Annotated in this window: 45 protein-coding genes and 1 tRNA gene (2 of these 46 cut by a window edge); 32 read left to right on the top strand and 14 right to left on the bottom strand. The window is 46.2% G+C overall.

Translation table 11 applies throughout. From position 1 onward, the window contains the following. Positions 1–1151: the 3' portion of a tryptophan halogenase family protein gene (locus Q4Q52_RS02015; protein WP_311989714.1), read on the top strand. Its footprint begins 379 nt before the window's first position; 1151 of the gene's 1530 nt are visible here — the last part of the coding sequence; its start codon lies off the left edge, out of view; its stop codon occupies positions 1149–1151. Positions 1152–1177: 26 nt separating this feature from the next. Next, positions 1178–1831: a putative 2OG-Fe(II) oxygenase gene (locus tag Q4Q52_RS02010; RefSeq protein WP_311989713.1), complete on the top strand. Its 654-nt coding sequence runs from the start codon at positions 1178–1180 to the stop codon at positions 1829–1831. 135 nt (positions 1832–1966) lie between these two features. Here Q4Q52_RS02010 and Q4Q52_RS02005 read toward each other — a convergent pair whose 3' ends face one another. Then, a complete protein-coding gene (locus Q4Q52_RS02005; RefSeq protein ID WP_311989712.1) occupies positions 1967–2878 on the bottom strand; it encodes a sulfite exporter TauE/SafE family protein in 912 nt (303 codons plus the stop codon). A 496-nt stretch (positions 2879–3374) separates the two neighbouring features. Between Q4Q52_RS02005 and Q4Q52_RS02000 the strand changes: the two genes are divergently transcribed. The 8 genes from Q4Q52_RS02000 to nagP all read left to right on the top strand — a co-directional run bounded on the left by Q4Q52_RS02000 (position 3375) and on the right by nagP (position 15072). Beyond that, the gene (locus Q4Q52_RS02000) at positions 3375–4442 is read left to right on the top strand and encodes a transporter substrate-binding domain-containing protein (protein ID WP_311989711.1); all 1068 of its coding nucleotides are present in this window, start codon (positions 3375–3377) and stop codon (positions 4440–4442) included. Next, positions 4442–5929, top strand: a complete 1488-nt coding sequence (locus tag Q4Q52_RS01995; protein WP_259579679.1) for a methyl-accepting chemotaxis protein — start codon at positions 4442–4444, stop codon at positions 5927–5929. Before Q4Q52_RS02000 ends, Q4Q52_RS01995 begins: the two co-directional genes overlap by 1 nt. Positions 5930–5957: 28 nt before the next feature. Further along, positions 5958–8756: a family 20 glycosylhydrolase gene (locus tag Q4Q52_RS01990; RefSeq protein WP_311989710.1), complete on the top strand. Its 2799-nt coding sequence runs from the start codon at positions 5958–5960 to the stop codon at positions 8754–8756. 223 nt (positions 8757–8979) lie between these two features. Next, positions 8980–9873, top strand: a complete 894-nt coding sequence (nagK, locus tag Q4Q52_RS01985) for an N-acetylglucosamine kinase (protein ID WP_311989709.1) — start codon at positions 8980–8982, stop codon at positions 9871–9873. Positions 9874–9931: 58 nt separating this feature from the next. Further along, positions 9932–10930 (top strand): glucosamine-6-phosphate deaminase NagB-II, encoded by a 999-nt coding sequence (nagB-II, locus tag Q4Q52_RS01980; protein ID WP_311989708.1) that lies wholly within the window; start codon positions 9932–9934, stop codon positions 10928–10930. Between the two features lie 70 nt (positions 10931–11000). After that, the gene (gene nagA / locus Q4Q52_RS01975) at positions 11001–12137 is read left to right on the top strand and encodes an N-acetylglucosamine-6-phosphate deacetylase (RefSeq protein WP_311989707.1); all 1137 of its coding nucleotides are present in this window, start codon (positions 11001–11003) and stop codon (positions 12135–12137) included. A 153-nt stretch (positions 12138–12290) separates the two neighbouring features. Further along, positions 12291–13445: a transmembrane glucosamine N-acetyltransferase NagX gene (gene nagX, locus Q4Q52_RS01970; RefSeq protein WP_311989706.1), complete on the top strand. Its 1155-nt coding sequence runs from the start codon at positions 12291–12293 to the stop codon at positions 13443–13445. A 328-nt stretch (positions 13446–13773) separates the two neighbouring features. Then, entirely contained in the window at positions 13774–15072 is a 1299-nt protein-coding gene (gene nagP, locus Q4Q52_RS01965) for an N-acetylglucosamine MFS transporter NagP (protein WP_311988017.1), read from the top strand. 102 nt (positions 15073–15174) lie between these two features. On the opposite strand, the gene Q4Q52_RS01960 is transcribed toward nagP, so the two are convergent. The 4 genes from Q4Q52_RS01960 to Q4Q52_RS01945 all read right to left on the bottom strand — a co-directional run bounded on the left by Q4Q52_RS01960 (position 15175) and on the right by Q4Q52_RS01945 (position 19401). After that, positions 15175–15897, bottom strand: a complete 723-nt coding sequence (locus Q4Q52_RS01960; protein ID WP_311989705.1) for a TorF family putative porin — start codon at positions 15895–15897, stop codon at positions 15175–15177. Positions 15898–16080: 183 nt separating this feature from the next. Next, positions 16081–16446: a cupin domain-containing protein gene (locus tag Q4Q52_RS01955; RefSeq protein WP_311989704.1), complete on the bottom strand. Its 366-nt coding sequence runs from the start codon at positions 16444–16446 to the stop codon at positions 16081–16083. Positions 16447–16476: 30 nt separating this feature from the next. Then, positions 16477–17967, bottom strand: coding sequence for a CoA-acylating methylmalonate-semialdehyde dehydrogenase (locus Q4Q52_RS01950; protein WP_259527130.1), 1491 nt, complete (start codon positions 17965–17967; stop codon positions 16477–16479). Between the two features lie 69 nt (positions 17968–18036). After that, positions 18037–19401, bottom strand: a complete 1365-nt coding sequence (locus Q4Q52_RS01945; protein ID WP_311989703.1) for an aspartate aminotransferase family protein — start codon at positions 19399–19401, stop codon at positions 18037–18039. A gap of 279 nt (positions 19402–19680) precedes the next feature. On the opposite strand from Q4Q52_RS01945, the gene Q4Q52_RS01940 reads away from it, so the two are divergent. The 5 genes from Q4Q52_RS01940 (at position 19681) to Q4Q52_RS01920 (ending at position 26385) form a co-directional block, all read left to right on the top strand. Further along, positions 19681–21177 carry an aldehyde dehydrogenase gene (locus Q4Q52_RS01940; protein WP_063883406.1) on the top strand — a complete coding sequence of 499 codons (1497 nt, stop codon included), beginning with the start codon at positions 19681–19683 and terminating at the stop codon, positions 21175–21177. A 605-nt stretch (positions 21178–21782) separates the two neighbouring features. Then, on the top strand, positions 21783–23402 hold the full coding sequence (locus tag Q4Q52_RS01935; protein ID WP_311989702.1) for a hypothetical protein: 1620 nt from the start codon (positions 21783–21785) through the stop codon (positions 23400–23402). A gap of 887 nt (positions 23403–24289) precedes the next feature. Continuing rightward, positions 24290–24703 (top strand): septal ring lytic transglycosylase RlpA family protein, encoded by a 414-nt coding sequence (locus Q4Q52_RS01930; RefSeq protein ID WP_311989701.1) that lies wholly within the window; start codon positions 24290–24292, stop codon positions 24701–24703. Between the two features lie 213 nt (positions 24704–24916). Beyond that, a complete protein-coding gene (locus Q4Q52_RS01925; RefSeq protein ID WP_311989700.1) occupies positions 24917–25774 on the top strand; it encodes a sulfurtransferase in 858 nt (285 codons plus the stop codon). 98 nt (positions 25775–25872) lie between these two features. Further along, a complete protein-coding gene (locus Q4Q52_RS01920) occupies positions 25873–26385 on the top strand; it encodes a DUF2937 family protein (protein WP_311989699.1) in 513 nt (170 codons plus the stop codon). 232 nt (positions 26386–26617) lie between these two features. On the opposite strand, the gene Q4Q52_RS01915 is transcribed toward Q4Q52_RS01920, so the two are convergent. Continuing rightward, on the bottom strand, positions 26618–27925 hold the full coding sequence (locus tag Q4Q52_RS01915) for an FAD-binding oxidoreductase (RefSeq protein WP_311989698.1): 1308 nt from the start codon (positions 27923–27925) through the stop codon (positions 26618–26620). Between the two features lie 236 nt (positions 27926–28161). Between Q4Q52_RS01915 and Q4Q52_RS01910 the strand changes: the two genes are divergently transcribed. The 10 genes from Q4Q52_RS01910 to gabT all read left to right on the top strand — a co-directional run bounded on the left by Q4Q52_RS01910 (position 28162) and on the right by gabT (position 40618). After that, entirely contained in the window at positions 28162–28710 is a 549-nt protein-coding gene (locus tag Q4Q52_RS01910) for a cupin domain-containing protein (RefSeq protein ID WP_006080693.1), read from the top strand. 699 nt (positions 28711–29409) lie between these two features. Then, on the top strand, positions 29410–30171 hold the full coding sequence (locus Q4Q52_RS01905) for a gamma-glutamyl-gamma-aminobutyrate hydrolase family protein (protein WP_006085017.1): 762 nt from the start codon (positions 29410–29412) through the stop codon (positions 30169–30171). Positions 30172–30173: 2 nt separating this feature from the next. Continuing rightward, positions 30174–31529 (top strand): glutamine synthetase family protein, encoded by a 1356-nt coding sequence (locus tag Q4Q52_RS01900; RefSeq protein ID WP_006080696.1) that lies wholly within the window; start codon positions 30174–30176, stop codon positions 31527–31529. Between the two features lie 601 nt (positions 31530–32130). Then, entirely contained in the window at positions 32131–33231 is a 1101-nt protein-coding gene (locus Q4Q52_RS01895) for a polyamine ABC transporter substrate-binding protein (protein WP_259513052.1), read from the top strand. A 178-nt stretch (positions 33232–33409) separates the two neighbouring features. Next, positions 33410–34546 (top strand): polyamine ABC transporter ATP-binding protein, encoded by a 1137-nt coding sequence (gene potA / locus Q4Q52_RS01890; RefSeq protein ID WP_006080699.1) that lies wholly within the window; start codon positions 33410–33412, stop codon positions 34544–34546. Further along, positions 34543–35448 carry an ABC transporter permease subunit gene (locus Q4Q52_RS01885; RefSeq protein ID WP_006080701.1) on the top strand — a complete coding sequence of 302 codons (906 nt, stop codon included), beginning with the start codon at positions 34543–34545 and terminating at the stop codon, positions 35446–35448. Before potA ends, Q4Q52_RS01885 begins: the two co-directional genes overlap by 4 nt. Beyond that, entirely contained in the window at positions 35445–36260 is an 816-nt protein-coding gene (locus tag Q4Q52_RS01880; RefSeq protein ID WP_006080702.1) for an ABC transporter permease subunit, read from the top strand. The genes Q4Q52_RS01885 and Q4Q52_RS01880 overlap by 4 nt, the downstream gene beginning before the upstream one ends. Positions 36261–36522: 262 nt before the next feature. Continuing rightward, positions 36523–37809, top strand: a complete 1287-nt coding sequence (locus Q4Q52_RS01875) for an FAD-binding oxidoreductase (protein WP_311989697.1) — start codon at positions 36523–36525, stop codon at positions 37807–37809. Positions 37810–37859: 50 nt separating this feature from the next. Beyond that, complete coding sequence (gabD, locus tag Q4Q52_RS01870) at positions 37860–39308, top strand: NADP-dependent succinate-semialdehyde dehydrogenase (RefSeq protein ID WP_311989696.1); 1449 nt, start codon at positions 37860–37862, stop codon at positions 39306–39308. Between the two features lie 32 nt (positions 39309–39340). Continuing rightward, positions 39341–40618: a 4-aminobutyrate--2-oxoglutarate transaminase gene (gabT, locus tag Q4Q52_RS01865; protein ID WP_311989695.1), complete on the top strand. Its 1278-nt coding sequence runs from the start codon at positions 39341–39343 to the stop codon at positions 40616–40618. Positions 40619–40774: 156 nt separating this feature from the next. Here gabT and Q4Q52_RS01860 read toward each other — a convergent pair whose 3' ends face one another. After that, positions 40775–41782: an LLM class flavin-dependent oxidoreductase gene (locus tag Q4Q52_RS01860; RefSeq protein WP_311989694.1), complete on the bottom strand. Its 1008-nt coding sequence runs from the start codon at positions 41780–41782 to the stop codon at positions 40775–40777. A 531-nt stretch (positions 41783–42313) separates the two neighbouring features. Continuing rightward, a complete protein-coding gene (locus Q4Q52_RS01855; RefSeq protein ID WP_006085023.1) occupies positions 42314–43867 on the bottom strand; it encodes a peptide MFS transporter in 1554 nt (517 codons plus the stop codon). A gap of 749 nt (positions 43868–44616) precedes the next feature. Between Q4Q52_RS01855 and mak the strand changes: the two genes are divergently transcribed. Both mak and Q4Q52_RS01845 read left to right on the top strand, forming a co-directional pair. Then, positions 44617–45513 (top strand): fructokinase, encoded by an 897-nt coding sequence (gene mak / locus Q4Q52_RS01850; RefSeq protein ID WP_311899239.1) that lies wholly within the window; start codon positions 44617–44619, stop codon positions 45511–45513. A 229-nt stretch (positions 45514–45742) separates the two neighbouring features. After that, positions 45743–47863, top strand: coding sequence for a methyl-accepting chemotaxis protein (locus Q4Q52_RS01845; RefSeq protein WP_106649789.1), 2121 nt, complete (start codon positions 45743–45745; stop codon positions 47861–47863). 241 nt (positions 47864–48104) lie between these two features. On the opposite strand, the gene Q4Q52_RS01840 is transcribed toward Q4Q52_RS01845, so the two are convergent. The 5 genes from Q4Q52_RS01840 to rpsU all read right to left on the bottom strand — a co-directional run bounded on the left by Q4Q52_RS01840 (position 48105) and on the right by rpsU (position 52881). Then, a tRNA-Ile gene (locus Q4Q52_RS01840) sits at positions 48105–48181 on the bottom strand. A 255-nt stretch (positions 48182–48436) separates the two neighbouring features. Beyond that, positions 48437–50275, bottom strand: coding sequence for an RNA polymerase sigma factor RpoD (rpoD, locus tag Q4Q52_RS01835; RefSeq protein ID WP_106649811.1), 1839 nt, complete (start codon positions 50273–50275; stop codon positions 48437–48439). Positions 50276–50410: 135 nt separating this feature from the next. Continuing rightward, on the bottom strand, positions 50411–52132 hold the full coding sequence (gene dnaG, locus Q4Q52_RS01830) for a DNA primase (protein WP_311989693.1): 1722 nt from the start codon (positions 52130–52132) through the stop codon (positions 50411–50413). 83 nt (positions 52133–52215) lie between these two features. Next, positions 52216–52659, bottom strand: a complete 444-nt coding sequence (locus tag Q4Q52_RS01825; protein ID WP_028760869.1) for a GatB/YqeY domain-containing protein — start codon at positions 52657–52659, stop codon at positions 52216–52218. 6 nt (positions 52660–52665) lie between these two features. Further along, complete coding sequence (gene rpsU / locus Q4Q52_RS01820) at positions 52666–52881, bottom strand: 30S ribosomal protein S21 (protein ID WP_006080725.1); 216 nt, start codon at positions 52879–52881, stop codon at positions 52666–52668. A 215-nt stretch (positions 52882–53096) separates the two neighbouring features. On the opposite strand from rpsU, the gene tsaD reads away from it, so the two are divergent. Beyond that, on the top strand, positions 53097–54113 hold the full coding sequence (gene tsaD, locus Q4Q52_RS01815) for a tRNA (adenosine(37)-N6)-threonylcarbamoyltransferase complex transferase subunit TsaD (RefSeq protein ID WP_311989692.1): 1017 nt from the start codon (positions 53097–53099) through the stop codon (positions 54111–54113). Positions 54114–54209: 96 nt separating this feature from the next. On the opposite strand, the gene plsY is transcribed toward tsaD, so the two are convergent. Continuing rightward, positions 54210–54821, bottom strand: a complete 612-nt coding sequence (gene plsY, locus Q4Q52_RS01810; RefSeq protein ID WP_106649814.1) for a glycerol-3-phosphate 1-O-acyltransferase PlsY — start codon at positions 54819–54821, stop codon at positions 54210–54212. 268 nt (positions 54822–55089) lie between these two features. Here plsY and folB point away from each other — a divergent pair, with 268 nt between their 5' ends. The 4 genes from folB to Q4Q52_RS01790 form a co-directional block, all read left to right on the top strand. Next, positions 55090–55440 (top strand): dihydroneopterin aldolase, encoded by a 351-nt coding sequence (gene folB, locus Q4Q52_RS01805; protein WP_311989691.1) that lies wholly within the window; start codon positions 55090–55092, stop codon positions 55438–55440. A gap of 69 nt (positions 55441–55509) precedes the next feature. Beyond that, complete coding sequence (gene folK, locus Q4Q52_RS01800; RefSeq protein WP_006080729.1) at positions 55510–56013, top strand: 2-amino-4-hydroxy-6-hydroxymethyldihydropteridine diphosphokinase; 504 nt, start codon at positions 55510–55512, stop codon at positions 56011–56013. A gap of 18 nt (positions 56014–56031) precedes the next feature. Next, complete coding sequence (locus tag Q4Q52_RS01795) at positions 56032–56832, top strand: undecaprenyl-diphosphate phosphatase (protein ID WP_311989690.1); 801 nt, start codon at positions 56032–56034, stop codon at positions 56830–56832. A 116-nt stretch (positions 56833–56948) separates the two neighbouring features. After that, positions 56949–57671 carry the 5' portion of a putative RNA methyltransferase gene (locus Q4Q52_RS01790; protein WP_311989689.1) on the top strand. Its footprint extends 120 nt past the window's final position, so the window shows 723 of its 843 coding nt (coding positions 1–723); its start codon is at positions 56949–56951; its stop codon lies beyond the right edge, outside the window.

Raw genomic sequence — 57671 nt, 5'->3', positions numbered from 1 at the left:
TTGGCATTCAGGCAAGGATTTGTGACTTAGGTTTATCCCCTAAGCTAAAAGGCTCGGGAGACTATGATGGGGCCTTATCTTATGCTTATCATTTTAATGCATTAAAGTTTGCAGGCTTATTAGCAAAGAACGCACAAAAAAAGTTTAATGTTAAGCATCAATTTGCCACTATTGTAGGAGTTGAACAGGATCAATTTGGACTGATTTCACATTTAATTACTGCTGATAATTCATCATTAGCTTTTGATTTTTATGTGGATTGTAGTGGTTTCTCTTCAATCCTAATTGATAAAGCACTGAAAGTTCCTTTTGAAAGTAAATCAAGTGAGTTACTGACTGATACTGTTTTGGTGCAGCAAGTGCCTCTGAATGCTAAAGAAAATATCAATCCCTATACAACTGCAACTGCCCATAAAGCAGGTTGGATATGGGATATTCCACTCACTACACGTCGCGGAACTGGCTTTGTTTACTCAAGTCGGCATATGAGTGATGAGGAGGCTTTAACGTTATATGCTGATTACTTACAAGTCGATAAAGCTCAATTCAAGCCGCGGAAAATTCCTATGGAGATTGGTTATAGGAAGGAGTTCTGGCATAAAAACTGTGTTGCTTTAGGATTGGCCCAAGGCTTTGTTGAGCCACTTGAGGCGACATCTATATTAGTTTCCGATTTTTCTGCTGAACTGTTAGCTCGTCATTTTCCTCGAACTATAGAGGATATTAGCGTCTCTACTTCATATTATAATAGTGTTATTACGTATGTTTGGGAGCGTGTTGTTGACTTCATTAAGTTGCACTATTGTATTTCTGACCGGAAAGATTCATCATTTTGGTTAGATAATAAAAAAGAGGATACTATTTCATTTGAGTTAAAACAGCGTTTAGCTAGATTCAAATTACGTCCTCCGCATCAGTCTGACTTTTTTAGTCGTTTTGATTTATTTGATCATAAGAATTTTTTGTATGTTTTATATGGAATGAAATTTAAAACGAATCATTCGGCTTTATCTCAGCAAGAAATTACACATTATGAGAAACTTTTCTCTGATAATGATCTCTTAGTTGGGCGAGCTGGAACCTTACTCTTAAATCATAGAGACTGGCTGGAAGGATTAATGCGAGCATTTGAAGCTAAGAATCTTAAATAATAAGACTTTGGTAATGAGGATGTAAAATGTTAGTGCCTGTATTTGAACAAGCTATTTGTGTGTTTGATTTCGACGAATATGATAGTTTTGAGGGGAAACGCGAAACATACAGTACACTTGAGTCGCTGTTTTCACTTCCTGCAGTGCTCAATGAAGGCAACGTTCCTGATGCGAAAGGTGGGCGGGCATTATCAACTGCACATCTTTATAAAAGCCATCCAATTCCACAATTATTAAACTTCAAAACCAATCCTTTAGGTGATTGGATTTTAAGGCGTATATTTGAATCTGCTATTTTGTTAGGGTTTCAGAATACTCGAGATATTAAAAAGCTTAAGTATCACCGAACTTGGGCAAATAGGATGGAGTATAATTGTGATGCAATTGCCCATAGGCATGCCAATAACGATTGGACTATTCCTCATTTAGTTGCAATATATTATACCGATGTGCCAGATGAAAGTGCAGACTTGGTTTTTATTAATGATAAAGATAACAGCATTATGCGGGGTGATCATTGTCACGAATACCCGGCTGAGAAGCAATATATTGTCAAATCAAAAACAGGTCGACTTGTTTGTCATGACGCAAGATTTTTACATGGAACAACTGTACACAAGAGCCACTTACCACGTACATGCTTAGTTATTGAAGTTGGCTTTCCACCATTAAATAAATAACGGTGTAATCAAACTTTATTTAATTTTATTCTTGTAGAAAGTAGTATTTAAAATAATGTAATTAAATTCTATCAGTAGGCATAGTGCTTTTTATTTAGTTTCATCGTCTATTTTAACTTTGTAGCATAAAAAATGTTACAGCATAACAACCCCCGTCAAAATGATCCAAATGGAGAAAAAGAGTTTTAATACTTTTACTGGGAGATATAGCGCTAATTTGCGAGCAAGTAATCCCCCGATAACGGCGCCCGGGCCTGCGAATAACACTAACTCAAAGAGGGCTTGGCTATTTGTTGAAAAGATATGAATAGGGCTTGCCGACCAAACTGTAATCGCAGAGACAACAACGCCGGTGGCGACTGCCATTTTGGCGCATAGTCCCCGTAACATCAGATAAATGACGACTAATTCACCGACGCCTACCGATAACCAAGCTGTGATAATGCCGCCGAAATAGCCAATGAGAGCGAGCCAAAGAAAATCGACTGGCCTTATAGTGCGAGTTATTGGCGTGCTACTTTTGCTACTAATAACGATGGCGATACCGAGTACAATCGAGAAGATGCTGAAACTTGTGTGTAGCGAAGAGGGGGAGTTGAGCTGTAGTAGTTGGCTGCTCCAGAAACCTAATACTGAAAAGAAGGCGGCAAGTAATGCTGCTTTCACAAAACCAGACCAGGCGGCATCTTCTAGGTGGCGCTTTTTATAATGCAGTGACCATGAAATTGCGCCTGCTGTCATACCAAAGCACTGGATCATAAATGAAGTCGCAACACTTTGAGACTCACTAAAGTTGAGGTTCGAAAAAACGGGAATAAAGATGACGCCACCGCCAGCTCCTGTCGAATTGGCAAATATCGCTCCTGTAATACCCAGAAAAACAAAGCGGCCATATTCTTGGATAAGATCAACTAGCGAATGAAAATGGCTCGCCCAAAATAACCAAGCTCCACAAAGTAGCAATATCAAACTGAGGTTTCGGTAGTGCCGAGTTAAGCGCGTAGCAGATTGGGTATTACTGGGCACTAATGTGTTAAGGGGACTCATCGATAGCTACCGTGATCTTTGTCATGTTATCGCCATGTTACCAATGAAAGACAACGTTGTCACATAAGCTTGAATAAATAAATTAAACATTTTAAGTGATTGAATAATAATGGTTAAGTATATTTTTTCATAAAAAACAATAATAATTGTCAAAAAAATGTAGAAATCCTGTTCTTTCTTGTGTACTTTAATAATGACAACGCTGTCATCTGCTTGTGTGATACGTTGTTTGTAAGGTCTGCATGAGAGGATGAGGTCTCCTTATCATGTGTTTGGCAGGAGTATTGCTGTCGGGCGGCGATACGTTTGTCTTTGATATTTTGATAGTCTCTCCCCAGAAACTAGCGTGGGCTGGGTACTGTAAGCAGTGCCCAGCCATTTTTTTAGGGTATTTTTACAATATGACTTCAATGCCTACCTCAGCATTTGAACGTTAGCGGCATAGATAAATAAAACTCACTGGTAAAAACCAGATAATAAAAAGAGGCTGCAATTTATGGCGATTCATTTAACGGCTGCGATGCGCGTCATTGCGACGGGCATGATGAGTGTCATTCGTTATGTTTTTACACTAACGACCACACTTATCATCACTAAACGAGCAGCTTGCTGGTCACTGTTTATCATGGCTCTGACGGGGCTTTCAGCCTCATCCTTCGCTGTGTTTGCAGCCGATATTGCCTCAAGTCATTTTGCCGCTAACTCAAACTCAAACTCTAATTCCGGTTCCTCAGACGTCATTACGTCTGACGTTTCTCACATTCAGGCGCCGATTTCAAAAACAATCGTCACCACCATACCGCAGACTTGGCAGCTAAATTTGCTTAAGGAAGCACTGCGCCGCTCGGATAGCGGCTATCAAGTGCAGCAAATGTCGACTCAGATGAATCAAAAACGCAAGGTCGAAGAAGCACTGGCTGGAACGGTCGATGTGTTTTGGAGCATGACCTCAAAAGAATTAGAAGAAACTGTGCTACCCGTGCGCATTCCATTGTTTAAAGGATTACTCGGTAATCGACTGCTAATTATCCGCAAAGCGGATGAAACGCGATTTGCCAAGGTGAAAACCATGGCGGATTTTAGGCAGTTAAAGGCGGGGCAAAATCGTTATTGGCCCGATGCCACGATTTTAGAAGCTAATGGATTACCCGTCGTGACGAGTTATCAGTACACCAATTTATACCCCATGTTAGAAGGCGGGCGTTTCGATTATCTTGCCCTCGGCGCCCAGGAAATTGGTGAAGAACTTGCAAGTCACCCCGATCCCGCACTAAAGGTTGATAGCCATATTCTGTTGCAATATCGCTCGCCGGCTTATTTCTTTGTGTCCCCTAAGCGCCCCGAACTTGCGGCGGCCATTTTAGCAGGGCTTGAAAGTATGGTCAGTGACGGCTCCTTTGATGAGATGTTCAATCGCGAGCTAAAAATTGAGCAACTATACCGTGAGGCTAAGTTTGAACAAAGGGTCATTATCCGCCTCGATACGCCTGATTTAAGCCCGTTAACGCCAATAGAACGCAAAGAATTATGGTTAGATCTCTTTAGTATGCAAGGTGCAAAATAATGAAAACATTAGCCTTAAAAGTACAGATTGGGTTAGCGGCAGCGATTTTTATGATAGTCAGCGTTTTGTTCGGTGCATCTTACTGGTTGGCGAGCGATAAATTGGCCGCCAGTGAAACTGAGTTTGAAGACAATACCGTCGCCAATTTGCAAGTCACTATGGCGCAACCCATCTTCACCTACGATTATGAACAAATCCAAGCCGTGTTGTCTGTGATGCTTAAATCTGCGCAGATTTATCATATCGTCGTGAGCGACCATCGCGGTAAAGTGTTAGCCGAGAGTCAACAGGCTCAAACGGTGGCCGATGAGTATCTGGTAAAGCGTGAAATTCACTTTGCTGACCAAGGCAATCCGACGGGCCAATTGGCCATTCAGTTTTCTATGTTGCCCATTCGCGCTCAGTTGTCAGATTTACTCTTAGGTTATTTCTTGCAGGCGCTGTTAATTCTCGGTGGCAGTTTAATTGTTATCTTTATCATTCTTAAACGTTTAGTGATTAATCCACTGGAGAATGTTGTCCGCGCCATGGAAGAAATTGCCAGCGGTGACGGTGATTTATGCCACAGATTACCCGTTGAGAGTCAGGATGAGATTGGTCAGCTTGCCAAGGCATTTAATGGTTTTGTTGAGCAAATTCACGCCACGATTTCCAGAGTGCACGAAACTTCAGGGCAATTACTGGGCGATGCCAAAGCGCTTGGCTCATTGTCGCAAACCAACAATGATCGCGTGCAAACCCAATTAAAAGAAACCGAGGCCGCTGTGACGGCTGTCACTCAGCTGAGCGCCAGTGCTAACGAAGTTGCGATTAATGCCAAGCGCACCGCGGATGCGGCGAGTCAGGCCGATAAAGCGGTCGATGACAGTCAGCGTCAGTTTGATTCGGGATTAGATATTACCCGTAAGTTGGCGTCTGAATTAGCCCGCTCGGCATTGTCCGTCTCACAGTTACAGCAAGAAACCCAAAAGATTGATGAAGTGGTCGTAGTGATCAACAGTATTGCCGAGCAGACCAACTTACTGGCGCTTAATGCTGCCATTGAAGCGGCAAGGGCGGGTGAACAAGGGCGCGGTTTTGCTGTGGTGGCCGACGAAGTGCGCACGCTGGCGAGCCGAACTCAACAAGCCACAGGTGAAATACAGAAAATGATCCAGCAGGTTCAGAGCCGTGTGGCTGAAACGGTCACTGTGATGCAAGCGAGCCAAGCCCTCTCAACTCAGGGCGTTAACCGCTCGGAAGAAATTAAGTTAGTACTCACTAAAGTGACTGATTTAGTGTCAAATATCAGTAATATGAACATCGAAGTTTCCCATGCGGCGCAGGAACAAACCTGCGTCACCGAAGCGATTTCTCGTACGTTAAATGATCTTGCCAATGTCTCAGGTTCAGCCTCACTCGATAGCGAGCACTTAGCTCACTCGAGCGAGCGACTGTTTCACCAAGGGGAAAGACTGCGGACGTTAGTTACTTCCTTCAGATTGTAGCCATTTCTGGAGCTAGATAAGGATAATCATGAAAAAAACACTTTCAGCAAGCGCCATTTTACTGGCTTTAGGATTAGCGGCCTGTTCTGAGGCGCCTGTGACGCCTTCCGCAGCGTCAGCCGATAAGGCTGTGGCTCAAACACAGCAAGCTCAGGACGCATTAACTCAAGCGCAGTTACAACAACTCGGGGATTCGTTAGTCGTAACTTATCGTGTTGTGACCAATGTGCCAGACGATAAGTGCCTAAAAGATAAAGCCGATGGCCGCTGTTTTGTCGCTCAAATTGATTTCGTGCCCGGTATGGATTTAGTCAGCCAGGATTGGGAAATTTATTTAAGCCAAATGCGCCCAGTGCAATCGGTTGAAAGCGGTGAGTTGACGATAACGCACGTTAAAGGCGATTTACATCGTATTACGCCAACGGCTGCTTTTAAGGGATTTGTTAAGGGCGAGAAAAAGCAACTAACGTTCCGTGGTGAGCCGTGGCAATTGGCTGAAACCGACGCTATGCCAAACTATTACCTCGCAGCAAAAGGATTAGAACCCGTCATTATCGCCAGCACTCAGGTAGGGAAAGATGCCGAAACGGGTTTAGAGACGCGTCCGTATGTTGAAGGGTTTACGAATTTTAAAACCCAATATCAACGCACTGAAACGGATAAACTCGCACCAGCCGATGCAGCGCAATTATTTAAAGACAATCAAAGCGTGAGTGAAGATGCCGCCTTGGCTGTGGATACCATTATCCCAACGCCACAAAAGGTGAAGATATATTCAACTGATACACCAGTATCTCTTGCTGGTGGTATTAAGCTCGAATATCAGCAAGATAACCCAGAGCAAAAGAGTCAAGTTGCGGCGGCGGTGGCACGTTTAGCTCGGCTTGGGGTGGCTGAATCTGCGAGTGGCATGACGGTGAAGTTTGCCCGCCAAAAAGGGAATGAGGGCAGTTATCGCTTAGATATTCAGCCAACTGAAATTGTGATCGCTGCCAATGATGCGGCGGGCTTCTCTTACGGTTTGTCATCATTAGCAAGCCTTGTGGATGTGAATTCGCTGAAAGTGAATGCCATGACCATTGAAGACAGCCCACGTTATCCGTTCCGTGGTATGCACATTGATGTGGCACGTAATTTCCACAGCAAACAATTGTTGCTGGATTTGCTTGACCAAATGGCGGCTTATAAGCTCAATAAACTGCATTTGCACATGGCTGACGATGAAGGTTGGCGTTTAGAAATCGATGGTCTACCAGAGCTGACTGACATCGGTAGTAAACGTTGTCATGATTTAGATGAAAATACCTGCTTATTACCGCAGTTAGGCAGTGGGCCGTTTGGCGATACAAGCGTCAATGGCTATTACACCAAACAAGATTATATCGACATAGTGAAATATGCCGAGGCGCGTCAAATTCAGGTGATCCCGTCGATGGATATGCCGGGTCATAGCCGCGCCGCGATTAAAGCGATGGATGCGCGTTTTCGTCGATTACAGGCTGAAGACGTAGAGCTTAAAAACACGGGCAAAGTGCAGGTTGTCCCTGTGCAAGAAACGGCAAATCAAGCTAGCACAGCGGTAAAAGCTTTAGATGCGGGCGCTCGTCAATTGCAAGCTGAAGGGCAAACCACTGCAGCTGAGCAATATTTGTTATCCGATGCAAACGACAAAACGGTTTATTCTTCAGTGCAATATTACGACGACAACACGCTTAACGTGTGTATGGAGTCGACCTATCAGTTTGTCGATAAGGTGATTGATGAAATAGCCAAGCTACACCAAGCCGCGGGTCAACCATTGACGCGTTACCACATTGGTGCCGATGAAACGGCGGGAGCTTGGAAACAATCACCCCAGTGTTTAGCATTTGTTGCCAATAACGATAAAGGCGTTAAGTCGATAGATGACTTAGGCGCTTATTTTATTGAACGAATTTCGACAATGTTAGCGGCAAAAGGTATTGAAGCTGCGGGGTGGAGCGATGGCATGAGCCATGTTCGCCCTGAGAATATGCCCGCTAAAGTGCAGTCTAATATTTGGGATGTGATTGCCCATAAAGGCTATGAGCGCGCCAATCAGCAGGCGAATCTTGGTTGGGAAACCGTGCTCTCTAATCCTGAGGTGTTGTACTTTGATTTCCCCTATGAGGCCGATCCCAAGGAGCATGGTTATTACTGGGCGAGCCGCGCGACCAACAGCCATAAAGTCTTTAGCTTTATGCCTGATAACTTAGCAGCCAATGCCGAGCAATGGACCGATATTCAAAATCAGCCGTTCGAAGCAGACGACAGAATAAAACTCGATGAGGCAGGTAACAAAGTCTCGGGTCCAAGGGAGAAAGGCAAACCTTTTACTGGCTTGCAAGGGCAGGTTTGGAGTGAGTCGATTCGCAGTGACGATACGATTGAATACATGGTGTTCCCGCGTTTATTGATGTTGGCTGAGCGTGCTTGGCATCAAGCCGCATGGGAAGTGCCTTATCAATATCAAGGCGCTGTGTATCACCAGGGCTCGGAATTGTTTACCCCTGCTATGCGTGAAGCCCAGGCAAAAGATTGGCAACAACTTGCGAATACCTTAGGCCACAAAGAGTTTATCAAGCTCGATAAAGCGGGTATTGATTATCGCGTACCGACGGTCGGCGCCGAGATCCGTGAGGGTAAACTGTTTGCCAATATCGCCTATCCAGGGCTCAAACTCGAATACCGAAGCCTCAATGGCCCATGGCAAGCCTATCAAGCGGGACAGGCGGTCACTGCACCTATTGAGCTCCGCGCTATTGCCGCCGATGGTATTCGCAGGGGCAGAAGTTTAATCGTTAACTAAATCGATTTTTATATCTGGCTGTATTTAATGAAAAAAATGCAGCCTTTTTCTTTTTCGATTCCAATGATTTCCTCAATTTTAATTTTGATTAGAAATTGCTTTAAAAAGTAAATGACAACGCTGTCATTTTTGCTGTAACATTGAGTTAACTAAAGTTGAGCGCTGTATTAACGGCAAATAATAAGCAACGGTAGCGCTGCATTGATAGGTGAAGAGGGGTGTCATGGGGTTAGTCCAGACAAAAGATCAACCACTGTTTATAGGTGTAGATGGCGGCGGCAGTAAATGTCGAGCCACCATCTACTGCGCAGACGGTACCGTTTTAGGGACAGGTGTTGCAGGACGTGCAAATCCACTGCATGGTCTTGCACAAACATTTGAATCTATTCAAGCATCGACTCGCCTGGCGTTGCTGGATGCGGGTATGAATGAGAGCGATAGTCACTTGCTGGTGGCGGGTCTCGGTCTTGCTGGTGTGAATGTGCCTAGGTTATATCAAGACGTTATCAACTGGCAGCATCCTTTTGCGGCCATGTATGTCACTACAGATCTGCATACCGCTTGTATTGGTGCCCACCGCGGCGCCGATGGCGCAGTGATTATCACAGGCACTGGCTCCTGTGGTTATGCCCATGTGGGCGATGCCAGTTTAAGTATTGGTGGCCATGGTTTTGCATTAGGTGATAAGGGCAGTGGTGCCTGGCTTGGATTAAAAGCCGCCGAGCATGTGCTGTTAGCGCTCGATGGTTTTGCCGCGCCGACCCGATTAACCGATATGCTGCTGAATTATTTTAACGTCACAGATGCACTCGGGATTGTCGAAAACCTAGCGGGTAAATCATCAAGTTGCTACGCCGCATTAGCCAGAAGTGTGCTCGATTGCGCTAATCAAGGTGATACCGTCGCTGTGGCCATTGTACAGGAAGGTGCGGATTATATAAGCGAAATGGCACGTAAGTTATTTCGGCTAAATCCGGTGCGTTTTTCGATGATTGGCGGTCTTGCTGAGCCTTTACAAGCTTGGCTCGGTGCCGATGTGGTCGCCAAAGTTTCAGAAACCTTAGCACCTCCCGAACTCGGTGCTATGTATTTCGCTCAGCAAGAATTTAATAAATAAGTCGTTTTCAGTGTATAGCCACTGAAGTTGAACCCCATCGAATGTGAAGGTAAAAGACATGACAAACACGATTATGGAGCAAGAAGCTCGCACCGCACCACAAAAAATCGCAGGTCAATTAGAAGCTAACGCTGAGATCATGCAGCAGTTGGGTGAAAAACTGCGCGCCTTCGATCCCCGTTTCGTAATGATCGTCGGCCGTGGTTCATCGGATCATGCGGGTGTTTTTGCTAAGTACTTATTTGAAATCGAAGCGGGCGTACCGACGTTTGCCGCCGCCCCTTCAGTGGCGAGTGTGTATGGTAAGACCTTGAAACTCGAAGGCGCATTAGTGATTGTGATTTCACAATCTGGCCGTAGCCCTGATATTTTGGCCCAGGCGCGTATGGCTAAAAATGCCGGCGCTTTCTGTGTTGCCTTAGTCAATGATGAAACTGCACCGATTAAAGATATCGTCGATGTGGTTGTACCTTTACGCGCCGGCGAAGAAAAAGCCGTTGCCGCGACTAAGAGTTACCTCACGACCTTGTCGGCGATTATACAACTTGCCGCCGCTTGGACTCAAAGCGAATCGCTTGCTAGCGCCGTCGCATCTTTACCCCAAGCGCTGCAAACGGCGGTGGACGCTGAGCCACAACTCACGCCAGAATCTGTTACCGACGTGAAGAACTTAGTCGTACTTGGCCGTGGTTTAGGTTATGCGGTATCTAAGGAAATCGCGCTTAAACTGAAAGAAGTGTGCTCAATCCATGCCGAAGCATTCAGCAGCGCCGAGTTCCTCCACGGTCCTGTGACCTTAGTTGAGAAAAAACTCACTATCGTCGATGTGTGCATTGGTGATGAATCCTACGCTAGCCACATCGAACAGATTGAAAATGTGAGCCAACGCGGCGCCGATTTAGTGCATCTGAATCAAACCTCGACCGACATTCACCCACGTGTGGCGCCGTTAGCCTTATTACAACGTTTCTATATCGACGTGGCTGCGGTTGCGATTGCCCGCGGTATTGACCCTGATCAACCGGCTGGCCTTAAAAAAGTGACCCAAACGCTTTAAGCTGACTAACGGTAAGCGGTTTAGGTTTAAGCCTTAAGTTACTCGTATTGTTTATTGAAAGAGGTTCGCGATGAAAATCACCCTGATCGCCGAGCGTATTTTTGATGGTGAATATTTCCATCAAGATGTGCCTGTGACTGTCGAAGACGGGCACATTCTGGCGTTTGATACAGTCTCTGGCGCGAAGGAAATCCGCCAAGCCGGAACGCTGGTGCCGGGATTTATCGATGTGCAAGTGAACGGCGGTGGCGGGGCGTTATTCAATACCGATCCGAGTGTGAATTGTATTGAAACTATCGGCCGTGCCCATGCGCGTTTTGGCACCACGGGATTTTTACCCACACTTATCACCGATGATGTTAGCGTGATGGCGAGTGCCGCCGACGCAGTGGCCGAAGCTTTAGTCAAAGGTAGCGCTGGCGTTTTAGGGGTGCATTTTGAAGGGCCGCATTTATCTGTGCCTAAAAAAGGTGTGCATCCGCAGGGTTTTATTCGCGAAATAACCGATGCTGAACTCGCGGTATTTTGTCGCCAAGACTTAGGAATTAGAGTCGTTACGCTTGCGCCTGAGAATGTGTCGCCGGAGGTGATCCGCACGCTTGTCGCCTCGGGCGTGAAGGTGTGTTTGGGCCATTCGAATGCCTCCTACGACACTGTAGTTGCAGCATTAGCGGCAGGCGCGACGGGCTTTACCCATCTTTATAATGCGATGTCACCACTGGGTTCCCGTGAGCCGGGCATGGTTGGCGCGGCGATTGAGAGTGAAACTGCTTGGTGTGGTTTGATTGTCGATGGCCACCATGTGCATCCTGCGGCGGCAAAGGTCGCACTAAGGGCAAAGCCGAGGGGCAAAATGATGTTAGTCACTGATGCTATGCCGCCTGTCGGTATGGACGATGAGACCAGCTTCGAGCTCTTTGGTACGCAAGTGCTGCGAGTTGGTGACAGATTAAATGCCGTGACAGGTGAGCTGGCGGGCTGTGTGCTCGATATGGCGACTGCGGTCAATAATACCGTCAACTTGTTGGGTTTACCTTTGGCGGAAGCCTTGAGAATGGCGGCGTTTTATCCCGCTCAGTTCCTCGGGATTGACCATAAAGCTGGCCGTTTAGCACTGGGACTCAGGGCTGATTTTGTCTTGCTCGATGCGCACAACAAAGTGCAGGCAAACTACATTGCTGGAAATGCAGTTTATGTTCGCCCTTAGTGTGCGTTGAGTGAGCAAAGCGTTAACCTTGGCCCTTGTCGTATTTTGATGACAGGGGCTAAGTTTTTTTATTGTACAGCACTAATTTTAAACAGTATTAGTTTTGCTCAACTTTTATAAAAGCTTTTAATAACAATAATAAAGGATTATGGCATGGGGACGACACAGACAAACGCAATTGAGCCTGTAAAGGTGAATAAACCTAGGTTGATGTCGCTGGATGCACTGCGCGGCTTCGATATGTTTTGGATTTTGGGCGGTGAGGCTTTGTTTGGTGGCTTGCTTATTCTAACGGGCTGGGCAGGTTGGCAATGGGGCGATGAACAAATGCACCATAGCCAATGGCATGGTTTTCACTTCTACGATTTGATTTTTCCGCTGTTTATTTTCCTCTCCGGTGTGGCCTTAGGTTTATCCCCTAAACGTTTAGATAAATTACCTATGAAGGAGCGATTACCTGTGTATCGGCATGGGATTAAACGACTCTTCTTATTGCTGTTACTGGGCATTTTATACAATCACGGTTGGGGAACTGGCGCGCCTGCCGATCCTGAAAAAATTCGCTATGCCAGTGTGTTAGGTCGAATCGCCTTTGCATGGTTTTTTGCCGCATTATTGGTGTGGCACACGAGTCTACGAACCCAAATTATCGTCGCCTTGGGCATTTTGCTCGGTTATGGCGCAATGCAACTTTGGTTGCCTTTCCCTGGTGGACAGGCCGGCGTGCTCTCGCCAACGGAATCCATCAATGCCTATGTCGATTCGATTTTATTACCCGGCGTGAGCTATCAGGGACGCACGCCCGATCCAGAGGGGTTACTGTCGACTATTCCCGCCATAGTCAATGCGTTAGCGGGTGTGTTTGTCGGCCACTTTATTGTTAAATCCCATCCTAAAGGTGAGTGGGCTAAAGTGGGATTGCTCGCCGCTGCGGGTGGCATTTTGTTAGCCTTCGGTTGGCTGTTAGATCTTGTTATTCCGGTCAATAAAGAGCTGTGGACCAGTTCATTTGTGCTGGTGACGTCGGGCTGGAGCATGATACTGCTGGCGGTATTCTATGCCTTAGTCGATGTGCTTAAGTGGCAAAAATCCGCATTTTTCTTCGTGGTGATAGGCACGAACGCCATCATCATTTATTTAGCGTCGAGCTTAGTGGATTGGAAATATATCGCCCAAAGCGTATTTGGCGGCTTAGTGCAGGCCTTGCCTGAAAGCGCTCAAGCGTTAGCTGCGGTTGTCAGCTTGCTTGCGGTGCAGTGGCTGGTTTTATATTGGATGTATCGCCGCAATATTTTTGTCAGGATTTAGTCAGTTCGCTTAATCGCTTGAGATAAGCCGCACACACTCAGTGTTTGCGGCTTTTTTTACATTATTTTCTGGATGTGAGTCATCACTTACTTATAACTTATCAGTTAGCCAATCGAGGATTACGAGGGAATATTCGCGAGAATTTATTAAATGACAGCGTTGTCTTTTTGTGTTATTTGTTTTAACATCACTGAAACAATGGTGCGTTTGGATGGTAACATTAGCCATTGCGGACGAGTCGCGATACGGATATTCGGGAACTTAGGCATTAATGTAAACCCCGTTATCACCTCAATAATTAATTACTATAAGAAGCAGGTTTATGGAAATGACACTCGATAAAAGCCAGCAAAAAAGCAGCTTTCTCCCCATGGCCATAGTGGCCGCTCTCTTTTTCATCCTCGGATTCGCCACTTGGTTGAATGGTTCTTTGATGCCGTATTTGAAACAAATATTGCAACTCAATCCCTTTCAAGCGTCGTTGATCCTGTTTTCTTTTTATATCGCAGTGACCTTTACTGCCTTGCCATCCGCCTGGCTTATTCGCAAAGTCGGTTATAAGAATGGTATGGCGATTGGCATGGGTGTGATGATGCTGGCGGGTTTACTGTTTATCCCCGCCGCGGAAACCCAAATATTTGCCTTATTCCTTTTCGCCCAATTAGTGATGGGCGCGGGCCAAACTCTATTACAAACTGCGGTTAACCCTTATGTGGTGCGTTTAGGCCCTGAAGAATCCGCCGCTGCCCGTGTGAGTGTGATGGGTATTTTGAACAAAGGTGCGGGTGTGATTGCGCCTTTGGTGTTCTCTGCACTGATTTTAGACAGCTTTAAAGACCGTATTGGTACTGAGCTGACTCAAATTCAAATTGAAGAAATGGCTGATGGTCTAGTATTCCCCTATTTAGGCATGGCGATTTTTATCGGTATTTTAGCGCTAGCGGTAAAAAAATCCCCATTACCAGAATTATCCAATGAAGATGAAGTGGCTGAAAATACCGATAAAGGCCAACTTAAAGCGGCGCTGTCTCACCCTAACTTAGCCTTTGGCGTGTTGGCACTGTTTGTTTATGTGGCGGTGGAAGTGATTGCCGGTGACACTATAGGCACTTTTGCGTTATCACTCGGAGTTGAACATTACGGGGTGATGACCTCCTATACCATGGTGTGTATGGTGCTAGGTTACACGCTTGGTATCCTGTTAATTCCTCGCTTTATTTCACAGCCTAAGGCTTTAATGGTGTCGGCTATTCTGGGTTTGTTACTGACATGCGGGATTTTGTTCGGCGACAATAACTCCTACGCTATCGCCAATGTTGTGTTAGTGCCTTTTGGTGGCGTTGCGCTGCCCGACACCCTGTTGATGATTGCCTTCCTTGGTTTAGCCAATGCGATCGTTTGGCCTGCAGTATGGCCGCTAGCATTGTCTGGGATGGGCAAATTGACCAGCACAGGTTCTGCGCTTCTCATCATGGGGATTGCTGGTGGCGCCTTTGGTCCAGTGTCTTGGGGCTTAATGAGCTCGGCGACTGATATGGGCATGCAGGGCGGTTATATTGTGATGTTGCCCTGTTATCTGTTCATCCTGTTCTACGCGGTGAAAGGCCATAAAATGCGTAGTTGGTAGACAAGTCAGCTTGAGTCGCTAAAAAGAAGCCCTCGATGATGAGGGCTTTTTTGTGTCTTAGTTTATCTAAGCGGTTCTTCCGAACTTTATACTAAGGCTAAATTAGAACGCGTAACTTACGCTAGCAAGCACGGTATCCGAGGTTTTAAATGCGCCATCAGAGACCTTTTGGTCGCCGCTAAGATCTGTGCCTAACCAAGCGAGAGAAAGCCCAAAGCCTGACAGTTCAGTCGATACGCCAACAGAGTAATCTGAGTAGCTATCAAAGCCTTCACCGTCATCCAATGCATTACCAACGTTATAGCCGTAGTGCAGATCGAGACTCCAGTTCTCAACAAATTCATAGGAATAGTTAAGCTCAGCATAGTGATAGTCTAAATCACTACCGCCGTAGTCATTGGTGTACCAGTAAGCGGCGCGAAAGCCTTTATAATCCATGCCAGCCGTGACTTCAAAATAGCCAATGTCACTTTCGCCAGAGTAGTTATAACGGTTAAGGGTAATATCGTAGGTCAGATCTTCGTTGATCTCGCCACCATAGGCGACATAGAAATCGTATTCGATTGCAGGGCCGTTATAACCTGGCTCATCAAAATCCACGTTACTTGCCCAAGCACCGACAGAGAAACCCGAGTCGAAGCTCCAATCGATACCGCCTTGCAGGGCAGGATCGCCAGCGGTTTGTGAAACGCCGCGGAAACGATAGTCGTTAGTGAGACTAATTTCCCCTGTTACTTCGGCGGCGGCCATGCCGGAGAATAGGGTCGTGGTTAGTGCGAGTCCGACAAGCTGTACCAGCCGTTTTTTATTCAGATTGTTATACACGGTATTTCTCCCATTTTCTTTGTTGACTCGGACGTGTTACTGGCGGCCATGTTTATTCAATTGCGCCAGTGCATCCGTTGGTTTGCCAAACAACAGCCTAGGAAAACCCGTTGCTGTGACCTCATGGCGAGTTATTGCTAAGATAACTTAGCTTTTTTGAGGCTAACATCAGCCTCGTTGATCTCACTTTTGTTCGAAAATGACGTAAACCTTGCGGCAGGGTTCCACTACTTCCCAAGTGCCTTGAAAACCCGCGGGTATAATAAACCTGTCGCCCACAGTGAACGTCTGCGATTGACCTTGAAGATCGGTAATAACACTTATTCCTTCGAGGATTTCGCAGTACTCGTATTCAGTGTAGTTTATTTTCCAAGCGCCTGATTCACTTTGCCAAATTCCACTGTGAAATTGATCACAAGGACTAGAATAATGATTCTCTAGCCCTTGAGTCGGATTGCCTGCTAACAACTTTTCCGTCGGTAACTGATAGGTCTCGACGGGTGTTTGCGCCGTAGCAAAGCGAATAATGGCGTTGATACTCATAGTCATTTGCGATTTCCTTATTGAGCTGACATTCGGCTATTTCATCGTTGGCATCACAAACTCGGCTTGAGTCTGTTTACCCACGGGCCAGCGGGCAGTAATTGCCTTACGCTTGGTATAAAAACGCACGCCATCTGGGCCATGCATATGCAGCGGCCCAAAGAGTGATCGCTTCCAACCGCCAAAACTGTGGAACGCCATTGGCACCGGGATCGGCACGTTCACTCCAACCATACCGACTTGCACGTGGTGGCAGAAATGCCGTGCCGCTTCACCACTTTGGGTGAAAATGGCCGTGCCATTGCCAAATTCGTGTTGGTTAATCAGCTCAAGCGCCGTTGGGTAATCTTTCACGCGCACAATAGCCAGCACTGGGCCAAAGATTTCTTCGCGGTAGATGCTCATTTCTGGCGTGACGTGGTCGAACAAACAGGCGCCGAGGAAATAACCCTGTTGATGATCTTCAACACTCAGTTTACGGCCATCGACCAGCAGCGCTGCGCCTTCTTGCACACCGGCTTCAACATATTGGGTGACCTTGGCAAGGTGCTGTTTTGAGATCAGCGGACCCATTTCCATCTCTGGCGTCAGGCCGTTGCCGACTTTTAAGCTTTGGATTTGCGGTAGCAGTTTTTCCACTAACGCATCGCCCACATCACCTACCGCGAGCACGACTGAAATTGCCATACAACGCTCACCAGCACTGCCGTAAGCGGCGCCCATTAAGGCGCTAACGGCTTGATCTAAATCCGCATCTGGCATAAGTAACATATGGTTTTTCGCGCCGCCTAAGGCTTGTACGCGTTTGCCATGTTTAGAGGCTGTGCTGTAAATGTATTCGGCTATTGGCGTTGAGCCTACAAAGCTCACCGCTTGCACATCTTTATGGGTGAGTAAGGTATCGACGGCTTCTTTGTCGCCGTTAATCACGTTAAACACGCCATCGGGAAGACCCGCTTCTTTAAGCAGCTCGGCAATACGCATCACCGAGCTTGGGTCTTTTTCTGAGGGTTTCATAATAAAGGTGTTACCGCAGGCAATCGCGATTGGGAACATCCACATGGGAACCATCACGGGGAAGTTAAAGGGCGCTATGCCTGCGACAACACCTAAAGCTTGATTAACTGACCAAGAATCGACCCCGCCACCGACTTGCTGGGTATGTTCACCTTTAAGCAAGTGCGGAATACCACAGGCAAACTCAACCACTTCGAGACCACGGATCAACTCGCCCTTAGCATCGTCGATCACTTTGCCGTGCTCGCGGGTGATAAGCTGCGCCATTTCATCTAGGTTCTGCTCAACTAAGGCTTTGAATTTAAATAACACTCGAGCGCGGTTGAGCGGTGTCACCTGCGACCATGTTTCAAAGGCGGTTTTAGCTATTGCGATGGCTTCACCCACTTCAGTTTCGCTTGCGAGTGAGACTTGGCCACGTAGTTCACCCGTGGCGGGTTCAAAAATATCTTGGGTTCTGGTACTGGCAGGTGTGTGCTGACCATTAACAAAGTGAGTGATCTTGAGCATAGTTAACCTTTGATGTTCCCCGCCGCAGCGGGGTGTTAAATGTGAGAGTGGAACGAACAGCTGGCGCTATTATCCAACGGCGTTAATAGCATCGCTTAGGCTATTAACCATTTGGTCAATTTCGCGTTTATCGACAATCAGTGGCGGTGACATGGCAATGATGTCGCCCGTGGCGCGCACTAAAGTGCCGTGGCGGAAGCAGTGTTCAAACACGCCGTAACCCCGTTTACCCGCGCCTTGAGCGTTAGGGGAGAATTGAATCCCAGCAACTAGCCCTGTGTTGCGAATATCAATCACATTCGGCAACCCTTTGAGGCTGTGCACGGCGTCTTCAAAGTAGCGTTCAAGCTCAAAACTGCGCTCGAATAATTGCTCATTCTCATAAATCGATAGGGTGGCAAGCGCCGCCGCTGCAGCGACTGGATGACCGGAATAGGTGTAGCCGTGGAAGAACTCAATCAGTTCATTAGGGCCTTGCATGCAAGTGTCGTGGATAAAATCTTGCACGAACACTGCGCCCATAGGAATCGCACCGTTATTGATGGCTTTAGCCGTGGTGATAATGTCTGGAATAACACCCCAACGCTGACTCGCGAAGGCGGCGCCAACGCGGCCAAAAGCGGTAATGACTTCATCAAAAATCAGTAGGATGCCATGCTTTTTAGTGATTTCACGCAGACGTTTTAAGTAACCTTGTGGCGGTAATATCACCCCTGCTGAACCCGACATTGGTTCAACGATTACGGCGGCAATGTTTTCGGCGCCATGCAGGGTAACAAGCTGTTCTAATATCTCGGCTTTTTCAGCGCCAAAGTGTGAGAGTCCACGGGTAAATGCCGCATTTTGGATATCTAAGGTATGAGGTAAGTGATCGACGCCCTGCAGTAATTGGCCGCTAAATGCTTTGCGGTTATTGCTTAACCCACCCACAGAGATGCCGCCAAAGCCGACACCGTGGTAACCCATTTCGCGCCCGATAAAGCGAGTGCGTGAGGCTTGATCGTTGGCTCTGTGATAGCAAAGTGCCATCTTAAGTGCTGTATCGACGGACTCAGAACCTGAGTTAGTAAAGAAGACTTTGTTTAATCCTTCAGGACTTAGCTCGACTAAGCGCTCGGCAAGTTCAAAGGCGATAGGGTGACCCATTTGGAAGGAGGGCGCGTAATCCATCTCTTTAATTTGTTTGCTGACCGCTTCGCTGATTTCTTTGCGACCATGGCCTGCGTTACAACACCATAAACCGGCGGTAGCATCTAATACCTTATTGCCATCAATATCCGTGTAATACATGCCTTCCGCTTTGGTGAGTAACCGCGGGTTGGCTTTGAATTGGCGGTTGGCGGTAAAAGGCATCCAGAAATGTTCAAGTGAGGGATGCTCAGTTGAAGATTGATGTGAAGCATCACTTGAGGAATTGAGCGGCAAATCGGCCATAGTGTCTACCTTGTCCTGTATTTTCAGGTCTTGTTTTAGGGTGGCTAATATTTGCTATGCTATGTTAGAAATAATGAACATGGAAGAGCTGTGTGCAGTTATTTGTGGCAAAAAAGCTATTTTTGTAAAAAATATTGAATTTTATTGCTCAAACAGCGTAATCTGAAGCTCGGATTACGACTGTGATGATGTGTAGCATTTGCGCTAATGTCGTCACTGGTCACTATTTCTTGTCGATGAACGATAAACCACACCTATGCGAACTATTAAGAGGTCATCATGAGCACACCGAAGAAACGCAGCGAATGGGAAAGTCTTGCTGCCAGCCTGTCTATTAATGGGAAGGCGTTTATCAATGGCGAATACCAAGATGCCGTTTCGGGTAACACCTTTGATTGTATTAGCCCTATCGATGGCCGCTTGCTGGTAAAAGTGGCGAGTTGCGATCTTGCGGATGCCAATCTTGCGGTTGCCAATGGCCGCAGCGTATTCGATTCCGGTGTTTGGTCGCAGCAGTCTCCAGTAAAGCGCAAACAAGTGATGATACGTTTCGCCGAATTACTCGAAGAAAATGCCAATGAACTCGCATTGTTAGAAACCCTCGACATGGGTAAACCTATTCGTTTCTCTAAAGCGGTGGATGTGGCGGGCGCCGCCCGTGCGATTCGCTGGTCTGGCGAAGCGATTGATAAAATTTACGATGAACTTGCACCAACCGCTCACAATGAAATTGGCATGATCACTCGCGAACCTGTTGGTGTTGTCGCTGCGATTGTGCCGTGGAACTTCCCCATGCTGATGGCGTGTTGGAAGCTCGGCCCCGCACTTGCTACAGGTAACAGTGTGGTGTTAAAACCCTCTGAAAAATCACCCTTAACGGCTATCCGCATGGCGCAACTCGCCATTGAAGCTGGGATCCCACAAGGCGTATTAAACGTGTTGCCAGGATTTGGTCATACCGTAGGTAAAGCCTTAGCCCTGCATATGGATGTGGATACGCTGGTGTTCACAGGTTCGACAAAAATTGCCAAGCAATTAATGATTTACGCTGGCGAGTCGAACATGAAACGCGTGTGGTTAGAGGCGGGAGGCAAGAGCCCCAATATCGTCTTTAATGACGCACCAGATCTGAAAGCCGCTGCTGTTGCTGCGGCCGAAGCGATTGCCTTTAACCAAGGTGAAGTTTGCACCGCAGGTTCGCGTTTGCTGGTGGAATCCGGGGTGAAAGATGAGCTTATCGCGCTTATCGCAGAGGAGTTAGCCTCATGGCATCCGGGTCATCCACTCGACCCTGCCACTGTGAGCGGCGCCGTTGTTGATAAACAACAGTTAGACACAGTACTCAGTTACATTAAAGCAGGTAAAGATGAAGGCGCGACCTTAGTCCACGGTGGCAGCCAAGTCATGGCCGATACGGGCGGTGTATATGTGCAGCCAACGGTATTCTCTAACGTAAACAATCAGATGAAGATTGCCAGTGAAGAGATCTTCGGCCCTGTGTTATCTGTCATTGAATTTAATGGCATGGAAGAAGCGATATCAATCGCCAACGATACTATTTACGGTTTAGCCGCTGGCGTGTGGACATCGAATATTAGCAAGGCCCATAAAACCGCCAAAGCCCTGCGCGCTGGCATGGTGTGGATCAACCATTACGATGGCGGCGATATGACAGCGCCGTTCGGTGGCTATAAACAGTCAGGTAATGGCCGAGATAAATCTCTGCACTCCTTCGACAAATACACAGAACTGAAAGCGACTTGGATCGTGCTATAAGCGTTCTGTTTTTATAGCCGCTCTTTTTTGTCTATATAAGAGAATGAGCCGCTTTCGCTCAATACTAAAACCTCTTTTCATATTACATGGAAAGAGGTTTTTATTTTTAGGGCGGTTTTGCCCCAAAGCAAGATTATTGAATCGTCAGTTGTGCTGCATTTATTGCCATTGTTTCCCTGTTACTCGGCACCTCCCTTTATTTCACAAGAAGTATCCCTGAGGGCTCTTCTAAAACATTCATGTTTTAGAAGGTCACAGGTGCAACATTAATTGTCATTGCTTTCCCAGTGACTCGCCGCCCCTTTATTAAATAAAGAGTATCCCTATAGGCTCGACGGCGGCATCCATGCCGCCAACGGTCACTGGTACAACAATGCCAATCCTCACTAACCCTATCGCTGTTCGTGTAGCTAAAAAGCTATTGCTCCAAAGTGATTTAGAAATATAGCATTCCTCATACATCGTCCCATACAAAAGTAATGCCAAAAGCAGAGCTATTCGCTTTTTTATGGACGCTTACACAGATGCTTTATTTTGTACAACATATTGATTAATTGGTTTATATTGGTCTCAAAACCATTCTGTTCTGTAGGGAAGTTGCAAATATGTCAGTTGAATTAGTTAAAGAACAAATTCGAAGGTTCCTTTCCTCAGATACGCCAGAAGTATTAGCTATCAAAGGTAGTTGGGGAGTTGGTAAAACTTACAGTTGGAAGCAATATGCAAATGAATTTAAAGACGATTGTGTTTTGAAGTCGTACTCTTATGTATCGCTGTTCGGAGCCAATTCGATCGATGACCTCAAGAAATCGGTTTTTCTCAACACAATCGATGTTCACAATATAGGGCAACCTTTGAACTTCAAGTCTCGATCTAAATCTTGGGTTGAGCCGCTTCAGGCATTGAAGATAAAGGGTATTGGCTTGGGTGACGTTCTAGGCTCAATATCTCAACTAGCGATGTCAAATACGATTATTTGTTTTGATGACTTAGAGCGTCATAGCGAAAGAGTCACCATCAAAGACTTCATGGGTTTAGTATCATATTACAAAGAGCAAAAAGGCTGTAAAGTTGTCTTATTACTTAACGAAGAAGTTGGCGATAAGACGTTCGATGATTACCAAAAATACAAAGAGAAAATTGTAGATAGGCAACTCCACTTCGAACCAACCGCTGAGCAATGCTTCGATATTATGTTTGCAGAAGACTTCGAGTTCAGAAATTACATTCGTGATTGCTGTATTGGATTGGTTATTAAAAATAAGCGAGTGATTAGAAAGATAGTTGAGCACACGAAAGAATTTTTAGATTTGGTGAATGGCTTCGATGAAAACATTAAGAAGCAAGTTATTCACTCTACTATAGTGCTCAGCTGGTGTTACTACTGCCATGGTGCTGATAAAAAACGCATTCCAGAGTTTGCGTTTGTAAACCAATCTGGGATTAGAAAGGAAAATGTACAAGTAGGATGGACGAAAGAAATAACCGTGCATTGGAATATGACGTTAAATCGATATGGTTACGGATTTACCGATGAAATAGACTTGGCTGTTGCTCGTGGTATTGAGCAAGGGTTTCTTGAACAAGAAAAGTTGATCCATCTTTGTAGACATAAGCAGAAAGAATTTGACATTCAAAATGCTAGTGCTAAATGGGATGAGGCTTGGAAGCTTTTCCATGGCTCATTTAATAATAACGAAAAAGATATTGCTTTAGCATTTGAAGAGGGGATGCGAGATATAGCGTCTAGTACTTCTGCTTCTCAATATAGCTCTGGATTGAAGGTGTTACGTACGATTGGAAAGGATGAAAAAGCGGATGAGTTGATTGAGTTTTTCATTGACTCAAAGCATGGGAGTCCCGAAGATTTTGATGTAGATAGTGTTTTCTCATTTGGGATTAAAGACGAGCGGTTTATTGAAAGATTGCGCAAATCCTACTTAGAGTTAAAGCCAGAACCGACAGTGAAAGAGATATTGGACTTGAGGTGTGGTTCAAATTCTTACAACTCGTCTGAAGCTGAAATCTTAGCAAGGCTCAAGGCAGAAGATATTTATGATTTGTTCATGAGCTTTGAAGGTGAAGAGCTAACTGATTACATTCGAGTCTTTATGCTACTTGCAGGGAGCAGCCCAGATTTGGCCACTAAGGTTAACGAAGCCCTCGATAAAATTGCAAGTATCAGTGAATTAAATAAAGACAGAATATATAAATTTCGAAACTAGTAGACCTTTAATGCTGGTCGCATGACTATGCTACTTTTTTCATACCCCCACTGATTCATGCGCTTCTAATTTAGCTAAGTCTGTAACAAAGTTTTGCCCAAAAGCGTGCTGCGTAACGCTTTTAAATCTGCAGGTTACGCTAATGCCCAAAAGGTGAGCCATGGTGATTGGCGAGACGACCGTCCGCCCCATGGACGGGGCGGTCGAGCATCCACGGATGGACTTGCTGCGTGTCGGTGAGTGAACACCATGGCAAGCCTGCGTTAGTGGATATCAGCCAACGAATCTAATCAGGTTGCCATAACTTTGATAATGCTATTACTCACCTTAGTGCATTAAATCTAACGCACTTCTGTCCAAAAGCGTGCCCAGTATCTACTTCAAAACCGCAGGTTACGTTAATGCCAAAAAGGTGAGCCATGGTGATTAGCGAGACGACCGTCCGCCCCATGGCCGCTCTTTGGCGTCCATGCCATCGCGGCATTTGTGAATCCTTTCACATCAGATGGGGCGGTCGAGCATCCACGGAGGGACTTGCTGCGTGTCGGTGAGTGAACACCATGGCTTGCCCATCAGTAGGGGCCAGCATTTAAGTTACCAAACAAGTTATTTAGTCGTACTAGGCCTCTATTTTTAACGCTATTCTGTCTGTTTTTTAAGTCAGTATGTCTGCAACCTTTTGACTTCAAACCGAGAGCATTCACCTGTAAATACGTGATTTTAGAGTGCAACTGCTGTAGCCTCGCGGAAATTTATTGTTTCTTGTTCTGATCTTTTAGGATGCAAGCTTCGAGCTTTGCCATCTAAGGTTGTTCGTTATTTCCCCGTGACTTTTGCTGAGCCTATCGCTCGTCAGCAAAGCGTTCACTCATTAGAGAGGGTGTCATGTGAATGCACTTCAAAACCTAATTAGACAGTTCAATTTCGTCAAACTATCTGTACTGGCATTGTTAAGTTTTTTGGCTGGCTGTTCTTCAATGCAGACGGGTGAAAATGCTAACTGGGTGGGATTCACTGAATCGGGTCAAGCTTCCTTTTATGGGGATAAACATCAAAATAAGCAGACGGCCAGCGGTGAGTTTTACAAACATAAATTAAAGACGGCGGCGCATAAAAAGTTACCCTTTGGTTCGAGCGTTAAGGTCACCAATGTTGATAATGGCAAAAGTGTGATTGTAAAAATCAATGATAGAGGGCCTTTCGTGCGTGGCCGCATTATTGATCTGTCTAAATCGGCGTTCAGTAGCATAGGCAACACTTCCTCTGGTTTGATTGACGTGAAAATAGAAGTGATTAAGTAGCGGCTATTTTGAAAAGGATTATTTCGAAAGTGCGGTCTTGAAAAGCTATCTTGAAACACTGCTTCGCCGCAATTTAATGATGGAGTGCATAAAATCGAGTCGACGCTTTTGAATAAAATCCCAAAGCAGACAATTTGTTAAGCCGATATTTGGGCTTTACGGCATTTGGTGAGAGACTAGCGGCAGACTTGGATAACAGTAAAAGGACCCGCTATGGAATACCCACTTGTTAGTACGCAGTGGCTCGAAGCACATCTCACCGATCCCCATTTAGTCTTGCTCGATGCCAGTATGGAAACCGTTATTGGTAAAGAACCTCTGGTTTACGATGAGCCTATTTGCATCCCGCGCTCACGTCGATTCGACTTGGAAAATGTGTTTTGCGATAAAACTTCAACTCAAATCCATGCCTTGCCGACGTTTGAGCAATTCAGCCAAGGGATAGCGCAACTTGGGATTGAGGCCGACAGTGTTATCGTTATCTATGATAACCAAGGCATTTATTCAGCCCCACGGGCGTGGTGGACCTTTAAAGTCATGGGTTTTAATCGAGTCTATGTACTCGATGGTGGCTTGCCTCAGTGGATTGAAGAAGACCGCATCACCTCATCGCGTTATCAAGCCGAAGGCGTCGATTATGGCCCGACGGATATCGATACATTAGCTGATGTGCTGCAATACCACCCCGAGCGGGTGATGGATGCCGAGGCCGTGTTATCACGTATCGAAGATGCCGAAACCGCGATTGTCGATGCCCGTGGTGCGCCACGCTTTTTAGGCCAAGTGAGTGAGCCGCGCCCCGGTGTGCGCTCAGGACATATTCCTCGCTCGGTTAACTTACCCTTCGCTCAAGTGCTCGATGGCAATAAAATCAAAACGACCAGTGAGTTACAGGCTATTTATCAAGGATTAGCAGCGGACAAGTCTGCACGGATATTTAGCTGTGGCTCTGGGATTACGGCGTGTATTTTGATTTTGGCTTCAGTTGCGTCAGGGCATACACATCCCATCCTCTATGATGGCTCGTGGGCGGATTGGGGCAGTCGTACCGATCTGCCGATTGAGTGCTAATTGAGTAGTTATTGATTGAGTCAGTGCAGTTTTGAGCATTATGTCATTGCAGTGTCGTAACCGCTGCGTCGTTTGGCTAGATCACCAAGGAGGATCCCTTGATTGGCAGATTGATTGATAAATTGGTTTTTGGGTTGATTCTTGTGATTGCCTTGCAGTTACCGCAACTGGCTGATCATTATCAGCAATTTCTCGCTGGACTTTATGCATCAACCCAATGGCAGGTAGAAGGCTACGAGGCAACGGCTAAGGAATATCATTATGCCGATGCTGAGGCCATGATTGCCCGTCACCAGCAAAATGAGGAGCCTAGCGTGCGTGCCGACGCCGAGCAAAAGGTGCAGACACTGGCGCTTTATAAAGAGCTAACACAGGGCTTGGCGATGTTTAACACGGGCAATTTGTTTGAAAAAACTGCTTATATGTTTAACCCCGTTCGCTTTGATTATCTGGAGAAAACCGTCAGTAACTTTAAGCCTGGAATACCTTTAACCACCTGTGGGATTGGTTTTGGCGTTGTGGTGGCGTTAGTCGTGCATTATCTCGGGTCAATCCCTTTTATCCTGTGGGCAAGGCGTCGAAAGCGGCAGAGATTAGCGAGAGCAAATTAGCTTTTAAAAGCCGTTATGCTTGTTAGAACGCGGCGATCTCTTAGACGAGGCTTAGCGTTGTTGCAGCCCTAATTGTACTGAATGACTTGCAGTTGAATGACTCGTATCTAAATGACGAGTGGTGAAATGGCTAGTGCTTATAACAATGATGCCCATCATGCGTTATGGCTTAAAACCCGTTCTTAAAACCATCCCTTAAAATCTGTTCTTAAAAAGTGCTTAAAATAAGCCTTTAAAACAAGTCTTTAAATCTGTGATACAGCATGCCAGCCGCGAGCATAGGTGAGCGGAATGTCGGGCCGCCGGGGAAGGTCATGTGTTTGATTTTTGCGAACACATCGAAATGCCCCGCCTGTTGGCAAATCGCCTCGGCCAGTAGTTTTGCGGCCATGTGAGTGGCATTCACGCCATGTCCTGCATAGGCTTGGGCGTAGAAAATATTATTGGCATCGGGCAGGCGACCAATTTGTGGCATACGGTTCGCGCCAATACCTATCATGCCGCCCCATTCATAATCGATACGCACGCCTTTTAACTGTGGAAATACCTTCTCCAGATTCGGTCTCAGTGCTGCTTCAATATCTCTGGGGTCTTTACCTGAGTAAGTACAAAGGCCACCAAACAGCAGTCGACGATCTGCGGATAAGTGAAAGTAATCTAAGGCAATTCGCATATCGGCGAAGGCCATATTCTGCGGGATAATGCTCGCGCATTGGGCCTCAGTTAAGGGCTCGGTCGCCAATAAATAACTGCCGGCGGGTAATACTTTACCCCCTGCAAAACTGTTAAGTTTGTGGCCAATATAGGCATTGCCAGCCAGTACTAAGTATTGGCAAGTGACTTCGCCCTTGGCGGTCATAACCTTAGGTTTAGCGCCTTGAATGATTTTTTCGGCGGCGCTGTATTCAAACAACTGCACGCCCAGATTACGGGCGACGCGTGCCTCACCCAGAGCAAGATTCAGCGGGTGTAAATGGCCGCTGCCCATATCAACCAGCGCACCTTGATAAAAATCTGAGCCTATGACTTCACCTAATTGTCCCTTAGTTAACAGCTTGATTTCTTGCTGATAACCCATGGCCTTGAGTGCGCTAAATTCTTCTTCAAGCTCATCCATGTGGCGAGGTTTAACTGCCAAATCGCAGTAACCCATTTGTAGATCACAGTCGATACTGTGTTCTTGTATGCGATTTCGTACAATTTCGACAGCTTCAAAGCCCATCTGTTGGATTGCTTGAACACCTTCTGTGCCGATTTCACTGTGAAATTGCGCAGGGTCATGGCCTATTCCGCGAATGAGTTCGCCGCCGTTTCGCCCCGATGCGCCCCAGCCAATGCGCTTGGCTTCTAATAGGACGACACTCATGCCGCGCTGTGCGAGTTCTATGGCGGTATTGATACCGCTAAAGCCGCCGCCGACTATGCAGACATCAGCACTGATATTGCCTTCGAGTTGTGGGTGCGCGTAAATTTCTTTAGCAGTATCAACATAATAAGAGTGTGGGTACTGTTCGCTGTGCACTGGAGGTTTGCTTGCCATTATGGCTCCAAAAAATTGTTTTTATTGTAAATTGGACTTGTCTCAGTATACTCATCACACTTTTAACATGACGCAAAAAAGTGTTCGTTTTATTTAACACGCTTTTTATGTAGAATACAATGAAAGCAGTAAAACACGCGCTTTTTGGGCGAAAATGCGTTCTGGATGGTGTTTATCCTGAACAACCTGTTCGTCATCTATCGGGGTTGACCCGAGCCTTCAGGGGGATGTGAAATTTGGATATTGGAGCCAGCCTCAAAACTGTTCGAAAAATGAAAGGCTTATCTCAACGAGAATTGGCCAAACGTGCTGGTGTGACTAACAGTACGATTTCAATGATCGAGAAAAACAGTGTTAGCCCGTCAGTCAGCTCTCTAAAAAAAGTGCTGTCGGGTATCCCGATGTCTTTAGTGGATTTTTTCTCCATTGAAGCCTCTGCGGATAGTGAGCAAAAGGTCGTCTATCGATCCAATGAATTACTGGATATCGGCACTGGACCACTTGAATTTAAACTGATCGGCCGTGATTATCCGAATCGCGCTATGTCAGTGATGAGTGAAATTTATCCGCCCGGTTCAGATACGGGTGAAGAAATGCTGAAGCACGAAGGTGAAGAGGCTGCGATGGTGATCGAAGGTAAATTCGAACTCACTGTGGGTGATGAAGTGTATATTTTGGAAGCGGGTGACAGTTACTACTTTAATAGTGAAGTGCCCCATAGATTCCGCAATCCCTTTGATGAACCTTGCCGTCTGGTGAGTGCGACTACGCCTGCGAACTTCTAGTTAAGTCATCAACTTACCCTATTATTCAACATATTAGGCCACTTATTCACTAGAAGTGAGTGGCGTAATACTGTTATTCAACACAACTGCGGATTTATACCAATCACATTAAATATCTAATCAGTTCAGAGCCTCACAGGCATTTCAATCCAAGGCGCATTGACGCAGAAATGGTCATTCCCTTTTAAGTCAATGCAACACGGGAGTGGGATGCCTGTGAGGCTCCCGAAGGGCGGGTTTCAACGCACTTTATACTGCGTTTAAGGCTTTCGACAGAGCACCACTATGCCTTCAAGCCTTCGCCTTGTCTAAAGCGCGTTGAACTCCCGCTGAATGAACAGATATTTAATACGATTGGTATTACCTCCTTTCTAATCCTGTCATATTTGTTATATATCCTCTTCTTTGTGTAAATAATATTGGTTCAAATTTAGCGCGAATACGGTTTAATTTACGCTGCTAAAAGTGAGCTTTTTGCCAGCTGAAGCACTATTTTATTCACATGAAATAACATTAAATAACCAAAATATAGGTTTAACTACATGTTATTTATGCTTATTAAACACAAGTGGATGAAATAATCCTTAACAAGTGCTTAACCTCTTGCCTAGTGTGAAATTTCGGTGTACTGTGTGAAAAAATGAACATTTAAAGACAAAGTGTTCGTTATGCTAGTAAAACGAATTCTAAAGGTGAGATATGTCAGCCGATTTGCCCCTCATAGGTGTTATTGCTTGTAATCAACAACTGGGTTCACATCCCTTTAATATTGTTGGTGAAAAATATCTATTAGGTGTAGTTAATGGCGCGAAAGGCTGGCCGTTAGTGATCCCATCGTTAGGCGGCGATTTACCGATAGACGCGATTTTAGAACGTCTTGACGGTATTTTGTTTACTGGCTCTCCTTCTAATGTAGAACCCCATCTTTATGCAGGCCAACCGAGTGAGCTTGGTACACACCATGATCCTAAACGTGATGCGACGACTTTGCCGCTGATCCACGCCGCTATTGCTGCTGGGGTACCTGTATTAGGTATTTGTCGCGGTTTTCAAGAAATGAATGTGGCATTTGGTGGCAGTTTGCACCAGAAGTTATATGAGGTGGGTGGCTTTATTGAACATAGAGAAGATAAAACCGCATCCTTAGATGTGCAATATGGGGCTTCTCACAGTATTACTGTTGAGCCCGGGGGGCTTATTTACGAGGCCTGGGGCCGTAACTCTGCAGAGGTCAACTCTGTGCATACTCAAGGCGTGGAGCGTCTGGGTGTTGGGTTGCGGCCAGAAGCTTATGCTCCAGATGGGTTAGTGGAGGCTTTCTCCGTAATAGGTACTAAAGAATTTGCCCTCGGTGTGCAATGGCATCCAGAGTGGAAGGTGAGCGAAAATCCGTTTTACCTCTCCCTTTTCAATGCCTTCGGTGATGCATGCCGGCGCAGGGCTACAACTCGAGTGAAATAATAATGAATAAGCTAATCGCTTTTTTAAAAGAACGAAAAATCACAGAAGTCGAATGTGTTATCAGTGACATGACTGGCATCGCCCGCGGCAAGATTGCACCAGTCGATAAGTTTCTCGATGAAAAAGGCATGCGTTTGCCCGAAAGCGTGCTGTTACAAACCGTCACCGGCGATTTTGTGAATGAAGATGTTTACTACAGCTTGCTCGATGCTGCCGACATCGATTTTGTCTGTGTACCTGATGAAAACGCTGTTTTTATGTTGCCTTGGACCATAGAAGCCACGGCACAGGTGATCCACGATTGCTACGACAGAATGGGTAATCCGATTGAGCTGTCACCACGTAACGTATTGAAAAAAGTCTTGTCTCTCTATGACGAACAGGGCTGGGAACCGGTTATCGCTCCTGAAATGGAGTTCTATTTGACCCGTCGTAGTGACGACCACGATTTACCCCTAAAGCCACCAATTGGCCGTTCAGGTCGACCCGAAGCGGGCCGCCAGTCTTTCTCTATCGATGCAGCCAACGAATACGATCCTATGTTTGAAGACATGTACGATTGGTGTGAGCTTCAAGGTTTAGATATCGATACCCTAATCCATGAAGATGGCCCTGCGCAGATGGAGATTAACTTCAGCCACGGCAATCCATTGTCCCTTGCTGATCAAGTGTTTATCTTTAAACGCACCTTGCGCGAAGCGGCACTGAAGCACGATGTTTGCGCTACCTTTATGGCCAAACCTGTGACTGACGAACCTGGCAGTGCAATGCACATTCACCAAAGTGTGATCAATAAAGAGACAGGCAAAAATATTTTCACCAATGAAGATGGCACTAAGAGCCAGTTATTCTTGGGATATATCGCCGGTCTGCAAAAATTCATCCCTGAGTTGCTGCCGCTGATGGCGCCCAATGCTAACTCTTTCCGTCGTTTCCTACCCGGCACTTCAGCGCCAGTGAACTTAGAGTGGGGCGATGAAAACCGCACCTGTGGATTACGTATTCCAGAGTCTTCACCACAAAACCGTCGTATCGAAAACCGTATTCCCGGCGCCGATGCTAACTGTTATTTGGCAATTGCCGCGAGCTTATTGTGTGGTTATATCGGCATGGTTGAGCAGCTAAAACCTTCGACGCCAGTGCAGGGTAAAGCCAACGAAAGCCGCAGTAACAACACCCATTGTTTGCCTTTAACCTTAGAAGAAGCGTTAGCGGCGATGGAAGAAAGTGATGCCTGTAAGCAGTATTTAGGTGAAGCCTTCACCACAGGTTTTGTGGCGGTGAAACAGGCCGAACTTGAAAACTTCCGCCGTGTGGTCAGCTCATGGGAACGTGAATTCCTACTGCTCACTGTGTAATGTTTTTGGATTGAGTGTACTGACAGTGTCGCCGCGTTAACCCAAGGAAAACAGAGGTTAACATCGGTAATCACAAGACTGAGCTTTGCACTGTTTTAGTGAGATTGCACCCAACCGGTGCAACTCATTTGTTAAATAATCTGATGGTTTTTAATGGCTTGTTGATTAAAGTGATTATTCAATTCAGATGCGTGTCCGCTAGAGAAGTGAAATATGCCTAACTGTTTTAAGTCGCTCGTTTGATAGAGTCGCTAACTAATTGTTAGTCATATTTAAAATGTGTTTTATCTTAGTGGTTTTTGCGATTACTTAGGGACTTGAGGCATTTGCCTTAATGTTGCAATATGTACAAGCAGTGTCATATCTAGTCTAATTTTTTGAGTGTTAATGCAATACCGATGCCTCGAAAATTTGGCACGAAACCTGATACTTAACAAATTGCAGCAAGATATAAAGGTGGCATGGAACTCATGCCGTAGAGACTGCCGATGCGGTTTGTAAGGTGTAGCATTGGTCGAAAATAACAACAATATCCGGATAGCCCGGTGACACAATGTCAGAATTTGCTTAAGCAATTCTGCTACCCGAGAAAGGAGAAAGCATGAAGCTATTTAATAAGATGACCACTCTAGCTCTGGTAACTGCGAGCGTATTAGCGAGCGCAGCAGCCCAAGCGGAAGAAGTGGTTCGCGTGTATAACTGGTCAGATTATATCGCGGAAGATACCTTAGAAAACTTCAAGAAAGAAACGGGCATTCGGGTAATTTACGATGTGTTCGATAGTAACGAAGTGCTTGAGGCTAAATTGCTGTCTGGTCGTAGTGGCTACGATATCGTTGTCCCTTCTAACCACTTTCTCGCTAAGCAAATCAAAGCGGGTGCTTTCAAACCTTTAGATCGCGCTAAGCTACCTAACTTCAAAAATTTAAATCCTGCCCTGATGAAGCTACTTGAGAAAGCCGATCCGGGTAACCAGTATGCCGTGCCTTATTTATGGGGAACCAATGGTATTGGTTACAACATAGATAAAGTGAAAGCGGCTGTGGGTGAAGATGCGCCATTCAACTCAATGGAACTGATCTTCAATCCTAAATATGCTGAAAAAATCTCTAAGTGTGGCTTTGCTATGCTGGACTCTGCCGACGATATGGTGCCTCAAGCACTGATTTATTTAGGTTTAGATCCTAACAGCGCCAACCCAAGCGATTATGAAAAAGCCGGTGAGTTACTGGAAAAAATCCGTCCTTACGTGACCTATTTCCACTCATCTCGCTATATTTCCGACTTAGCAAACGGTGACATTTGTGTGGCCTTTGGTTTCTCTGGCGACGTCTTCCAAGCTAAAGCACGTGCTGAAGAGGCGGGGAATGGCAATAAGATCGGTTACTCTATTCCAAAAGAAGGCGCCAACCTGTGGTTTGATATGTTAGCTATCCCAGCCGATTCGACTAACGCAGATAATGCACTGACGCTGATTAACTATTTCCTCCGTCCAGAAGTCATAGCGCCTATCTCTAATTATGTCGCCTATGCTAACCCGAACGATCCTGCACAACCTCTGGTTGATGAGGCTATCCGCACCGATCCCGCGATTTATCCACCACAAGAAGTGTTAGATAAACTTTATATTGGTGAAATCCGTCCTTTGAAAATCCAACGCGTATTAACCCGTGTTTGGACCAAAGTGAAGTCAGGACAATAGTCGATAAGGGGCAAGCCTAGCTTGCCCCTAACTTGGCAGACTTGCTATGTCCAATCCTATGCATAGTTCATCCACGTATAGGATTTGACACAGTTTGGTTAACCTCTTTTCATTCATTAATCGTGTTGAACCCAGAGTTTGAGCGTATTGACGCATCATTTTCGGGTGGAGAAGTACTATGGCAATCACCTCGGGCGTCACCAATAAACCGACAACAAAGACGCAAGAAAAAGTACTGCTCAGAATTGAGCGGGTAAGCAAGTTATTCGATGACGTACGGGCTGTCGACGACGTGTCATTAACCATCAATAAAGGCGAAATCTTTGCCTTGCTCGGCGGCTCAGGCTCGGGTAAGTCGACGTTATTGCGCATGTTAGCGGGATTTGAAAAGCCCACCTCTGGCCGTATTTTCCTCGATGGCGAAGACATCACAGATTTACCCCCATACGAACGTCCGATCAATATGATGTTCCAATCCTATGCTCTGTTTCCCCACATGACAGTGGCGCAAAACATTGCCTTTGGTTTGAAGCAAGACAAGTTACCTAAGGCCGAAATTGAGCAGCGCGTACAAGATATGCTCAAGCTAGTACACATGGAGCAATACGGAAAACGTAAGCCGCATCAGTTATCCGGTGGTCAGCGTCAGCGTGTTGCCTTGGCCCGTTCACTGGCAAAACGGCCGAAATTATTACTGCTCGATGAGCCAATGGGCGCATTGGACAAAAAACTGCGTACCCAGATGCAACTCGAAGTGGTTGAAATTCTTGAGCGTGTCGGTGTGACCTGCGTGATGGTGACCCACGATCAAGAAGAAGCCATGACAATGGCGGGGCGCATTTCCATTATGAGCGACGGTTGGATTGCCCAAACAGGCTCGCCAATGGATATTTACGAAAGCCCGAATAGCCGCATGATTGCCGAATTTATCGGTACAGTGAACTTGTTTGGTGGCGCGATTGAAGTGGATGAAGTCGACCATTTGATCATTAAACCTAATGAGTTGGCTCAATCTTTCTATGTCGGTTACGGGGTGTCGACCAACGTCGAAGACAAAAACGTGTGGTTAGCTGTGCGTCCTGAAAAGACCATTATTAGCCGCGAACAGCCTGAAGGTCAGTACAACTGGGCCAAGGGAATCGTACACGATATCGCGTATTTAGGCGGTATTTCAGTGTATTACATTCGTTTAGAGAATGGTCAAATCGTCCAGTGCAGTATGACTAACCGTGAACGCCGCGCCGATCATGCCACATGGGATGACGAAGTGTTCATCAGTTGGGAGGACACCAGTGGCGTGGTGTTGAGATCATGAAGATACCGACTAAATTAAAGTGGCTCAAAGGCCGCATTTGGACCATAGGCATACCCTATGCTTGGCTGTTATTGTTCTTTGCCTTGCCATTTGCGATTGTCCTTAAACTGAGTTTTTCGACGGCGGCGATTGCGATCCCGCCCTATGAAGCCACGTTCCAATATGCCGATGATGTATTAAATATCTTCCTGCATTTTGGTAACTATTTGATGTTGCTCGATGATTCGCTGTATTACATGGCGTATCTCAGCTCATTGAAAATGGCGTTAATTTCGACCATCGGCTGTTTGATTATTGGCTATCCAATGGCCTATGCGATTGCCCGTGCGCCAGCGCGTTTGCAAACCGTATTGCTGCTGTTAGTCATGTTGCCTTCTTGGACCTCATTTTTAATCCGGGTTTACGCTTGGATGGGGATCTTAAGTAACACAGGGATCATCAACCATTCGCTGATGTGGCTGGGAATCATCTCTGAGCCGTTACAAATCCTTAATACCAATATTGCCGTGTATATCGGCATTATCTATGCGTATTTACCTTTTATGATTTTGCCCTTGTACGCCACCTTAGTGAAACTCGATATGAGTTTGATTGAAGCCGCTTCTGACTTAGGCTCAAGCCGTTTAAATACCTTCTGGAAAATCACTTTTCCGCTGTCAAAAAGCGGTGTGATTGCCGGTTCTATGTTGGTGTTTATTCCTGCTGTGGGTGAGTTTGTGATCCCTGAGCTACTCGGTGGTCCAGATTCCTTAATGATAGGTCGAGTCTTATGGCAAGAATTCTTCAATAACCGCGACTGGCCTGTGGCTTCGTCACTGGCGATTGTAATGCTGGGCTTATTGATTATTCCTATTACCTTATTCCATCGCTATCAGGCGCGTAGTTTGGAGAAAGACCTATGAAAAAGTTAAGTTTTTCTTCAGCAATGTTGTGGTTTGGCTTGTTCTTCCTCTATGCACCTATGTTAGTGCTGGTGATTTACTCCTTTAACGACTCAAAATTAGTGACGGTATGGGGCGGATTTTCACCAAAATGGTATGGCGAGTTATTTCAAGACCAACAGATTTTAGATGCGGTATGGACCAGTCTACGGATTGCCTTTTATAGCTCAACCATGGCGGTGATTATTGGCACTATGGCGGCTTTTGTGATGACGCGCTTTAAGCGTTCATGGGCGAAGCTGACATTATCGAACATGATCACAGCACCACTGGTTATGCCAGAGGTGATCACAGGTCTGTCTTTGCTACTGCTATTTGTGCACATGGCCGACTTGTTTGGTTGGCCTAAAGAGCGCGGCATGTTAACTGTGTGGATTGCGCATTCGACCTTCTGCGCTGCCTATGTGGCTGTGGTTGTGTCGTCAAGATTGCGCGAGCTGGACATGTCTATCGAAGAAGCGGCAATGGACTTAGGGGCAACACCGCTAAAGACCTTCTTCCTCATCACAGTGCCTATGATTTCGCCGGCGCTGGTGGCGGGTTGGTTGTTGTCATTCAGTTTGTCATTAGACGATTTAGTGATCGCAAGTTTTGCCTCGGGCCCAGGTGCAACGACGCTGCCTATGGTGGTGTTCTCCTCGGTACGTTTAGGGGTTTCGCCTAAGATCAACGCCTTAGCGACGCTGATCATTCTGTGTGTCTCCTTAATCGCCTTCTTGTCTTGGTATATGGCAAGGCGGGCAGAGAAACGCGACCGCACACCGATGAACTAGTTAGCTTAATCTTGAGGTGGCTTTGGTATCGTCAAAGCCACCCTTGTTAATTGTCACCGCTCCCATCATCCGCTTCGCTTTGCAGCCCAGTTCTGCTACTCGACACCATTAGCATGACATCGCTGCGCTTAAGAATATTGCGTGTTTGAAATATCAAACAAAATGTAAATTATTGCACTTTTCTGGCTAGTGTTTCGTTTTCTGAAGGTGTAGGATGTGATGGCTGTTTAAAATAATGAACATTAGAATTCAAGGGAACAACATGTCTGCCATAGCTCACGCTGGATCATATTATGCGGCATCGGCCAACGATAAGGTTGAACGTCCGCGCCTAGAGGAATCGATTGAAGCCGATGTTTGTGTGATTGGCGCGGGTTATACGGGCCTTTCTGCTGCGCTACATTTATTAGAATCTGGCTTTAGTGTGGTGGTGTTAGAAGCCGCTCGCATTGGCTGGGGCGCCTCGGGCCGTAATGGCGGACAAATCGTCAATAGTTTTAGCCGTGACATTGATACTATTGAAAAAACAGTCGGCAAAGAACAAGGTAAACTCTTTGGCCAAATGGCCTTTGAGGGCGGAAAAATCATCCGCGATCGGATTGCTAAGTACAACATTCAATGCGATCTAAAAGATGGCGGCGTGTTTGCTGCGATGAACGAAAAACAAATGGGTCATCTGCGCCATCAAAAGCAACTGTGGGAAAGCCACGGTCATGTGAATCAGCTCGAACTCCTCGATGCCAAAGGCATTCGCGGTGTGGTAAATACTGAGCGCTATGTCGGTGGTCTGCTCGATAAAAGCGGCGGCCATATTCATCCGCTTAACTTAGCTCTTGGCGAAGCGCGTGCGGTCGAATCCCTCGGCGGCAAGATTTTTGAAGACTCAGCAGTGCTGAGTGTCGATGAAGGCGATAGCCCAGTTGTGCATACGGCGCAGGGCAGTGTCAAAGCCAAGTTTGTGGTCGTGGCGGGTAACGCCTATTTAGGTAAGTTAATGCCAGAGTTGCAGGCGAAGTCTATGCCCTGCGGCACGCAAGTGATTACCACTGAGCCTTTGAGTGACGATCTGGCCGCGAGCTTATTACCGCAGGATTACTGCGTCGAAGACTGTAACTATCTACTCGATTATTTCCGTCTGTCTGGCGACAAGCGGATGGTTTACGGCGGCGGCGTAGTGTATGGCGCCCGCGATCCGGCGGACATTAAGTCGATCATTATTCCGAATATGCTCAAAACCTTCCCGCAATTAAAAGATGTGAAGATCGATTATGCGTGGACAGGTAACTTTCTGCTGACGCTATCGCGCCTGCCACAGGTCGGTCGTATCGGTAAGAACATCTATTATTCACAGGGTTGCAGTGGCCACGGTGTCACTTATACCCATCTGGCGGGCAAGTTACTGGCCGAAATGCTCAACGGCCAAGCCACGCGCTTCGATGCCTTTGCTGCATTGCCACATTATCCATTCCCCGGTGGTCACGCACTTCGCGTCCCTTTTAGCGCTATCGGAGCTTGGTATTACACGTTAAGAGACAAACTGGGTCTCTAACATCATCACTTTTAAGAAGCTAGGTAGCTTCACAATACGAGGAAATCCTTGTGCAATTAAATGATCCGAGTTTGCTACATCAACAGTCTTTTATTAATGGTCAATGGTGTGATGCCGTTTCTGGTGACACGTTAAAGGTGGTTAATCCCGCAACCAATGCCTTGATTGGTCATGTTCCTAATATGGGACAAGTTGAAACTGAGATGGCGATTAAGGCGGCAGAAGCGGCTTTACCTGCATGGCGAGCGCTCACAGCCAAAGAGCGCGGCGCTAAGTTAAGGCGTTGGTTTGAATTACTCAATGAAAACAGTGATGACTTAGCATTGCTCATGACGACCGAGCAGGGTAAACCGCTGGCAGAAGCGAAAGGTGAAGTAACCTACGCGGCTTCGTTTATTGAGTGGTTTGCCGAAGAAGCGAAACGTATTTATGGCGATACTATTCCTGGGCATCAAGGGGATAAGCGCTTGATGGTGATCAAGCAGCCTGTCGGTGTAACTGCCGCGATAACGCCGTGGAACTTTCCTGCGGCTATGATCACCCGCAAAGCTGCTCCAGCGTTAGCTGCGGGTTGTACTATGGTGGTAAAACCGGCGCACCAAACACCATTTACCGCATTAGCGATGGCTGAACTTGCTAAGCGTGCTGGTATTCCTGCGGGCGTATTTAGTGTGTTAACGGGTGATGCGGTGCAGATTGGTAATGAAATGTGCAGCAACCCGATAGTGCGTAAGCTGTCTTTCACAGGCTCAACCAATATCGGTATTAAATTAATGGCGCAATGTGCGCCTACCTTAAAAAAACTGTCGCTAGAGCTTGGCGGCAATGCACCATTTATCGTGTTTAACGATGCCAATATCGATGCCGCTGTCGAAGGCGCCATGATTGCTAAATATCGTAATGCCGGCCAAACCTGCGTCTGCGCAAACCGCATTTATGTGCAAGACGGTGTATACGACGAGTTCGCCTTAAAACTCAGCACTGCTGTGGGCAAGCTTAAGGTTGGAGAGGGCATCAAGGAGGGCATCACTACGGGTCCGCTGATCAATGCTGCCGCAGTCGAAAAAGTGCAAAGTCATCTTATCGACGCCATAGCTAAAGGCGCATCTGTGCTCGCTGGCGGTAAAGTCCACGACCTTGGCGGTAATTTCTTCGAGCCAACCGTGCTGACTAACGTTGATAAAAGCATGCTCGTTGCCCGCGAAGAAACCTTTGGTCCACTCGCGCCGCTGTTTAAATTCAGCGATGTCGACGATGTGATTAAACAAGCTAACGATACTGAATTTGGCCTTGCCGCTTATTTCTATGGCCGCGATATTTCACTGGTGTGGAAAGTCGCCGAAGCCTTGGAATACGGCATGGTTGGGGTCAACACTGGCTTGATTTCGACGGAAGTCGCACCCTTTGGCGGGATGAAATCCTCTGGACTGGGCCGTGAAGGTTCTAAGTTCGGCATCGAAGAATATTTAGAAATGAAGTACATCTGCATGTCCGTTTAATACGGTCCGATTTGGCGTGTGAGGAACACTAAATGACAACAACCAATGATTCATTGATGGCACGTCGCCAAGCCGCAGTTGCGGGTGGTGTCGGGCAAATTCACCCAATCTTTACCGCGCGCGCCGAAAACGCGACCGTGTGGGATGTTGAAGGGCGCGAGTTTATCGATTTTGCGGGCGGCATTGCTGTGCTTAATACCGGTCATCTTCACCCTAAAGTGAAGGCAGCGGTTGCGGCTCAGCTGGATAATTTCTCCCACACTTGTTTTATGGTGCTCGGTTACGAGAGCTATATCCAAGTGTGTGAAAAGCTCAATCAATTGGTGCCAGGGGATTTTGCCAAGAAGACAGCATTATTCACTAGTGGTTCAGAAGCGGTTGAAAACGCAGTTAAAGTGGCGCGTGCCTATACCAAACGTGCTGGCGTGATTGCGTTTACGTCTGGCTACCATGGTCGCACTATCGCAGCCTTAGCACTGACCGGTAAAGTCGCGCCTTACAGTAAAGGTATGGGGCTGATGTCGGCGAATGTGTTCCGCGCTGAGTTCCCCTGCGAGCTGCACGGCGTGTCCGATGACGATGCTATGGCCTCGATTGAACGTATCTTTAAAAATGATGCCGAGCCAAGTGATATCGCCGCCATTATTTTAGAGCCAGTGCAGGGCGAGGGCGGTTTCTACGCCGCATCACCCGCCTTTATGCAGCGCCTGCGCGCACTGTGCGACCGTGAAGGCATTATGCTCATCGCCGATGAAGTGCAAACGGGCGCAGGCCGTACTGGCACTTTCTTCGCTATGGAACAAATGGGTGTGGCTGCGGATATCACGACTTTTGCTAAATCTATCGCGGGTGGTTTCCCACTTTCTGGCATTACTGGCCGCGCGCAAGTGATGGATGCGATTGGTCCGGGTGGTCTTGGCGGTACGTATGGTGGCAGCCCGTTAGCGTGCGCCGCAGCGCTTGCTGTTATTGAAGTGTTTGAAGAAGAAAAGCTGTTAGATCGTGCCAATACCATAGGTGAGCGCATTAAGTCTGCATTGAACGTGATGCAGGTCGAACACGCCCAAATCGCCGATGTGCGTGGTTTAGGCGCGATGATCGCTATCGAATTAATGGAAGATGGCAAACCTGCACCGCACTATTGCGCGCAAGTGTTAGCTGATGCCCGTGACCGTGGATTGATTTTATTATCCTGCGGCACTTACGGTAATGTGCTGCGTATTTTGGTGCCATTAACCGCGCCGGATGCACAAATTGATGCAGGCCTTGGTATCCTCAAAGCCAGCTTCGATGCCGTACTGAAAAGTTAATATTGCTTTGATATAAACTTGTTTTAGATGACAGTTTTACATAATAAAAATCCCGCTTCGGCGGGATTTTTTATGGGGCAATTGTTTTGAGGATGGTTCTATTGGCAGCTATTTTTACTGCCAATAGCTTTCAGCACGAGTCAGTTGACTGAATCGCTACTGTTTAATCTCCATTAGGATCTGCAACGCCTTCTTGCGTTTATCAAGATCGTACAAGTCGTTGGTGAAGATAAACTCATTCACGCCAAGTTCTTTGACGATCATTTCCAAACGATGCTTAATCGTCGCTGGGCCGCCAATGACAGATAAACCTAAGAAATTATCGACATAGGTTTCTTCTTGCGCACTCCATAAGCCATCCATCGTTTCAACCGGAGGTTTTAACCATAACTCGTGACCACGGATAAGCGCCAGTACGCGCTGTTTCGAGGTCGTGCCCAGAAATTGCGCCTCTTCATCAGTGTCGGCAGCAACGAGCGGCAAACCTAACATCACATAGGGCTTATCAAGCACTTGAGAAGGTTTAAAGTCGCGGCGATAGATTTCAATCGCATCGTAAAGAAAACGTGGGGCAAAGTGGCCCGCAAACACATAGGGCAAACCGCGCTGCGCCGCTAATTGTGCGCTAAAGAGACTCGAACCCAATAACCAAATCGGCACATTAGTGCCTTCTCCAGGAATCGCTCGCACCGCATGGCGACCATTGTAAGGGCCGAGTAAGGTTTGTAATTCACTGACTTCTTCAGGGAATTGTTCGGCGCGACTGGTATCGCGGTTCAGTGCTCGGCTGGTCACTTGATCGCTGCCCGGTGCGCGTCCCAGTCCTAAATCGATGCGACCAGGATAGAGACTTTCAAGGGTACCGAACTGTTCGGCAACCACTAACGGCGCATGGTTTGGCAGCATAATGCCACCCGCGCCGACGCGAATACGCTGCGTATTGCCAGCAATATAGCCAATTAATACTGAGGTCGCCGCGCTGGCGATACCGGGCATATTGTGGTGTTCGGCAAACCAAAAACGATTAAAGCCGAGTCTGTCGGCTTCCTTGGCATACTGCAAACTGCTGTGCAGCGTTTCACCCACGGTTGAGCCTTGGCGCATGGGCGCGAGTTCCAATAGCGAGAAGGGAATATCGGCCAATATTGATGTCTGTTGTGACATAGTGTCTCCAAGTGACTGCCGTTTTTGCTAACGACAACAAGAGGCGCTAACAGTGTTAGTCGCATTGCTAGTGGCATTGTTAGGCGCATAGCGAAGAACAAGCGTTAACGGCTCAGTCTTGATGAATAAAAAGGTATTCAGTGTTATTGATATGGGGCTAAGTGGCGCGCTTCTCAAGCTTGAACGGTTAACTCTTTTCCCCTCCGTTATTTCATTAATCATGTCAATTTGAGTTTGCACTTGAGCAGTGCTATTAAACCGAGTGCGTCTGGGTTCATATTTGCTTTGTAACAAATCGAGACGGTGAAGTCATCCCAGCTAGAGGGACGATAATGTGGAACTGAAGATCTTATTCTCAGCAACTCAGCGCTAGGCCTGTCACTGCGGGATTGGGTGAGGTTCGCTACAGCTCATTTGGTTATGAGTTGCAACACAAGGGTATAACTAAGTGAAGTGATAAAAAACTGCCGATAGCAGGGCTATCGGCAGTTGATGTTATGCAATAGATAAATCGCTATTGTCAGTCGCGCATTACTGCTCGGCTTTCACATCCCTTAGCGATGCCGCAGCACTTTCATTCTCAGTATTATTATGTGAATGGTGAGTCTCAGTCAGGCGACGCATTAGTGGTAATACCGCAAGGGCGATAAAGGTACAAACCACAGCCGCGATACCCAATTTATTAAATAGACTGGTGTATACGGGCAAGGTTTGCAGTGGATCGACTAAATCTTTCGGTACACTGGCGAAGTTAGCGACCACACCGCCCAGATACTGTGAAATACCTGAGGCGACGAAATAGGCTCCCATCATAAAGCCGCCCATACGCGCAGGTACGTAGCGGGCAATCATAGCAAGACCAAGACCACTCACCAGCAATTCGCCTAAAGAGTAAGAGGCATAGCCCCAGATCATGATCCATGAAGAGGTTTTACCGTTGACGGCAAATTGTCCGGCAAAGCCATAGATAAAGAAGCCAATCGCTACAACGGCAAAACCGAGGGCAAATTTCGCCGCGATAGAGAAGTCTTTATCATTACGACCTGCCCACGAATAACTCCAAGCCAAGATTGGACTTAACACCATAATCCATAATGGATTCAATGCTTGGAACTGGGCCGGTGACCAAGTCCACAAATGGGTACCAAAAATTTGGAAATCCCAGTCCACGTTACGCAAGGCAAACAGCGCCAATGACGTCGACATTTGTTGATAGAAGATAAAGAAGAACACGGTTTGCACTGTGAGGATAAGCGCCGCAATCAGTCCCGCTCGTTCACTGGTTTCGCTGGTGCGGATCAAGTGAAAGAAAATGGCCAATACCGCTACACCAGCGGCGTAAACAAAGACACGGGCAACCGCTTCATATTCCAGAATAATGGCCGAAGCGACTACTGACAACGCGGCCAGAGCTAATACTATCGCGAGGCTTTTCTTGTTCACTGGGCGAGTATCAGGCTCAGAACCGTAATGGACTAAACTCTTACGCATAAGTGCATAGTTGCCTAAACCCACCAATATGCCGACACAACACACGGCAAAGGCGGCATGCCAGCCAAACTCGTTGCCATACTGGGCGTTTACATAATCTTTAATCCAAGGCGTGAGCAACATAGAGAAGGTCGAGCCAACGTTGACCGCCATATAATAGATGGTAAACGCACTGTCGATTTTAGAATCGTCACCTTCGTAAATTTTACGAACTAAGTTACCGGCATTGGGTTTGAACAGGCCGTTACCGACCACAATCACGCCGAGCGCTGAAAACATAAACCACGTATTTTCAGTGGGTACGGCCATCAGCGCATAACCCAGAGACAAAATCCCCGCACCCAGCAGCATAGTGCGTTTAGTGCCGAGGATCTTATCCCCAACCCAACCACCAATGGCCGGTGATACATAAATGAGCGCCGCACAGGCACTCCATACTAAGTTTGCACGTGAGTCATCAAAGCCAAGGCGCTGCACCATAAAGTACACAATCAGCGCTTGCATGCCGTAATAACCAAAGCGTTCCCATAATTCGATAAGAGACACAGTCATAAATGAATGTGTTTTACTTACCGGAGCAGTCCCAATAGTCATATCGCTTGCTTCCAACATTGTTGTTTTAATATTTGAGTTCAAAAGTATAAGGCGATAACCCAAGCAAACCAATGGCAGAGACTGGCAAAACAGACTTTGTTACAAATGAATTGATGAATTTTAATGTGTGTTTAAGGCTTTGGGCGGTGTTAACAACGATTTTGGGGACGTCAATAAACCCAGCTAAAACTTAGGTCGTCAGCGTCAGCCACACATAAAGCTTTATGTATCGTTCAGTTAGCGGACTGAGGGTTTAATTTTTTCAGACATAGTTATTATCTTATCAACTCAATACGTTCGAGTGATAAACTTAACAAGGCCTTTTAAGAAAGCGACTTAACATTGTCAGTTGAAAGACCTGAATTTAACTCATTCGACAGTCCGCTAATGTGAAACAGAGAATGCAGAATTGGCAACAATTTAAACCGTAATTTTGTGAGAAGATAATGATATATGGCTCATTTTTAGCGGCAGCTCGTCACGTTAGCATGATTATTTTGAGTTTTAACCTTTCCATCAGTTGCTGTGTTAATAGATAAACTGATAATGGTAAGTATTTATCAACTAACCTATTTTGATTATATTGAGGTTGATTGTGTTAGAGCAGAGGGCATAGTGCGTTTGGCTATCCTAATTTAGATAACTTTAAAATTAAGATTTTTACTTCCGTAGAGTCCCTACATTTACAGGAATGTATCAAGCTGTTAATGAGCCGATTTGCGTTAAATATATTGAGATGGAGTAAGTTGATGTTACGAATTGGTATCGATCTTGGCGGCACAAAAATCGAGTTAGTCGCATTGGATGACGATGGTAAAGAAGTGTTTCGTAAACGCATCCCAACGCCAAGAGAATATGTTGCGACAGTCGATGCGTTAGTCGCACTCGTGACAGAAGTCGAAGAGAGCCTGCAACAAACCGCCACGATAGGCATAGGTATTCCAGGGGTGATTTCTCCTTTTACTGGCCTAGTTAAAAATGCCAATTCAACGTGGATCAATGGTCATCCCCTCGATGTCGATCTGGGCGCTCGATTAAACCGTAAGGTGAAAATCGCTAATGATGCGAACTGTTTTGCCGTATCAGAAGCGGTCGATGGCGCAGCTGCTGGTAAGTCTGTGGTCTTTGGCGCCATTATTGGTACTGGCTGCGGCGCTGGTATCGCTATCAAAGGCCAAGTGCATGATGGTGGTAATGGTATCGGCGGTGAGTGGGGCCATAATCCTTTACCTTGGATGAAAGCCGATGAATTTAATACCACGACGTGTTTTTGTGGTAACAGAGACTGCATCGAGACTTTTATATCTGGCACGGGCTTTGTACGCGATTTTCGCGCCGCAGGTGGTGTCGCAGACAGTGGTATTGAAATCGCCCAAATGATGCAAGCAGGCGATCCGCTGGCGACTCAAGCATTCGATCGCTTTATTGACCGTTTAGCCCGCTCATTGGCCCATGTGATCAATATGATGGATCCTGATGTAATCGTCCTTGGCGGTGGAGTCTCTAATATCGATGCCATTTACACTGAATTGCCAAAATTTTTACCACTATATGTGGTTGGCCGTGAGTGTCACACTCCGGTTGTTAAAAACTGTTATGGCGCTTCATCGGGGGTGCGTGGTGCCGCTTGGTTGTGGGGACGCTAATTTTAGACATCATCTGAAATAGTGTTTGAAATTAAAGGCCGAATTCATTTATTTGAATTCGGCCTTTTTTGATTTAGTCATTCAAAAGTTTTACATTTCATTAGCAAATCTTTATCTTAAGTGCTGGTAATTCTTATGCTAAGTGCTATTTTTAATGCTGGCTAGAAAGTATAAAAATGAATGAGATCAAAATAATTACGCCATTGTCGTTTTCTTGGGAGTTTACTCGATGAAGCATTTGTCCATCAGTACTAAGTTGTTGTGGATTACATCAGCATTATTTTTATCGATAGTGGCTATTTTATCTATCAGTTTATGGTGGACACTGTCGGCTCAAAACGCGCAATTATCTGATCAAGTTCAAAATACCCTACAAACTGAAACGCGGGATAAACTCGAAGCTCGCGCCGGTGAATATGGCGAAATGGTCGCTGGATTCATCAACGAAGCTTATCGTATTCCATTTTCTTTTGCGGGTATGCTGGAAAGCACAGCCGATGAATTACCTTTAAAACGCGACCGCTTAGAACTCGCAGTGGCGGCAGTGCTAAAGAAGAATGCGCAAGTTTCTTCTATGTATGCCCAGTTCGAACCTAATGGTTATGATGGGCTCGACAGTGAGTTTTTGAATGTGAATGTTAGCCACAGTGTGGCGACATCGGGTGCGCTAGAGGTCTATTACACTCGTAATGACGATGGCACAGTGGAGCATAACCAAGTTGAAGATTCGGCAGAAAAGTACCTCACTAGCTTAAATGAGTTTGGGATCCGTGATGCTGAATGGTATTTATGTGGTAAAGAAACCTTAAAGCCCTGTTTAATGGAGCCGTACTTATACGAGATCACTCCAGGCAACAAAGCGTTAATGACCTCGCTGACTGTGCCCGTGCTTAAACATAAGCAATTTATCGGTGTAGTCGGTGTAGATGTAAACTTGCCTGTGTTTCAAACCCTTATCGATAAGTTATCCAAAAGCCTCTACGATGGACAAGCGAAGGTCACTTTGCTGAGCACCCGCGGTTTAGTGGTTGCAGCCAGTCATTACAGTAAAAAGGCGCGCCCCTTAGCTGAGTCGATAAATTCAACTCTCGCCTCGCAAATTATCTCCTTGCACAAGAATTCCGGCTATATGGTTAACGATGATGAAATTATTGTTGCTTACCCCATTAAGATCCCGCTAGCGAATGCCGAGTGGTCCTTGGTTATCCAAGTGCCGACAGCACAGGCCTATAAAAGCTCAATTGAGCTTAATAATGATATGGATGAGATGGCGACCTCTTTAGGCAGTTTGCTGCTGATAGTGGGGATTGTGGTATCGATTGCTGCTGTAATTACCATTAGCTTAGTGATCCGTAGCATTATCTCACCTTTGAAGCTGATCCAAGGCCGAGTGGAACATCTTGCGAGTGCCGATGGCGATTTAACACAATCGATTGAGGTTGATTCGCACGCTGAATTGATTGCGTTAGCGAAAGGTTTCAACTCCTTTATTTATAAACTTAAGGATTTGATTGCCGAACTTAAAACGCTTGCAAGTCGCTCTCAGGAAGAAAGCCAAGCCTCTGCCAAAATTGCCCAGCTCACCCGTGACAGTGTGAACCGCCAGTACGGCGAAATTGAGAGTGTGGTAACGGCTGTGAACCAAATGAGTGCCACCGCACTTGAGGTTGCTAAGGCATCAGAGCAAACGGCTGCAGAAACTGAAGCCATGTCGCGCAATATTCGTCACAGTGAAGAGAGCCTGACAAAGGCAATGGATTTCGTCGCGACTATGTCTCAGGAGTCAATGGAGGCTAAGCTAGCGGTGAGTAAAGTCGCCGACAGCAGCATGAACATCAGCCGTATTCTTGAGGTGATTAGCTCCATTGCTGCGCAAACTAACCTGTTAGCGCTCAATGCGGCAATTGAAGCGGCAAGGGCGGGCGAGCAGGGACGGGGCTTTGCTGTGGTGGCTGATGAAGTCCGTGCACTGGCATCTAAGACTCAAAGCTCGACGAACGATATTAGTACCCTTATCGATGCACTGCAAAAAGAGGTCCAAAGCGCTTCTGGCATCATAGATAAAGGCGCTGAGCGGGCACAAATGGCCGTCTCTCAAACAGAGCAAGCGTTAAACTCATTGAACTCAATGGTGAGTCAGATTGGGGAAATCTCAGGTCAAGTGACTCATATTGCCGCCGCCGCAGAAGAGCAGAGCGCAGTGACTGAAGAGGTTAATCGTAATATCACCGGCATTTCTGATTCGGCTTCCGAACTTGCACGTCTTGCGGGCGAAGCACAGCAAAGCAGTGTGGTTCTCGCAAACTTAGTGAAGCAGCAGCATGAGCAGTTAGGTAAGTTAAAAACCTAGTACGTAGAGATTTACTAAATTAATGCATTGATTTTAATTAGGCTCTTTGATTGTGCTGCTGGTTAAACACTGATCAAAGGGCCTATCTTTATGGTGATGTTAACTAACAATACATAGGCAGAAGCCATAAAATAGTCAGCGAGCCAGCTGTATATGCATGGTGATTATACTGTGATTAGCAGGATAAATTTTTTAGATACAAAAAAGCCCATTTTTCAATGGGCTTTTTCGTTGAATCGGGTGGTGGCCCCTCACGGACTTGAACCGTGGACCTAACGATTATGAGTCGTGTGCTCTAACCAACTGAGCTAAGGGGCCGACTTAAGGTAATCGTCATTACCTGAAGCGGGTGGAAGTATACTAAGCTTACTTACGCTTGTCACCCGTGTTTTGGCTTGAAATACACACAACTGATTCAATTGGTTATCTGTTAATCAACTTAAATGTAATCGTCGCCTAAATTTAGGGCTTCGATACTGTGCTGATGTCGATATTAGCGTATGAGAGGCAATAAAAAGCCCTGCATAGGCAGGGCTTCAAATCTTACTTAGCTGACTTTAGGCTGGTAACGGCCTATTCATCTAGGAATGATTTTAAGATTTCTGAGCGTGAAGGGTGACGCAGTTTGCGCAGTGCCTTAGCTTCAATCTGACGAATACGTTCACGGGTTACGTCGAACTGCTTACCCACTTCTTCAAGAGTGTGGTCAGTGTTCATATCGATACCAAAACGCATACGCAGTACTTTCGCTTCACGGGCGGTTAGACCTGCTAACACTTCGTGTGTGGCGTTTTTCAAGCTTTCGCTGGTCGCTGAGTCCAGTGGTAGTTCGAGGGTCGTATCCTCGATAAAATCACCTAAATGCGAATCTTCATCGTCACCGATTGGAGTTTCCATGGAGATAGGTTCTTTGGCGATTTTCAGTACCTTACGGATCTTATCTTCCGGCATCATCATACGCTCAGCCAGTTCTTCAGGAGAAGGCTCGCGGCCCATTTCCTGTAGCATTTGGCGAGAGATACGGTTCAGCTTGTTGATCGTTTCGATCATGTGTACTGGAATTCGAATGGTACGCGCTTGGTCGGCAATAGAACGAGTAATCGCCTGACGGATCCACCAAGTTGCATAGGTCGAGAACTTGTAACCACGACGGTATTCGAATTTATCCACGGCCTTCATCAAGCCAATGTTACCTTCTTGGATTAAGTCCAAGAATTGCAGACCACGGTTGGTGTATTTCTTCGCGATAGAAATTACCAGACGTAAGTTGGCTTCAACCATTTCTTTCTTCGCACGGCGGGCTTTAGCTTCACCGATTGACATACGACGGTTGATGTCTTTAATGGCTGAAATCGCTAAGCCGGTTTCTTCTTCAACTGCTGCAAGCTTAGTACGACAACGGATCACGTCGTCTTCAACCATTCTTAGGCCTTCGGCATAAGGTTTAGTTGAGGCTTTTTCAGTGTTGAACCAATCGAGGTTGGTTTCGTTGCCAGTGAAGAATTTAACAAAATTTTTCTTCGGCATTTTGGCTTGTTCAACGCATAGTTTTAACACTAAACGTTCTTGAACACGCACGCGATCCATCATAGTGCGCATGCTTTTTACTAAACGGTCAAACTGTTTAGGTACTAAGCGGAATTCTTTGAAGATTTCACCAATTTCGAATAGTGCTTTTACCGATTCTGGGTGTTCACGGCCCTTAGCTTCGATAATTTTCAGTGCACTTTCGTAGGCGGTTCTCAGTTGAGCGAATCTTTCGCGTGCTTCTTCAGGATCTGGCCCTTTGTTGCCTTCTTCTTCATCTTCACTGTCTTCGTCATCATCTTCGTCATCTTCATCGTCCAGCTCTTCTTCAGATAATTCTGAGCCGATGTGAGTTGCTGTCGGTGCGACGTCTTCTTCGTCCGGGTTAACAAATCCAGAGATAATATCAGATAGGCGCAGTTCGTCGGCTTCAAATTGGTCGAATTGCTCAAGGATCATCGCGATCGCTTGCGGGTACTCGGCGACTGAACTTTGAACTGTGTTGATGCCTTCTTCGATGCGTTTGGCGATAACAATTTCGCCTTCGCGGGTCAGAAGCTCAACGGTACCCATTTCACGCATGTACATGCGCACGGGATCGGTTGTGCGGCCAAGTTCGCTTTCTACTGTTGCGAGTGCGGCAGCGGCTTCTTCAGCGGCATCTTCGTCTGTGTTGTCTTCCGACATCATCATGTCATCGGCATCTGGGGCTTCTTCGAATACCCGGATACCCATGTCATTTATCATCTGGATAATATCTTCGATCTGGTCAGAATCGACCATGTCTGCAGGTAAGTGATCGTTCACTTCTGCATAGGTTAAGTAACCTTGCTCTTTACCTTTGGCAAGCAACAGCTTAAGTTGCGACTGCGGAGTATGATCCATAGATATCATCCAAGTTGGGAAACTGTTACAACGACGGACACTTAGCATAAGCTAAGTGCCGCGCAAATCGTCAATTATAGCCGTGTGCACATGTCTGTGCTAGTCACTGGGACAGTGAATGAGGACATTTTTGCCTCAGTTTAACCCTTTCATGACTGAGATCAGCTTCGAGAGCTGCATCTTCTCTTCTTTAGTATGAGTCTGTTTTAGACTCAATTCCTGATATCGTTGTTCAATATATTGATTGTTCAACCAAACCAGGGTTTGTTTAAACTTTTCGAGCAAGTTTTCATCCGCCACTTGATGGTCCCATTGGGCCAATTTATGCAGAGTGCCGCTATAAGGGTGCTCTCTGAATTGTTCAAGTAGTTGTGCGCTGTTTAACGTTTGCTCTCGAGTCATCTCCAATAACAGTGGCAGCAATTCTATGCCTGGCATCTGCAAGTGGGCGAGTGCGGGTTGTGGGGGTAAACCCATACCCAGTTTAGGATGTTGTACTAGCAATGCGATGGCGAGTCGCAAGGGTGTACCGCGTCCTTTTAATCCTTTGTTTGCTAATGGTTGTGTAGCAACATTAATCTTAATGTCTCTTCTTAATTCAGTGACATTGTTTTTTTTCATTTTGTATGCAAGGTTTTTCAATAAAATACCTTGCAAAACACTATCTTGAACTTTTTCTATGTAGGATATTGCATCTCGAGTCATTGCAGCTTCATTGACACCATGCATTAATGCTAAATTGTCGAATAGAAAAGCTTCTATTGTACTGCTTACTGCATAGCGGCTCTCAAACTCATCTTTCCCTATCTTACGAACTAATGAGTCAGGGTCTTCTCCTTCAGGTAAAAACATAAACCTGACTTGAGAGTTAGGATTTAGTATTGGCAGAGCAGTATCCAAGGCGCGCCATGCAGCTGCTTTTCCAGCTTTATCTCCGTCATAACAACAGATGACTTCTTTTGCGCTGCGCAACAACAACTGAAACTGTTCTGTTGTGGTCGAGGTGCCTAATGAAGCAACCGCGTAATCAACGCCAAACTGCGCCAGTGCAACCACGTCCATATAGCCTTCTACGATCAAGACTTTGTTCGGATCGCGATGGCGTTGTTTTAGTTCATAAAGACCATAAAGCTCATTGCCCTTATGAAATATGGGCGTTTCTGGAGAATTCAAGTATTTGGGTGTGCCATCACCTAAAACTCTGCCGCCAAAACCAATGACTCGTCCGCGCCTGTCGCGGATAGGAAACATCAGGCGGTCACGAAATCTGTCGTAACGTTTACCACTGTCGTTACTAATTAACATACCCGCAGTGAGTAATTTATCCTGCGCATCCTGATTCTGACGATAGCGGCCCAATAAGCCGTCCCAACCGTCTGGCGCAAAGCCAATACCAAAATGTTCGACTACATCATCGGATAAACCGCGATAGGCAAGATAATCGATAACTTTTTGTTTATCTTGGTGTTGTCTAAGTTGGTTTTGAAAGTAAAGGCTTGCTTCTTCCATGAGTTGATATAAGTCACGGCTTAAACCGTCATCATGTCGCTTGCCTGTGCCTTGTTCTCTGGGAACCTCTAATCCAAGCTGGCCCGCCAAATCTTCAATGGCATCAATAAAATCGAGTCGGTCATACTCCATCACAAAATCGATGGCGTTGCCGTGAGCACCGCAGCCAAAGCAATGATAGAACTGTTTATCACGGCTGACGGTAAACGAAGGTGATTTTTCGCTATGAAAAGGACAACAGGCCGAGTAGTTCTTACCCGCCTTTTTCAAGGGCACCTTACGATCGATAAGTTCGACTATGTCAGTGCGAGCGATTAGCTCATTGATAAAATCACGAGGTATTGCCATTGAGTGCTTAAAATCCCGCCTTGCGCGAATTTAAACAAACAAGCCGCGCATAGGCACGGCTTGTTCATACAGTGAAACGCTAATTATTGCAATTTAGCACGGATCATAGCGCCGATAGCGCCCATGTCTGCACGTCCTTGCACTTTAGATTTCAATGCTCCCATTACTTTGCCCATATCCGCCATGGCGGATGCACCTACTTCTACAATAGTTGCATCGATGAGCGCCGCGATTTCCGCCTCTGTAAGAGGGGTAGGCAGGAAAGCTTCAATAACTTGAATCTCTGCTGCTTCCACGTCGGCCAACTCGTTACGACCCGCTGCTTCAAATTGAGCAATCGAGTCACGACGTTGTTTCACCATTTTGGTTAAGACCGCTATAACCTGTTCATCAGTCAGAGATTCGCGGGTATCCACTTCAATCTGCTTGATGGCGGCTAATGCCATACGAATAGTGCTCAAGCGCGCCTTCTCTTTGGCGATCATGGCCTGTTTCATATGGTCTTTTAGCTGATCAATTAGGCTCATATGAGATTAATATAAACGTACGCGACGTGCGTTTTCGCGAGAAAGCTTCTTAGCTAAACGTTTAACTGCAGCTGCTTTTGCGCGCTTACGTGCAGTAGTTGGCTTCTCGTAGAATTCACGAGCACGCACGTCGGCTAAAATACCAGCTTTTTCACAAGAGCGCTTGAAACGACGCAGAGCTACGTCGAATGGTTCGTTTTCACGTACTTTAATAATTGGCATACGCCATCACCCCTTAGGTGTAGGTTGTTCTGGTTCAATTACTCGAACCAAGTCTATTTAAAATGGTGCGGAATTTTATACCGAGACACCTAGGCTTGTAAAGCCCTAAAACTGAGCTCAGTCCTATAGTGGACTCAATATGGTCTGCGCGACTGGAGTAATCGAGCGCTTGCAGGTAGAATTAGCGCCCTTTTGTTAGCAATTGATGAGACACCATGCGGGTTCTAGGTATTGAAACATCTTGTGACGAGACAGGTATCGCCGTCTATGACGATGAACTGGGCTTATTATCGCACACTTTATACAGTCAAGTTAAGCTGCATGCTGACTATGGTGGTGTGGTGCCTGAGTTGGCGTCGCGTGACCATGTACGCAAAATTGTGCCGCTTATTCGTCAAGCGCTGAAAGATGCGAATACTGAAATGGCTGATCTCGACGGGATTGCCTACACCAAGGGCCCAGGTTTGATTGGTGCTTTGCTTGTTGGTGCCTGTGTGGGGCGTTCACTGGCTTTTGCTTGGGACAAGCCTGCAATCGGTGTGCACCATATGGAAGGGCACCTGCTGGCGCCTATGCTTGAAGATGATGCGCCTGAGTTCCCATTTGTGGCCTTATTAGTCTCTGGTGGCCATTCTATGTTAGTTAAAGTCGACGGGATTGGCCGCTATGAAGTATTAGGCGAGTCGGTTGACGATGCCGCGGGTGAAGCATTCGATAAAACGGCTAAGTTAATGGGGCTGGATTATCCCGGTGGTCCGCGATTAGCAAAGCTTGCCGCTAAAGGTTTACCTGCAGGGTATAAATTCCCGCGACCTATGACCGACAGACCTGGACTCGATTTTAGCTTTTCGGGTTTAAAAACCTTTACCGCTAATACTATTGCTGCTGAACCTGACGATGAGCAAACGCGCGCCAATATTGCCCGTGCCTTTGAAGAAGCCGTGGTCGATACGCTAGCGATTAAATGTCGCCGCGCACTGAAGCAAACTGGCTATAACCGCTTAGTGATTGCCGGTGGCGTGAGTGCAAATACGCGCTTAAGGGAAACCTTGGCAGAAATGATGAACTCGCTAGGTGGAAAAGTATTTTATCCTCGCGGTGAGTTCTGTACTGATAACGGCGCCATGATTGCCTTTGCTGGATTGCAGCGTTTAAAGGCGGGGCAGCACGAAGATTTAGCGGTAAAAGGTCAACCTCGATGGCCGTTAGATACCTTGCCACCAGTGGCATAACTGGTTGTTGATGCCGATACTTAATATTGAGACAAAAAAACTGCGCTTTTAGCGCAGTTTTTTTATTGGGGTAATTTCATTGGGTGTAATGTTATCTTAGGATTTTTTAGGGCGCTTCTTGCGTGACACTTTGGACTCTTCCCCCTTGAGTAAGCGCTGAATATTGTCTTTATGGCGAATGATGATGAGCGTCGATAGCATAGCAACGGGAATAGTGAATCTGTCATCTAGCCACCAAGTATAAAGGGGCGCAAGTAAGGCGGTAAGAATCGCGGCAAGGGACGAGTAGCGGCTAATTAACAGCAAGATAACCCAAGATGCCATTAAGCAAATCGCTAAATCATCGCCGATGGGGGCCATAGCACCAAAGGCGGTAGCAACGCCTTTACCACCTTTAAATCCAAAAAATACCGGATAAATATGTCCAAGACAGGCGGCGATGGCGATGAGCCCGAGTGACACTGCATCTATGCCCATGAGATAAGCTAAATAAGAAGGCACTGCACCTTTGAGCATGTCGAAAAACAGCACCATGGCAGCCGAACTCGCGCCGCCAATTCTTAGTACATTGGTGGCTCCTGGATTGCCTGAACCTTGCAATCTTGGATCGGGTAGACCTCTCATCCTACAAACCAGCACGGCACTTGAGATTGAACCCGCCAAATAGGCGGCCAAAATCATCAAAAGTGTCTGTGTTAATGGACTCACATTGGTTTCCTTACGCGTCTTAAGGTATTATCGCGCAACAATTTAAAAAGCTGACTCAGTTGTCAATCCCGCTATAGGTTTGTGCGATAACTCGCCCAGTTGGGGCTGAGATATTTTCTGAATGAGCAAATCCTTTTAGGGCGTTATCCTACTGTGGATTGGCTCGAGTAGAAAGTAAATTAGTTATCTGTCAGAAGATTGCGGATTATACAGCTAGGATCGCTTTTAGCTTATCAGACCTCATAGTAGTCAGTTAGTTGGAGAAAGCATGGATAAGGTACTTATACGGCAATTGCGCATTGATACTGTGATTGGTGTCTATGAGTGGGAAAAGAAAATCCATCAGAGCCTGTTATTAGACTTAGACATGGCGTGGGATAATAAACCTGCCGCAACGACGGATGATTATCAATATGCGCTGTGCTATGAGACAGTTTCCAATCGATTAACCCAACTTGTTACTGAGCATCCAATCGAGTTAATCGAAACGGTTGCCGAGCGAGTGGCCGATTGCCTACTTCAAGAATTTAACGTGACTTGGGTGAAAGTTGTCGTGATGAAGCCAGGCGCGGTAGCAACTGCAGCTTCGGTTGGCGTCGAGATTGAACGTTCACGTTAGATGAGTACTTGATCAACTGCGCTATTGATTGAGAAATAGTGTTTATCTTCAGATAAATCGGACATTAGCATGGCACGTATTTATATCAGTCTGGGTAGCAATATCGAGCCTGAACAGCATCTGCAAGCAGGATTAACATCGCTGCGAGCGTGTTTCGGGCCGCTGCGCCTCTCTTCTATGTATGAAAGTGAAGCGGTAGGTTTTAGTGGCACTAATTTTTTGAATATGGTTGCTAGCGCTGAAACGGATCTTAATATAGCGGCGGTAGTTGCACAGTTTAAGCAAATCGAGCAGAATCACGGCCGGCTTGCCGGGGCAAAGAAATTTAGCCCAAGAACCTTAGATTTGGATCTGCTGCTTTATGACCATGTGGTATGCCAAACGCCTGTTGTGCTGCCCCGTGCTGAGATAGTCAATAATGCCTTTGTGTTATGGCCATTAGCCGAGTTAGCGCCGGAATTGATTCATCCCGTGGTAGATAAAAGCTATGCAAGTTTGTGGCAAGAGTATGACAAAGATTCACAGCGACTTTGGCCTGTGACGTTTGAATGGCCCCCAGGGCTGACGTTTTAATTTATTGATAGGATTGTCATGGATACGTTTCAGGTCATTATTTTAGCGCTTATTCAAGGGCTAACCGAGTTTTTACCTATTTCTAGCTCGGCCCACTTAATTTTACCCGCACAGCTTTTAGGTTGGGAAGACCAAGGCTTATCCTTCGATGTCGCGGTGAATACGGGGTCGTTATTTGCTGTGGTGATTTATTTTAGACACGAGTTATGGGCTATGTTTAATGCTTGGATTGCGAGCATTTTCAAAGGTCAACAATCTGAAGACAGTAAGCTGGCATGGTGGATTATTCTGGCGACCTTGCCTGCGGTATTTTTTGGTTTTCTGGCAAAGGATTTTATCGCGACTCATCTACGTAATGCTGAGGTTATCGCGGTCACGACAGTGGTATTTGGTTTATTGTTGTGGTGGGCCGATAAGATGTCGCGCCGCGATTTAACGGTTTATCAGACTGGCTGGCGTAAAGCCTTGTTAATTGGTTTCGCGCAGGCACTGGCTTTGATCCCAGGGACTTCGCGCTCTGGTGCCACTATGACAGCGGCGCTGATGTTAGGCTTGAGTCGTGATGCTGCGGCCCGCTTTTCATTTTTAATGTCAGTGCCTGTGAGTTTAGGGGCGGCGATTTTAGTGGGTAAAGATCTGGCGAAAAGTGAGCTTCCGATTGATTATCAAGCGTTAATTCTAGGAATTCTGATTTCGTTTGTTGCCGCTTATGCCTGTATTCATTACTTCTTAAAAATCATCAGCCGCATGGGAATGACCCCATTTGTAATCTATCGTTTAGCACTGGGTGCCATCTTGTGTGGATTTATCTTCTTGTAGTTACACGAGTTTGGTCATCATAGGCAGATAATAAATAATAGAATCGGGTCAAGTACCCGATTTTTATTTTTGGAGCTTCCTCATTTTCTGAAGCTTAACTCATTTTGGAGCTTTATATGGGTCTCGAATATCAGTGTCCAACCTGCGGACTTGCGTTAAAACAACACAAAGCCTCCCAAGGTTTTTATTGTGTTAATAAGCATCACTTCGATCGAAATGAGCAAGGATATTGGGTTTTTACTAAACCACAACGTCAAAAGCCGACTGGTGATACGCGCGAGCAAGTTAGAGCTAAGCGTTTTCTGCTCGAATCAGGCATCTTTTCGCCTTTAATCGATAAACTGGCTGAGATAATCACCAGTTCTATCATACCTGATGCTTGTTTATTGGATTATGAATGCGCTGAGGGCTTCTTCTTGCGTGCTTTAGCTTCCAAGCTGGCTGAGGTCGAAAATCCGCTAAACGTCCAGTACGTGGGCGTAGCGGACGCAGAAAATGCTATTTTTGCTGCAGCGAAGGCGCAGACTCCTGGGATCTTGTGTTTAAGTTCCTCTAAAAAATTACCCTTTGCCGATAATTGTGTGGATTTTATTACTGTTATTGATCGGCCGTTAAAGGGAAAAGAGTCTGTTAGGATATTGAAAGACGATGGGACCATGTTACTGGTTATGCCTGGGCCACGACACCTATGGCAACTCAGGGAATATATTTATTCTGACTTGTCTGAAAAACCTTTCAAAGTGAATTTACCCTCAGCATTATCGGTAAAAGAGACTCAGGCACTGAGCTTCACTTTATCTGTTACCGGTGAGCAAGCATTAACGCTATTGGATATGGCG

It is taken from the genome of Shewanella sp. SP1S2-4, from assembly GCF_031932075.1.
Lineage (GTDB): Bacteria > Pseudomonadota > Gammaproteobacteria > Enterobacterales > Shewanellaceae > Shewanella > Shewanella baltica.
The sequence above is the reverse complement of the archived record's forward strand: the minus strand, read 5'-3'. Positions and strand labels throughout refer to the sequence as shown.

What these genes read in the sequence shown, in the direction of transcription:
- Q4Q52_RS02010 (WP_311989713.1), top strand. Translation starts at nt 1,178, where the DNA reads ATGTTAGTGCCTGTATTTGAACAAGCTATTTGTGTGTTTGATTTCGAC.
- Q4Q52_RS02005 (WP_311989712.1), bottom strand. Translation starts at nt 2,878, where the DNA reads ATGAGTCCCCTTAACACATTAGTGCCCAGTAATACCCAATCTGCTACG.
- Q4Q52_RS02000 (WP_311989711.1), top strand. Translation starts at nt 3,375, where the DNA reads ATGGCGATTCATTTAACGGCTGCGATGCGCGTCATTGCGACGGGCATG.
- Q4Q52_RS01995 (WP_259579679.1), top strand. Translation starts at nt 4,442, where the DNA reads ATGAAAACATTAGCCTTAAAAGTACAGATTGGGTTAGCGGCAGCGATT.
- Q4Q52_RS01990 (WP_311989710.1), top strand. Translation starts at nt 5,958, where the DNA reads ATGAAAAAAACACTTTCAGCAAGCGCCATTTTACTGGCTTTAGGATTA.
- nagK (WP_311989709.1), top strand. Translation starts at nt 8,980, where the DNA reads ATGGGGTTAGTCCAGACAAAAGATCAACCACTGTTTATAGGTGTAGAT.
- nagB-II (WP_311989708.1), top strand. Translation starts at nt 9,932, where the DNA reads ATGACAAACACGATTATGGAGCAAGAAGCTCGCACCGCACCACAAAAA.
- nagA (WP_311989707.1), top strand. Translation starts at nt 11,001, where the DNA reads ATGAAAATCACCCTGATCGCCGAGCGTATTTTTGATGGTGAATATTTC.
- nagX (WP_311989706.1), top strand. Translation starts at nt 12,291, where the DNA reads ATGGGGACGACACAGACAAACGCAATTGAGCCTGTAAAGGTGAATAAA.
- nagP (WP_311988017.1), top strand. Translation starts at nt 13,774, where the DNA reads ATGACACTCGATAAAAGCCAGCAAAAAAGCAGCTTTCTCCCCATGGCC.
- Q4Q52_RS01955 (WP_311989704.1), bottom strand. Translation starts at nt 16,446, where the DNA reads ATGACTATGAGTATCAACGCCATTATTCGCTTTGCTACGGCGCAAACA.
- Q4Q52_RS01950 (WP_259527130.1), bottom strand. Translation starts at nt 17,967, where the DNA reads ATGCTCAAGATCACTCACTTTGTTAATGGTCAGCACACACCTGCCAGT.
- Q4Q52_RS01945 (WP_311989703.1), bottom strand. Translation starts at nt 19,401, where the DNA reads ATGGCCGATTTGCCGCTCAATTCCTCAAGTGATGCTTCACATCAATCT.
- Q4Q52_RS01940 (WP_063883406.1), top strand. Translation starts at nt 19,681, where the DNA reads ATGAGCACACCGAAGAAACGCAGCGAATGGGAAAGTCTTGCTGCCAGC.
- Q4Q52_RS01935 (WP_311989702.1), top strand. Translation starts at nt 21,783, where the DNA reads ATGTCAGTTGAATTAGTTAAAGAACAAATTCGAAGGTTCCTTTCCTCA.
- Q4Q52_RS01925 (WP_311989700.1), top strand. Translation starts at nt 24,917, where the DNA reads ATGGAATACCCACTTGTTAGTACGCAGTGGCTCGAAGCACATCTCACC.
- Q4Q52_RS01915 (WP_311989698.1), bottom strand. Translation starts at nt 27,925, where the DNA reads ATGGCAAGCAAACCTCCAGTGCACAGCGAACAGTACCCACACTCTTAT.
- Q4Q52_RS01905 (WP_006085017.1), top strand. Translation starts at nt 29,410, where the DNA reads ATGTCAGCCGATTTGCCCCTCATAGGTGTTATTGCTTGTAATCAACAA.
- Q4Q52_RS01900 (WP_006080696.1), top strand. Translation starts at nt 30,174, where the DNA reads ATGAATAAGCTAATCGCTTTTTTAAAAGAACGAAAAATCACAGAAGTC.
- Q4Q52_RS01895 (WP_259513052.1), top strand. Translation starts at nt 32,131, where the DNA reads ATGAAGCTATTTAATAAGATGACCACTCTAGCTCTGGTAACTGCGAGC.
- potA (WP_006080699.1), top strand. Translation starts at nt 33,410, where the DNA reads ATGGCAATCACCTCGGGCGTCACCAATAAACCGACAACAAAGACGCAA.
- Q4Q52_RS01885 (WP_006080701.1), top strand. Translation starts at nt 34,543, where the DNA reads ATGAAGATACCGACTAAATTAAAGTGGCTCAAAGGCCGCATTTGGACC.
- Q4Q52_RS01880 (WP_006080702.1), top strand. Translation starts at nt 35,445, where the DNA reads ATGAAAAAGTTAAGTTTTTCTTCAGCAATGTTGTGGTTTGGCTTGTTC.
- Q4Q52_RS01875 (WP_311989697.1), top strand. Translation starts at nt 36,523, where the DNA reads ATGTCTGCCATAGCTCACGCTGGATCATATTATGCGGCATCGGCCAAC.
- gabT (WP_311989695.1), top strand. Translation starts at nt 39,341, where the DNA reads ATGACAACAACCAATGATTCATTGATGGCACGTCGCCAAGCCGCAGTT.
- Q4Q52_RS01860 (WP_311989694.1), bottom strand. Translation starts at nt 41,782, where the DNA reads ATGTCACAACAGACATCAATATTGGCCGATATTCCCTTCTCGCTATTG.
- Q4Q52_RS01855 (WP_006085023.1), bottom strand. Translation starts at nt 43,867, where the DNA reads ATGACTATTGGGACTGCTCCGGTAAGTAAAACACATTCATTTATGACT.
- mak (WP_311899239.1), top strand. Translation starts at nt 44,617, where the DNA reads ATGTTACGAATTGGTATCGATCTTGGCGGCACAAAAATCGAGTTAGTC.
- Q4Q52_RS01845 (WP_106649789.1), top strand. Translation starts at nt 45,743, where the DNA reads ATGAAGCATTTGTCCATCAGTACTAAGTTGTTGTGGATTACATCAGCA.
- rpoD (WP_106649811.1), bottom strand. Translation starts at nt 50,275, where the DNA reads ATGGATCATACTCCGCAGTCGCAACTTAAGCTGTTGCTTGCCAAAGGT.
- dnaG (WP_311989693.1), bottom strand. Translation starts at nt 52,132, where the DNA reads ATGGCAATACCTCGTGATTTTATCAATGAGCTAATCGCTCGCACTGAC.
- Q4Q52_RS01825 (WP_028760869.1), bottom strand. Translation starts at nt 52,659, where the DNA reads ATGAGCCTAATTGATCAGCTAAAAGACCATATGAAACAGGCCATGATC.
- rpsU (WP_006080725.1), bottom strand. Translation starts at nt 52,881, where the DNA reads ATGCCAATTATTAAAGTACGTGAAAACGAACCATTCGACGTAGCTCTG.
- tsaD (WP_311989692.1), top strand. Translation starts at nt 53,097, where the DNA reads ATGCGGGTTCTAGGTATTGAAACATCTTGTGACGAGACAGGTATCGCC.
- folB (WP_311989691.1), top strand. Translation starts at nt 55,090, where the DNA reads ATGGATAAGGTACTTATACGGCAATTGCGCATTGATACTGTGATTGGT.
- folK (WP_006080729.1), top strand. Translation starts at nt 55,510, where the DNA reads ATGGCACGTATTTATATCAGTCTGGGTAGCAATATCGAGCCTGAACAG.
- Q4Q52_RS01795 (WP_311989690.1), top strand. Translation starts at nt 56,032, where the DNA reads ATGGATACGTTTCAGGTCATTATTTTAGCGCTTATTCAAGGGCTAACC.